The following is a 57,671-nucleotide window of genomic DNA, read 5'->3' as shown; positions in this document are numbered from 1 at the left end:
TATATTCAACAGATTTTTGACTAATTAATGCAATTAAGGTTTGTTTGGTTTTATCAAATCGCGACATGTCGTTTTCGCCAAATGGTTTTACTTGGCCAAGTTCTACCGTAAATGAGTCAGCTCCATGTACAAACGACGAGTAGTAACTGAAGGTAGTTGCCGCTGATTTCATCATTAGTACCGTGTTTACGCCACAGCTAAGTAAAAATTGCAGTTGTGATTTTTTCCACGGTTTACCATGTAAGAAAGGATAGACTGCAAACTTTTCATTTTTAGAGCCACGAATTGCTGTGTGAAGATCATAATGAAAACGCTCACTGTCCTGGTTGCCTCTAGCAAAGAAATCAGTAACCACGTCTTCAAGTAGCTTTGCACGAACTCGCTCAGGGTTAGAAGCAATACCTTCTACAGTATGATGACCATTAAACAAACGGTTTAAGTTTTCATCTACAAAACGCTTACCGATATTAATAGATTTAGGATTACCATAAATAAACAGTACACGCTGCTGCAAGGTAAGTTGTTCTGTAATGATTGACTTGATTAATTGATCGCAGATTTCAATTGGCGCAGTTTCGTTACCATGTACCGCACTTGAAAGTACAATATCTTTGTTTGTCTGCTGCGCAGGTTGAAACTCAATGATACCCGTGTCATGAACAGTGACATCAGTACCGTTTTCAAGGGTAAATGCACAAGGTTCGAGTGAAAATTCATTGTTACGGGTCAGGGTTAAAAAGTCGCCAGTACTTTTTAATTGTTCGAGATATGAAGGAGTTGAATAGCTCATTGTTCTATCCTAAAAATGCGTGAGAGTAGAATACAAAAACGGCTGAGAATCTCAGCCGTTTTAATAGGTAAAAAAGGAATTAGCTAATTACTGAATCAACCAGCTTTTTCGCTTCTTTTTCTAATAATGCTAGATGTTCTTCACCTTTGAATGATTCAAGGTAAATTTTATAGATATCTTCAGTGCCAGATGGGCGTGCAGCAAACCAACCGTTTTCAGTAACAACTTTTAAACCGCCGATAGCAGCGTTATTACCAGGAGCATGGGTTAGTTTTTGCGTAATGACATCACCCGCTAAGGTACTTGCAGTTACATCATCCGCTGATAACGCTTTTAAACGTGATTTTTGTTCTGCATTAGCTGGCGCATCAATACGTTTATAAATAGGCGCACCGAACTCTTGCTCAAGTTCTTTATAAAGCTGTGATGGTGTTTTACCTGTTACAGCTAAAATCTCTGCAGCAAGTAGACCTAAGATGAAACCATCTTTATCAGTGTTCCAAACTGTACCATCAAAGCGTAAGAATGACGCCCCTGCACTTTCTTCACCACCAAAAGCAAGGGTACCTTTGCTTAAGCCTTCAACAAACCATTTAAAGCCTACCGGTACTTCTTTTACTTCGCGGTTATTCCGTGCAACTACTTTATCAATCATGCCGCTTGATACCAGCGTTTTACCAATTTCGACCTCTTTTGACCATTCGCGGTTATTTAACAAGTAGTCAATTGCAACTGCTAAAAAGTGATTTGGATTCATTAAGCCGTCAGGTGTAACAATACCATGGCGGTCATAATCAGGGTCGTTACCAATACCGATATCATAGTCATCTTTTAATGCAATAAGGTTTGTCATTGCATAAGGTGATGAACAATCCATACGGATTTTGCCGTCTTTATCTAAAGGCATGAACGAGAATGTTGGATCAACAGACTCATTTACGACCGTTAAGTCTAAATTATATTTTTCTGCAATGACTGGCCAAAAGTTGATACCAGAGCCACCCAGTGGATCCACACCAATTTTGATTTTCGCATCGCTAATTGCTTTTAGATTAACGATATTAACTAAGTCATCAACATAAGGGGTAATTAAGTCTTGGTACTTAATAAAACCAGAACGTGATGCTTTAGCATACGGAAATAACTCAACTTCAACTAAGTCTTCTAAAAGTAATTGATTTGCTCTATCTTCAATCCACTTAGTAACATCAGTATCTGCAGGGCCACCATTTGGCGGGTTATATTTAAAACCACCGTCTTCTGGCGGGTTATGTGAAGGTGTTACCACAATACCATCAGCAAGTTCATTTGGATTTTCTTTGTTATGGCAAACAACAGCATGACTGATTACCGGCGTTGGCGTGTAATCGTCATTTTCTTGTGCAATGACTTGCACTTCGTTTGCAACAAGTACTTCAATAGCAGAGTTAAAAGCCGCTTCACTCAATGCATGTGTATCTTTACCTAAGAAAAGTGGGCCAAAAATATTGTTTTCTTTACGGTAATCACAAATTGCTTGAGTGATCGCTAAAATATGCGATTCATTAAATTTTACATCGAACGAACAACCACGATGGCCAGATGTACCAAAAGCAACACAATGCTCTGGGTTTTGTTCTAGGTCTGGTTCATTTAAGTAATAAGCCGAGATCAGTTTTGGTACATTCACTAAGCTTGATTGCGGTGCAGGTTTACCTGCATCTGGATGAATCGCCATATTATTTCCTTATGGATTATAAGTAATCACGAATTTTTTCTGCTTCATCTGCGCTGTAACCTAAGCACAGTGCTACTTCGTGAAGCATCATTTTTTTTCTGGTTGTATTTGAATTTGTCATCACCCAATACTCAGTATCAGTGATATTTTTTGGATTCATGCTGCTACCGCTCTCCAGAAGTGCTTCTTTGCTTGTGGCAAAATAAACTCGATCACGGCCTTTAATTTCAAGCACGTTAGCAAAATCTTTTTTATGCGTTCTATATAAAGCAGCAAGTATAAATAAGAATCGACCAACAACACCTTTTTGCATTGCCAGCTCTTCTTTGTTTAATACATTAAACACATTACCTTTCACTTGTGTCGATGCTGTGACAGTTTCTGCAGCCTCTTCAACATTTTCGTTGCTTGGTTCAGGGCTTGATTCTTGTTCTGCTTGTTCTTGTACTTCAACAACTGGGGTTTCTTGTTCAGTTTTAGTAGTTGTTTCAACTGGGGCATTGGTGCCATCAGAGAGGTTTAATAAACGACGCAAAATGGTTGATGCACTTTCACCAATACTTTGCGTGTTGCTTGCAATGTATTGATATAACTCGTCGTCTATGTCGATTTTTTTCATGTTATTCCTGTCTTTACGGGTCACATTTTAAAAGTTCTCAATGATTATACCTAAGCTCGCAGCAATTCTCTATGTTTTGCATTTTGTAATTTCACTAGGCAAAATACTGCCATTAAAATTAGGAGTTGAAAATGCTATTAAACTACCAACAAATGGGTCAAGGTTCAGACGTTGTATTGATCCACGGTTTGTTTGGCTCACTTGAAAACCTCAATGTAATCGCAAAAGCATTAGCTGAAAATTATCGTGTAACGAATATCGATTTACGTAACCACGGTAAATCATTCCATAGCGATACCATGAATTATCATGCTATGGCTAAAGATGTCAGTGAGTTACTTGAACATCTAACTATTAGTAAAGCGCACATCATAGGTCATTCAATGGGTGGCAAAGTGGCCATGCAATTAGCACTTAATCACCCTTCACTTATCGATAAGCTTGTCGTGTTAGATATTTCTCCTGTTGCTAATAACCCTCGCCACAGTGCCATTTTTGCAGGCCTAAACGAAGTTGCACAGTCTAATATCAAAGATAGAAAATCGGCTGATGAAATACTTGCCAAGCACATTGAGGAAATGGGCGTACGTCAATTTTTATTAAAAAGCTTTGCTAAAAATGATGAAGGTCACTATCAATGGCGCTTTAATTTAGCTGTTTTATACCAGCAATATGAAAATATTTTAGCGCAAGTTAGTGAAAATGATTCTTGTTTATGTGATACTTTGTTCATTAAAGGTAATGATTCTGACTACATTTTAGCAGAGCACCGCCCTGCTATTATGGCGTTGTTCCCTAATGCAAAAGCAAAAATTATTCATGGTGCTGGTCACTGGCTACATGCCCAAAAACCACTTGCTGTTAATAAAGCAATCAGCGATTTTTTAGCTCATTAATAGGGCTGATTAAATTCGCTGTTTTTGATCGTGCGCACTAAATTATTACAAATTTGTGTGGTATAGTACGCGCCGTTTAATTTAAAGGTTTATACGTTGATGGTCAGTCAGTTAATTAACGAATTTGATACCTTAGGGTTGTATTTTGGCTTAGCCGGTATTTTCTTTTTTATTGGAATGGCAATTCAAGACGTCCTTAAAAAAGGTGATGTACCACGATTTGGCCGATACATCGTTTGGTTAGTGCTATTTTTAGGCTGTTCTGGGTTTATAGCGAAAGGACTTATTCAAGTCTTCTGGCAAGGCGCAGGTGTGGGCTAGACATGGCAAAGTCAGAAACAGATAGAACAACACCCGATTTATTTGAATACGAAAAGCGTCCAGGTAGGCCGAAAACAAATCCCCTACCTCGCGATATGCAATTAAAAGTAAATAAACGTAATCAAATAAAACGAGATAAAGCACGTGGTTTAAAGCGTGTAGAATTTAAGGTTTCATCACAGTTATATCAAGCATTAAGCGATATGGCAGATGCGCAGAATATTAGCCGTAGCGCGTTGATTGAAACAATTTTACAAGAAAGATTGGCTATTGATAGATAGAAGGTTTTAAATCCATGTCAAGCGTAGGTATTTTTTTCGGAAGTGACACAGGCAATACTGAACACGTAGCTAAAATGATTCAAAAAGAATTAGGTAAAAAGCTTGTTGCTGTTCACGACATTGCAAAAAGTTCTAAAGAAGAGATTGCTGAATTCGATTTATTGTTATTCGGTATTCCAACTTGGTACTACGGTGAAGCTCAATGTGACTGGGATGATTTTTTCCCTGAATTAGAAGAAGTTGACTTCGAAGGTAAACTTGTTGCTATTTTCGGCTGCGGTGACCAAGAAGACTATGCAGAGTACTTCTTAGATGCAATGGGCATGATCAACGATATCGTTACTGAGCGTGGCGCAATCGTAGTGGGCCATTGGTCAACTGAAGGCTACGACTTTGAAGCTTCAAAAGCACTCGTAGATGACAGCAACTTTGTTGGCCTTGGTATTGATGAAGACCGTCAACCAGAGCTTACTGAAAAGCGTGTTAAAGACTGGTGTGCTCAGGTTTATGACGAAATGTGTTTAGCGGAACTTGCTGATTAATAACAAGTACTACTCGCATTTACTAGCTGATGTAAAGATGCACAACCAGTTCATTTTTGTTTGAAAAATCGGCAAATAGACGAATTGTTCTTTGCACTTAGTAACTAGGCACGTTATTCTAATAGTTGCTAATGTGTCGTGTGCATCTTGATGATGCCTAGTATAACTAAATAAAATTGAGACAGATTGAATGACTGATCACAACTTGGAATTAAAAAAAGCAGGGTTAAAAGTAACCTTGCCACGTATTAAAATTTTAGAGATTCTACAATCTCCAGACAACCAACACATCAGCGCTGAAGATGTCTATAAAATTCTTTTAGACAAAGGCGAAGAGATTGGTCTTGCAACTGTCTACCGTGTTCTTAACCAATTTGATGATGCAGGTATTGTATCTCGCCACCACTTCGAAGGCGGCAAGTCAGTATTTGAATTATCAGGTAGCACTCACCATGACCACTTAGTGTGCCTAAAATGTGGTAAGGTAGTTGAGTTTGAAGACGACACTATTGAACGTCGTCAAGAAGAAATCGCAACAGAGAATGGTATTAAACTGACGAACCACTCTCTTTACCTATATGGTGAATGTGAAGACACTGCTGCGTGTAAAGAATACGCTGAATCAAATAGCTAATTAGCTATTTGATTCAGATATAAAAAAACCTGCTTAAAGCAGGTTTTTTTATATCTATTTGAAATCGATTAGATGATTTCTAATAGCTCAACGTCAAAGATTAACGTTGAGAAAGGAGCGATTGCTGCACCAGCACCGCGCTCACCGTAAGCAAGTTCGTGTGGTACGTATAAACGCCACTTAGAACCAGTACCCATCATTTGCACTGCTTCAGTCCAACCTTTGATTACACCGCCTACTGGGAATTCAGCTGGTTGACCACGCTCGTATGAGCTGTCAAATACTGTACCGTTGATTAGTGTACCGTGGTAGTGTGCACGGATTGTTGAATCTGCAGTTGGTTTTTCACCGTCGCCTGCAGTAAGTACTTCGTATTGAAGACCTGATTCAGTTACTGTTACTTCAGGACGTTTTGCATTTTCTTCTAAGAATGCAATACCTTCAGCTGCAAGAACTTTAGCTTCTTCTTCACGACGAGCTTGGATCTCAGCGTTGATTTTCTCAAAAGCTGCTTGAATTTCTGGGATTTCAACTTGGAAATCATTACCAGTGTATGCGTCTTTCATACCTTCAAATACAGAATTTAAGTTTAAACCTTCGAATGGATTCGCTTTTAATTGCTCACCCATTTGTAAACCAATACCGTAACTTGCTTTTTCAGCGTCTGTTGTAAAATTATCTGACATGTTTTAATTCACGTTTATTTAGTTAAAAGACGTGCTCATACTAACATAAAAAAACAACGAATATCGCCTAGTTTTACTGCGTTTGCTCAGTGTTTGCACTAATTCGCTGCTTTATTTTATCAATTACAAATGTCGCAACAGGTAATGTAGCGATCATCGAAGCAATAAAAAAGCCGCTCATTAAACCATCTTTGCCTAACATAATTAATGGCACAGCAATAAGACCCACAGTAGAAATCACACATGCTGCAATGACAGGCCAATGCTTGTCGTATTTGCCAATAAGGTGCCCTACTAACACATTAAACCCAATACCATAAGCGATTGAAGATATTAGCCCGTAATCAGGCTGCGCATCATGGGCCATAGCTACAAGTACATTGATCCCGCTGTGATAAAAATAAGAAAAGATACACCAAAGCAGAACATGTTTAACAATGCGCATTAGTGTAGAAGAAGACTCGCTTGCTGACATTACTTATCTCCAGATAGCAAAAAACCGCCCTAAAGGCGGTTTTTCTAAATAATGGTGGAGAGATAGGGATTTGAACCCTAGAGGGGCTACAAACCCCTGCCGGTTTTCAAGACCGGTGCATTCGACCACTCTGCCATCTCTCCGTACGGCGCGCATAATAGTGTTTACTGCGTTCGTTGTAAAGCCTTAAATGTAAAAAACTTTAAAAAAGTATTTTTAATAGTACTGCTTCGGACGCTTTGCGATTAAAGAGCAAACTAAACAAACAATTAAACTAACAATTGCAAAACCTGAGCCCTGCACTATTACGTCAATTTTATTGAGGTTATAACTCGGTACAATAACTAATGCGAAGGCGGGTAAGCAGGTGATCGTTAAAACGTAGCAACAAATTTTAAAAGCGCGACCGAAATCGAAACGTTTAGTGCTTTGCATCCACCATGTCAATAGAAGTAATACCACTACAGCAGACAAGCCAAGGTAATGAGGTTGTTTTGTAGACATGGCAACAAAAAATGTGACAACAGCGCCAACTAAGCCCCAAATTGACCAAGCGAACCAATTTTCTTTTTCACGTAAAAATAAGTTTCCCATTGTTCTCGTCTTCTTTATCGTTATTTTTTTAAGACTTTCCATACGTTAACAAAAAATAACCGATTAAAAAACACACTGAAGAAGAATTATTTCGTTTTTTGCATCCGTGCGCTTCTTACAGCTAAGCTAAATCTAAAAAAACTAACATAAGTAAGCTTAATAGTGTCTGACTGCTTAACTGCAAAAAAGTTCCTACTATTTATAAATTCTCAAAAAACGTCTCTGGCTTGTGTCTGATAGGTTTTTTAATGTCTATTTCTGGCGTACCTAAATAGAGGTAACCAACAATCTCATCTTGTTCTTTACAACCGAGTGCCGCTTTAACAGCTGGGCTTTGTGCAAAATAACCTGTGCGCCAAATACCCCCTAAACCTTGGGCGAATGCCGCTTGTTGCATTGCAAGTACAGCGCAGCCTGCACTTTGTACTTGTTCAATACGTGGCACTTTTGGGTTTTCAGTTACATCTGCAATGGCAATGATCATCATCGGAGATCGCAGCGGTAGTTCTTTAGCGCGCTCAATGGTTCTATCATCTTGGTTTTCAGCAACAGCGGCCTGATGATAGATATCGCCTAATTTATTACGTGCATCGCCTTCAACGACAATAAATCGCCAAGGAGCAATACAGCCATGATCAGGCACTTTAATGGCCGCTCGCTTAATAATTTCAAGTTGTTCTGCAGTAGGTCCAGGTGCGATAAGGCGAGGATCTGATTGTCGAGTTTGTAATAGCGTTAAAGCGTCCATGAATATTCCGTAAATGCTTAAGTACGACGCCCCTTAATAATCGGGGCAGAAAACCCAAGCTTATCATTTATCTTTATGAGCAAGAAAGCTATTCGATACTTTTCTAGTTAACCAATAATCTAAACTAACGTAACGACCACCCCCTGTAAAAAATAAACTCAATAACATAACAAAATATATGGCAGAAAACTCAATACCATTATTTAAGATCACAGGTTTCCCTTTCGCATAGAGGTACTCTGTATAACCATGCGTTTCTAGCAACTCACGCATTTTGGTTAATCTTTCGCTGGCTTCATCAGAATTAACTAGGCTAGCTTCACTACCAGGTATTGCAAGCCAATTCAGCACTCTTGCAGGGCTGGTGCTGGCATCGGTAGGTGTTACAGCAAACCAGCCATTACTGGCATGTACTGTTGTCGCTGCAACCAGCATGGTGATCATCAAAGGAATTGCGGTTAAACGAGTAAATAAACCCAATAATATAAAGATCCCCCCTAAAAACTCAGTCCATGCAGCTAAAAAGGCCAATATAGAGGGCATGGGTAGGCCTAAACCCCAGTCACTATTTCCAAACCATGCAACAATATCTTCAGATGCTAAAAAGTATTGATAAAGATGAGTAACATCACCGCTTAAAGCAAGCTTATTAAAGCCTGCAATGATCATCACTGGGGCTAAAATCAAGCGAATTAATAGACTCGGTAGTCCATCTAAAAACTGCAGTTTCTTTAAGGTGTGTTGGTAAAGGGGTATTAGGTGTGTGTTCAACATAGCGGTCTCGTGACTAAATAGATTAATCACATAGACCGCACGTTTTCTAGTTTACTTTCAATTAAATTTTACGAGCGACTTGTAACGCTTCAAAAATTGCACGTTTAGCATCGATAGCGGCAGCTAGTTTTGCGCCACCAATAACGTGTACTTTCGCGTTTTCGGTTTGATTATCGAACGTTTCAGTATTTGATACCTGACCAATACAAGCAATCACGGTATCAACATCGAGGATTTGCTCTTCACCTTTTACCGTTATCTTCAAACCTTGCTTATCAAAGCTTAGATACTGACACTCAGCGATTTGTTTAACACCGTGCTGTTTGGCAACTTGTCGGTGGATCCAACCCGTTGTTTTACCCAGTTCACTACCAAAACGCCCTGCGCTTCGCTTAAGCATGTAAAGTTGACGATTGTCTTTTTCAGGCGCAGCTTCGCACTCAATACCCCATTGAGTTTTGAATTGCTCAATTGTTTGGCCTTTGTGTTCACTTAAAAAGGCAACCATATCAAAACCGATGCCACCGGCACCTAGAATCGCAATTTTCTCACCGAGTTCTACTTCACCACGAATGACCTCATCGTAAGCAAATACACGTTTGCCATCACTGCATTCGATTTTGGCTTCGCGCGGACGTACGCCTGTTGCAAAAACCACATCATCGTATTGATTGAGCATATTGTCAGTAAATTCAGTACCAAGCTGTAAATCGACATGTAAGCGCTTTAATTCATTAGTAAAGTAGTTAAGGGTATGGTTAAAGTCTTCTTTACCCGGCACTTGCATGGCTAAATTAAATTGGCCACCCATTTGTTCTTTACGTTCAATTAAAGTCACTTTGTGACCTTTCGCTGCTAAGTAACAACTTGCAGCAAGGCCAGCAGGGCCAGCACCTACAACCAGAACTAATCGAGAAGATGGAGCTTTTTCAAGGCTGTAATCTAACTCAAAAGCCGCTTGTGGGTTAACCAAACAGGTGGCACGTTTATTTTTAAACACATGGTCTAAGCAACCCTGATTACAACCAATACAAATATTGATTTGTTCAGACTTATTATTAACGTATTTATTGAAAAACTCTGGGTCCGCTAATAAAGGACGGGCCATCGAAATTAAATCAGACTCGCCTGCTTCTAAAATTCCATTGGCAATTTCTGGCGTGTTAATACGGTTAACCGCGATAACTGGCACTGATACCGTATCTTTTAAGCGTTTTGATGCTTCTTTAAATGCACCTGCTGGGACCATACTGGCAATCGTTGGTACACGAGCCTCGTGCCAACCAATACCGGTGTTAAAGATATCAACGCCAGCTTGTTCAAGTGCCAGGGCTTGTTGCTTTACTTCATCAGGCGTTGATCCATTAGGAATTAAATCCATTACAGACAAACGAAATACAATAATGAACTTTTGACTGACTTTAGCGCGAACAGCTTTAACAATATCAACAGCCAAGCGCATACGGTTTTCTAAACTACCGCCATAGTTGTCTGTTCTTTTATTGGTGTGGTTAGCCATGAATTCATTAATCAAATAACCTTCAGAACCCATGATTTCAACACCGTCATAACCTGCTTTTTCAGCCATTTTTGCTGAGTTAGCAAAGTCTTTGATGGTTTTTTTAATCGACCCTAACGACATTTCTTTAGGTTTATATGGATTAATAGGTGCCTGAATTGAGCTTGGTGCTTGATTGAATGGATGATACGCGTAGCGACCTGCATGCAATAATTGTAAGCAAATTTTTCCGCCATGTTGATGCACCGCATCAGTATATGCTTTGTGCTTGATCACATCATAAAATGAATTAAATGTTGATGCGAACGGAGATAGCTTGCCACGAATATTTGGGCTGTAGCCACCTGTAATGATTAAACCCGTGCCGCCTTTAGCACGTGCTTCGTAGAATGCACGTAAGCGTTTGCGGTTATGCCAGCCTTCTTCTAAGCCAGTATGCATTGATCCCATAACCAAACGATTACGAAGTTCGGTATGCGGTAATTGTAATTTTTGTTCTAACATTGTGTGCCCCGTTAACTGGTCGAACCTCTATTTAAAATAGATTCTGCGGCAATAACTTAGAATAATCAACTTTTCACTGGTAATTAATCGGTAGCAAATTGTCGTTTTAAACACTCTGTTACTATTTAACAGTTAATTTTAAAGTTATTCTAAGCTAAGATGAGATCACTACTAAGCTGTACTGAATTAAGGATTTATTTTGCTAGCAAAGATATTTAAAGGCATTTGGACCGGGATTAATTTTTCCCGCCGTTTGGTCCTAAACATATTATTTCTATTACTAGTAATACTCTTCTTTGTTGCCATCACAGGTGAAGAAGACCAAGTAAAAGTAGCAGACGGAACCGTGCTACGCCTAAACTTAAATGGCCCTATTGTTGAAGAAAAAACCTATGTTGATCCTGTAGAAGCAGCAATCAACGATGCAACTATGGGTAAAGAAGCACCATCAGAAATTCTTCTTGATGATGTAATTGAAGTGATCAACCAAGCTACTAAAGATGATCGTATCAGTGTGATGCTTCTTGACCTACAAAAAATGCCAAGTGCACACATCAATAAGCTAAAACAAATAACGAAAGCAATTGATGCATTTAAAGAGGCAGGCAAGCAAGTTATTGCAACAGGCTACTACTATACACAAGCACAATATTATATTGCTGCCCATGCTAATGAAGTGTCTATGCACCCATATGGTGGTGTGAGCATTGAAGGCTACGGTATGTTCCCACTGTACTTCAAAGACGCGCTTGAAAAGTTAAAAGTGACTCAACATATTTTCCGTGTCGGTACTTATAAATCAGCGGTTGAGCCATTTATTCGTAATGACATGTCAGATGCGGCGAAAGAAGCGAATAGTGTTTGGTTAACTGCACTTTGGAACGAATACAAAACTGACGTTGCTGCGAGCCGTCCATTCGATGAAAGTAATTTCGATGAAGACATGGATGTTTACCTTGCAAAAATGCAAGCCGTTGACGGTAACTCGGGCCAATACGCGCTAAATAATCAGTGGGTTGATTCTTTAAAAACCTCACAACAAATCCGCCAACAGCTTATTGAGTTAGTTGGTGCAGAAGAAACAGGCAAAACCTTTAAGCAAGTAAGCTTCCGTGAGTATTTATCGCTGGTAAAACCGCCTGTTGAGTTCGATAACCCAATTACTGAAAAAGTAGCTGTCGTTGTAGCTAAAGGCACCATAGTTGATGGTGAACGTAAAGCAGGTGAAATTGGTGGTGACTCTACTGCAGCCCTACTTCGTAAAGCGCGTCTTGATGACAAAGTGAAAGCCGTTGTACTACGAATCGATTCAGGTGGCGGTAGTATGTTTGCTTCTGAAGTTATCCGCGCTGAAGTATTAGCACTTAAGGCAGCGGGTAAACCGGTTATCGCTTCAATGAGCTCAGTGGCTGCATCAGGTGGTTACTGGATTGCATCTGCAGCCAATGAAATTTGGGCAGCCCCTAGCACAATTACAGGTTCAATTGGTGTATTTGGTACTTTCATGACGTTTGAAAATACCATGGCTGAATTAGGTATTTACTCAGATGGTGTTGCAACAACTGACCTTGCTGGCTTCTCTATTGCACGCCCACTTGACGAGAAAATGTCAGACATCATTCAAATGAGCGTTGAAAATGCATATAAACGCTTTTTAAATGTAGTGGCTGAAGCACGTAACATGACGCCTGAGCAAGTTGATAAAATTGCCCAAGGCCGTGTATGGATTGCAACTCAAGCTAAAGAACTAGGTTTAGTTGATAAACTTGGCGATAAGCAAGATGCAATTAAGGCGGCAGCTGAGCTTGCTAAGCTTAATCATTATGATGTTAAGACCATCAAACAGTCATTAACACCACAAGAGCAAATGCTGCAAGATATCTTTGGCACCGCGGCTGTTAAGAGCTTCTTTGCTAAGTCTGATTCATCACACTCAGTACTCGCAACACAAGCTAACTTACAAAGCCTTATTAATCAGTTAAGTAGTGAGATCGATAATCTAAAAGATTACAACGATCCACAAGGCGTTTACGCTCGTTGTTTAGTGTGTAATGTAATTCAATAAGTTACTTAGCTAAGCGATTTTAGGTATACTAAGCCCAGTTATTTAACTGGGCTTTTTTTATGAAACGTAAACGTATATATATCGCCTATACGGGTGGTACTATCGGTATGAAAAAATCGAGCCGTGGCTATGTTCCGGCAGAAGGTTTTTTAACCGAAACAGTGGTCAATAATGCAGAGTTTAATCGTGATGAAATGCCTTTGTTTGATATTCACGAATATTGCCCACTTATTGATTCTTCAGATATGTCCCCTGCCCACTGGCAATTAATTGCTGACGATATTAAGAGTAAATACCAAGACTATGATGGCTTTGTGGTTTTGCATGGTACCGATACTATGGCCTACACAGCTTCTGCTTTGTCTTTCATGTTCGAAAACCTGACAAAACCTGTGATTGTGACAGGCTCACAAATTCCATTGTCGCAACTTCGTTCTGATGGCCAAGTAAACTTACTTAATGCCATGTATTTAGCCGCAAATTACCCAATTGCTGAAGTAAGTCTGTTTTTTAATAACCAGTTATTCCGCGGTAACCGTGCAACAAAAGCCCATGCTGATGGCTTTGATGCCTTTGCATCACCGAACCTTGAACCATTAGCACTGTCAGGGATTAATATTCAGCTTATTAAAGGGCAACTTAGCCCTTATGTTGATAACGAACTACAGGTATCGAATATTACGCCACAACCTATTGGTGTGCTTTATCTTTATCCTGGGATCAGCCCAAAAGTGGTTAAAAGTTTAGTTAATGACGACATCAAAGCTCTTGTGTTATTAAGTTTTGGCGTGGGTAATGCCCCACAAGATCCGGCGTTCTTAGACATTCTTAATGATGCAAGCAAACGCGGTATGGTGATTATAAATCTAACGCAGTGCTTAAAAGGCCAAGTTAATATGGGCGGTTATGCAACCGGTAATGCCTTATTAAATTGTGGTGTGATCAGTGGCTACGATATGACATTAGAAGCCTGTTTGACCAAGTTACACTACTTATTTAGTCAAAAGCTGGAAGTAGAAACAATTCGTCACTTGATGCAAGACAACCTACGCGGTGAGCTAAGTCGTTAATGCAGCAAATACAAAAAAGGCACCAATTGGTGCCTTTTTTATTCTTTTTGATAATTAACGAACTTTTTCGTCAATCTCAACTAAGTCTGTTAAATGGCAAATCTCACCACTGTGAGTTTTAATACCATGCTCACCGAAGTAGTCACGTTGTGCTTGCACAAGGTGGCCATTACTTGGTGTTGTTAACGTCGCAATGTAAGTTTGCGTTGCTGTTAACACAGGGAAAGCTAAACCAGATGCAACTGCTGCACCCGTTACTTTACGTAATGCTGCTGATTCACGCTGCATAGAATCAATAAATTCTACACCTTCAGCGACATTGTCTAAGTAATCAGCACGAATGATACAGCCAGCGCGCCACGTTTGTAGCGTTTTAGAAAGATCAACTTTCCACTGATGCGCACGAGACGCACCTTTGATAAGGGCTAAACCTTGACGATAAGCAAGTAAACTTGCCAATGTGAATGCATCTTTTAGCTCTGCTAAGTCTAAATCAACGGTATCAGTTGCTTTAGCAGCGTAAGTCATTTCTTTAGCAGCATGCGTATCACACGTATTTGTTAAGTGACGAGCTTGAACAGCCGCAACGAGTGATGGCACAGCAATACCAAGCTCTAGGGCATTTTGTGCAGTCCATAAACCCGTGCCTTTCGCGCCAACTTTATTGTCGATTAAATCAACTAGCGGCTCGCCTTCTGTCGTTTCAAGGCTCAAGATATGGCTTGAAATTGACAGTAAGTAGCTATTTAAAGTGCCTTCGGACCATTCATTGAAAATGTCAGCCACTTCTTTTGGTGAACGATTAGTACCTAAACGTAATAATTGATACATTTCTGCAATTAATTGCATTAGCGCATATTCAATACCGTTATGCACCATTTTCACAAAGTGACCACTTGCAGATTGGCCTACACGTGCAAAACACGACTCACCTTTGTAGCTTGCCGCTACTTTTTCAAACCACGGCTCAACACGCTCCCAGCCGCCTTCTGAACCACTTGCCATCATTGCAGGGCCGTGACGTGCGCCTTCTGCACCGCCAGAAATACCCATAGTGGCAAATTCAAATTTGTTTTGATATTTAAGTTTACGGCTAATGCCGTCTTTGTAGTTACTGTTGCCGCAATCTACGATAATGTCATCACAGTCAACACCTGCTTCTGCAAGCTCTGTACATACTTTATCAACCAATTCACCAGCAGGAACTAAAAGAAGAATCGAACGAGGCGGCTCTAAGCGTCTAACCATATCATTTAAATCAGACACAATATGTAAACGGTCTGCCAAACCTAATGCTTTCGCACAGCTTAGTAACTCGGCACCCGCATCTGGGTTTTTATCGTAAGCTACTAATGTCAGCCCTTTTTCAATCAGGTTGAGGGCAAGATTTTTACCCATAACGCCTAACCCTACTAATGCAACTTGCATTTAGTGTCCTCCTCGGTAACAACTATTGGTTAGTTAATCAAAATAATTACGCGCGCATTATACCCAAGCAGCCCAAAAATGCGAGCTTGACAGCAAACTTGAGATAAATCATCGAAATCATGAAGCGACGTTGCCCCCAGTATATCAAAATAACCAAGGCATCGGACCAGATTTTTATAATACCCTTTAAAAAGGTATGTGTATTGACGCTACCTGACACCGGTGTCATAATAACGTCATTCACCCTTTGTATACTCTATAATTAATACAAAGAGCCAGATTCTCATAAGTAAAAACAATCATTTTTTACTTATGAGTTCTACATTGTGCTTATGTATAAGCCTATATTAAAGGTTTATAGCACGACATTTTAATAGATAACCATCAATTCGCTTAATATATTTGAGCGCACAGGAGAATTTGATGCTAAGACGCACAAAAATTGTTGCGACCCTTGGACCGGCAACCGATCGCGATAACAACCTAGAAAAAATTATTCGTGCAGGTGCAAATGTGGTTCGTTTGAACTTCTCACATGGCGTAGCACAAGATCACAAAGACCGCGCTGAAGCGGTACGCAGCATTGCTAAGCGTTTAGGCAAACACGTTGCTATCCTTGCAGACTTACAAGGTCCTAAAATTCGTGTATCAACCTTCAAAGACGGTAAAGTAAACCTAGAAGTTGGCGCAAAATTTACCCTTGATGCAAAAATGGAAAAAGGCCAAGGCGACGTTAATGCAGTAGGTATCGACTATAAAGAGCTACCTAACGACGTTAAAACAGGCGACTTACTGTTATTAAACGACGGTTTAATCCAATTAACGGTAGATAGCGTTGACGGTGACCTAGTGCACACAACTGTTACTGTTGGTGGCGTACTTTCAAATAACAAAGGTATCAACCGTTTAGGCGGTGGTTTAACAGCCCCTGCTTTCACTGATAAAGATAAAGAAGATTTAATCACAGCGACTGAAATCGGTGTTGATTATATTGCCGTTTCGTTCCCACGCAGTGGTGATGACATGCGTTATGTTCGCTCTTTAGCAGAAGCTGCTGGCTCAAACGCACAACTATTAGCAAAAATCGAACGTGCAGAAGCCGTTGAAACTGTTGAAGCAATTGATGATATCGTACTTGCTTCTGACGCAGTGATGGTTGCGCGTGGTGACTTAGGTGTTGAAATTGGTGATGCAGCGCTTGTTGGTAAACAAAAGCTTATCATTAGCCGTGCTCGTTCACTTAACCGTACTGTTGTTACTGCAACACAAATGATGGAATCTATGATCGATAACCCAATGCCAACACGTGCAGAGGTTATGGACGTAGCAAACGCCGTATTAGATGGTACTGATGCAGTTATGTTATCTGCTGAAACAGCCGCTGGTGACTACCCTGAAGAAACAGTAGCTACTATGGCTCGCGTTTGTTTAGGTGCTGAATCACAAAAAGAAACTCACGTTTCTAAACACCGTTTAGACAGCCGTTTTTCATCAAATGCTGAATCAATTGCATTATCTGCGATGTATGCAGCTAACCACTTAGATTCTGTTAAAGCTATTGTGACTCTGACTGAATCAGGTAGTACAGCTAAATTGATGTCACGCATCAGCTCTGGTTTACCAATTTATTCATTATCACGTCATCCAAGTACGCTGGGCCAAACAGCACTTTACCGTGGTGTTTATCCTGTATTCTTTGATTCAACGAAGTGTGAAGACGAAAGCATGGTACGTGATGCATTAAACACTCTTGTTGAGCAAGGCTCACTAGTAGCAGGTGATACTGTGATTTTAACTCATGGTGATGCAATGGAAACGATTGGTGCAACTAACACTATGAAGATTGTAACAGTTTAAACTATTACAAATTTTCATTAAAAAGGCGCAATTAATAATTGCGCCTTTTTGTTTTAACTTACTAAATTTTGAATAGCTATTATACCAATCCGCTTAATTAAGTAGTCTATTTTGAGGCAATAAAACCTCGTTGATTACAAGGCAAAAATTTCGTTATTTAGTTGTTCTAAATGAGAAATTTTTAACGCAGTTAGCGACAGGTTTGATCCCTCAAAATGATTAAGTATTATTGCGGGTTGGTATTAGCTCGCCAGAGCAGCTTTCACTTTATCGCGATAGCTACGGCTTACTTTTAGTTCTTGGCCATTATCTAACACTAAAAGATATTCACCGCTTACTTGAGTTACAAGTTTGCTAATTTGCTTTGTATTAACAATGGCACTGCGATGAACTCGCACAAATAGTTGTGGATCAAGCTCTTGTTCAAGCTCTTTCATTGTTTTACGAAGGATATGTGTTTGCCCATCTTGGCAATGAAGGCACATATAATCACCAGCCGCATCAACCCATTGAATCGTAATGACTGGCACACGAACAATTTCGCCCTGCTCTTTTACAGCTAATGATTCTGGATAACGACGGTCAGCAAGGCTATCGCCCGTTGCTAACTTCTTTAAAATTTCTTCGCAATTATTGCCTGTAATACCTGCAACAAAGCTCGCTAGTTTTTTCTTGTGGGCGTTATCTTGTTGCGTTTTTAAATAGGTATGCACTTTTTCTACCGCCTGTTTTAGTCTGTTGTCATCGACTGGTTTAAGAATATAATCCAACGCATGAATCTCGAATGCTTTAACTGCAAACTGGTCAAAAGCCGTTACAAACACAATAGCGGGTAATGGATTAACGCTCTCGCTAAGTGCTCTTGCAACTTCAAAACCGTTCATATTTGGCATTTGAATATCTAAGAAAACCAATTGAATATTGCCCGATAAGCATTCATCAATTGCTTCTTGACCATTGCTACATAAACGAATGACTTCTAAATCGTCAAATTCAGAAAGTCGAACAGCTAAGCCCTTTCTTGCTAGCGGTTCATCGTCAACGATCAAAGTTCTAATTTTGCTCATTTCTTAACAGCCTTTTCAAACGGAACGCGCAGATTAACTTTTAATCCACTTGGCGTATTGTCAGAGAGAACAAACGAGTAGTTGTTCTCATAAAGTGTTTTTAAGCGGTCCTGTGTATTAGCTATGCCAACGCCTTGAGAATTAACCAGTTGGCCATTTTTAAGCTCTGTGCCAGGACCATTATCGCCTACTTCCAATAATAGTTCATTTGCAAAAACTTGTGCTTTAATATCAATCACACCACCTTCATTTAATTGCGCTATCGCATACTTTATCGAGTTTTCGATAATAGGTTGGAGGATCAAGCTTGGTACCAAGGCTTCTTTTGCCTGCTCGCTTACGTCTACATTGACTTGTAAACGTTCATCAAAGCGTACTTTTTCAATTTCTAAGTACAGCATGAGGGCATGAATTTCTTGCTCTAACGGCACCTTTTTTATTGGGTCAGTATTGAGTGTGTATCGTAAGAAGTCACTCAATTTTGACACCATTAAATTTGCATCTTTGTTCTCTTTTACCAAAATTAAGGTTGAGATTGCATTTAGGGTATTAAATAAAAAGTGCGGATTAAGTTGATAGCGCAGCATTTTCAGCTGAGCTTCGTGCGCCATAGTGGTTGCTTTTAGGGCCTTTTGTCGCTCACTTTGCAATAGCTGGTAATACTTAATACCAAAATACAAACCACTCCAACAAAGGATGATATAAACCGAATCTAAACCTTGTTGGAAGTAATAAAACCATTCATTTGGACGGTAACCGTGACGGTAGATTTCCCATAAATTGAATTTTTGTACAACGGCCCATAATGTGCCAGTTACATAGGAAGCACCAAAAACGACAAGCATTAATACCCAAGGTGAGGCATTCCACACTTTACGATACATATAACGTAAAGGTACTGTCATTAAACAGCCTGCATAAGCGTTTAATACAATAACAAATACGTAAATATCACGCATTTCAAAGACTTTTGAGCCGATATAATTAACTAACGCATACCCTATCCAGCCTGCAATTTGCAAAACCCAGAAAAAGCGTTGTCGATTATCAACTAATGATTGCCAATTCAAAATATCAGATTACCTTTCATAATTATTTTTATTATACCGATAGTCACGAGAACAAAGCACTGCCGCCTATCTTAATTTTTTATAGCCTTACCGCATTCTTCAGACATTAAAAAAGCGAAGGCCACAACAGCCTTCGCTTTTTATCTGCTTTATTTTTAAGCTAGTTTATCTGAAGCCACTTTATAATTTGGATCTTCAATCACATTCACTTCAACTAAATCACGCGCATTGTGTAATAGTTGAATACAATCAGGGCTTAAATGACGCAAATGCAGTTTCTTACCGACTTTTGCGTATTTTTCTGCAAGACTGTCAATCGCTTCAATCGCACTGTGATCAGCAACACGGCTATGTTTGAATTCAATGATCACGTCTTCTGGGTCATTTTTAACATCAAATAACTCGGCAAAGTTCTTAACCGAACCAAAGAATAAAGGACCATGAAGCTCGTACACTTTAGAGCCTTGCTCATCGATGTAATTGCTTGTGTAAATGTGTTTCGCATGCTGCCAAGCAAAAACTAAAGCAGAAACAATCACACCCACACATACCGCGATCGCAAGATCTGTTACTACGGTTACGCCAGAAACAAGCACGATAACAAAAGCATCAGACTTAGGTACACGTTTCATCATTTTGAAGCTTGCCCACTCGAAGGTACCAAGAACAACCATGAACATAACACCAACTAAGGCAGCTAGTGGGATCATTTCAATGAGACTGGCTGCAAAAATGATGAATGCTAGCAGTATGATTGCGGCACTAATACCAGATAAACGTGAACGACCGCCCGAGTTAATATTGATCATAGATTGACCAATCATCGCACAGCCACCCATCGCGCCGAAAAAGCCACAGGTAATATTTGCTGCGCCTTGACCAATACACTCTTTGTTACTGTGACCACGGGTTTCAGTAATTTCATCAATTAAGGTCAGTGTTAATAACGATTCAATTAAACCAATCGCTGCTAAAACTAAAGCATAAGGGAAGATAATTTTTAATGTTTCAAGGTTAAATGGCACCATAGGAATATGAAACTCAGGCAAGCCACCGGCAATCGTTGCCTGCTCATTACCTGTCATTCCTTTTAAGAAATCTAGTACAGTGCGCGCTTCTAAATCAAAACCAATCACAATCGCTGTTACCGTTACAATGGCAGCTAACGATGAAGGTACAGCAGTAGTTAGCTTAGGTAAGAAATGAATAATAGCCATAGTTAACGCTACTAAGCCAAGCATAATATAAAGTGCTTGCCCTTCCATCCACTGTTGGCCACCCATACCGTCTGGTACTTTAAATTGACCCAGTTGCGCCAAGAAAATAACAATCGCAAGACCATTTACAAAGCCAAGCATTACAGGGTGCGGAACCATGCGAATAAACTTGCCAAGCTTGAAGATACCTGCGAGTACTTGCAGTATCCCCATCAATAAGACGGTTGCAAATAGATACTCTACACCATGATCTAAAACTAAACTTACCATTACAACGGCTAGTGCGCCGGTAGCACCAGAAATCATACCTGGACGACCACCAAAAATAGCCGTAATTAAGCCAACAATAAATGCGGCATATAAACCAACCAAAGGCTCAACATTAGCAACAAAAGCAAACGCAACCGCTTCTGGTACCAATGCCAACGCAACGGTCAGGCCTGATAGAATATCGTTTTTAGCAGAGCTTGGCGCTTTGCTGAGTAAGTTAAACATTAAGATCCTCTTTATAGTGAATGCATTTCGGCAAGGCGCAGAATTCTAGCAAAATCCGCAAAAGTTAACAATTATTAACAACAAAACGGCTAGTACCTAAAAGCACTAACCGTTTTCGAAAAATAAAACGTAGTAGAAAAAGATTAAAGAGGTAAAGACGTACTACGCTTAACGCATGTCATGGTCACGTTTGAGTGAACTTCTTGAACAAACTCAAGGTTTAGTAGATTATCACGAACAAACTGCTCATAACCTTCAATACCTTTTGAAATAATACGAAGCATAAAGTCCATGGTACCCGCCATACTGTAACACTCGGTTACTTCATCATAGCTCATAATTAAACGTTCAAACTCAGCTAGGTTCGTTCTACCGTGGTTAGATAGACGAACATGGGCATAAACCAACATATCAAAGCCAAGCTTTTTCTCGTCAAGCAAAGCAACTTTACCTTTGATATAACCATCTTGCTCAAGCTTAGCAATACGACGCCAACATGGAGATTGAGATAAACCAACTTTATCGGCAATTTCTGCCGTAGATAAGCTAGCATCCTGCTGTAATAATGCCAAAATTTGGCGATCTACTTGGTTCAGAGACATTTTATTTCTTTTTCTGTAAAAATACTGGTTAAATTATATAACTGATTTAAATATCAGTCTGCCTATTTTCTACTGTTTGTGCAAAAAAATTGCAACTTTATACCAATCCACTTAATTAAAAAATTAGCCATTATTGCGAGTAAATATCAACCAAAACGCCCACTAATAAATGGATTTGTTTTTCGCTCATGCCCTACGGTGGTATTCGGACCGTGGCCTGGCAAAATAGCAACTTCATCAGAGAATGATAAAATCTCAGACTTAATTGATTCGATTAATTGCGCACTATCCCCTTTTGGAAAGTCAGTACGACCAACAGAGCCTTGGAAAATCACGTCACCCACTATCAGCTGTTCTGAACCTTGGTGGTAAAAAACAACATGACCAGGCGTATGCCCTGGGCAATGGCGTACAGATAATTCAAGTTCACCCACTGTGATTGTATCGCCATGATTTAGCCACTTCGTTGGATAAAATGGTGTAATTGGTGCAAAACCAAACATTTGCGCTTGCATTGGCAAGGCATCAAACCAAAATTTATCATCTAAATGTGGGCCAATGATATCAACGCTAAAATGCTCTGCGAGTTGCTTTGCAGCGCCGACATGGTCTAAGTGACCATGTGTTAAATAAATTACCTCTAATTGGCAATTTAAAGCAGCAAGTTCTGCTTGAAGTTTGTCTGCATCGCCACCTGGGTCAACCAAGGCCGCTTTATTCGTTTGCTCACAAATGATAATGCGGCAATTTTGCGCAAAGCCAGTAACAGGAACAGCTTTCACTTTCATGTTATTGTCCTTTTTGTAACTGCTCAAACGCCATTAAAATTGGGTATTTTAAATAGCCTTGATCATAAAACGGTGTACGCTCATAAAGCCAATGCAAGCGCGCATCAGCATCTTTAGCAAAGTTTTTATCTTCACGAATTTTTTTATCGAACTCTAAAGCCAATGCAGGTTTTTCTTTTAGCATTTGACGTGCGTACGGCATTAAAGCGTAATTCTCAACGTATTCAGTGCGCTGAAAAATAGTATTAAACTCGCCCCAAGCAAAGAATGAATCTGGCGCTTCTGGGTGTAGTAAGTGTGTAGCCAGTTCTGAGTAAGGCTGCTCAGTTGAGACTTTGTACCAGCCGGTCATATCGACATTTTTTACGTTGTTGTAATCAAATGTCGCCTCTACACGAAAACGTCCTTCAAAAGGTGCTTTTGCAAATGAATAATCAGCAACGCTTGCTTGCGTTAATGGCTCAGAAACAGAACCATTCACTGTCGTTACCTCTACGCCGTGTAATTTAAGCTTACTTACCAATTGGCTGTACGCCGGCGGAATATAAAACGCAGCAGGTACGTTAACGGTCTTATTAACTTCTTTTTGCCAAAAAACCGGTAATGCGTCATAGTTTTTAGCTTCACCTAAATATTTAACTTCAGCTTGCCCAGACAATGCGCTTTCAGTTCTTGAATAGGCGATCCCTTTAAATTCGATGGTATCTGGCTCTTTTGCATAACCGCGTTCCACTACTAATTGCGTAGGTTTGAAATCGAGCTCTTTTTGAACCGCTTCATTAAGGGCTTTATCATTTGCAGCTAGAGCATCAATGGCACCATCAATAAATACATAAGTACCTAATACGCGCTGTTTATAAGGTTTTAAAGAATGATTCTCAACTAAGATTGTCGGTAATGAACGTAAATCACCCCAGCCATTTGAGAAACGTGGTGTTGCGACCCAACCTGCTAACCCTTTTTTAAATTCCCGCTTGTCCATTACAAACACAAGTGGACCAGGAATATGCCCTGCTTTTTCAAGTTTGGCATCAATAACAGGTTTAAATAGATTATCCAGCGCTTGTGACACACTCGGTGATTCACTCGAAAAAACCGGGTTATAACCGTAGGTAACATCATATTGGTAATCAGCGCCATCGGTTACATGGGCATCCACGTATAAATCTGGCTTAAATTGATTAATAACCTGCATTACACCGCGTACTTCGGGTGTATCAAGCTTAGTGTAATCACGATTTAAATTTAAATTTAGACCATTCGTTCTAAAGCCCATTTCTACTGGGCCACGCTGATTAATTCGGTTGTATTGGCTACTGCGCTCGTGACCATCAACGTTTAAAATAGGAATAAATAGAATATTGACTTTGCTCAGAATATCGCGGCGTTTACCTGTTGCAATATCGCGTAGCAACATAAACATGGCGTCTTTGCCATCAATTTCACCACTGTGAATGCCTGCTTGAATAAAGATGGTTGGCTTTGTATCAGCAACAAGTTGTTTGGCATCAAACATACCTTGCTCATTTGCCACTAACATCTTAACCGCACGACCCGCACTGCTTGTCGCAATAGTCGTTACTTTGAATTGTGTTGGGTTTGCTGCAACTAGGCGATCTACGAACGCCATAGTGTCGGCATAATTAGGCGATAAAGTGCCTTCGCTTAATTCAAAATCTGTGGTTAAAGGTCCTTTTTCTTGCATTAAAGACACACTATCGCCTTGCCATGGCAATAATGGGGGTAAGTGGCTGTCTAAAGTTACTGCAGCAGATAAAAACACTAAACTCGCAAACATATCACTCTCAAGTGCGGTACTTATTCTATATTGGGGAAATTATAACAACTAATCTGAATGGATTGCGTAAACTGCGGTGATTCAACAAAAAAATGGAGCAAACGACATACGCTATGCAAAATCGTTGTTAGTTATGAATATTAATTAAGATCAAAAAAAGGAGCACTAGGCTCCTTTTTAAACTTTATGAAAAGCGAAATTAAGCCGCTAGGCCTTCTTTTGCTTTTGCAACAAGCGCTGCGAATGCAACTTGGTCATAAACAGCGATATCTGCAAGGATCTTACGATCGATTTCTACAGAAGTCTTTTTAAGACCATTGATAAAACGGCTGTATGAAAGACCGTTTTGACGAGCTGCTGCATTGATACGTGCAATCCAAAGTTGACGGAAAGTACGTTTCTTAGCACGACGGTCACGGTAAGCGTATTGACCCGCTTTAGTAACTGCCTGAAAAGCTACGCGGTAAACACGTGAACGTGCTCCGTAGTAACCTTTAGCTTGCTTTAAAACTTTTTTGTGACGTGCACGTGCGATAACACCGCGTTTAACTCTTGCCATTTCTGAAGACTCCTATTAAGCGAATGGTAACATACGTGAAACTAGACCATGGTCATTCTTATGAACCATCATCTTAGGACGTAAGTGTAATTTACGCTTAGAAGTTTTCTTAGTCAGAATGTGACGAAGATGCGCTTGTTTACGCTTGAAACCGCCAGAAGCAGTTTTCTTGAAACGCTTAGCCGCGCCTCTGTGAGTTTTTAGCTTGTAAGCCATTGCAATAACTCCAAATGTATTGCTTAAAAATTAGCAAGCAGGCGAGAGATATAAAAATAGCTCTACTTTTAAGGCCTAACTTACTGCCATAATCCGGTGAAGGCTCACTACAAAAGCAGTGCAACCTTACTTATAACCGGTTATTTCAGGTGAACAGTAAACTGTTACTTGCAGACCTGAAATAAAATCGGTGCGTAATATACCCTGTTTATTGCTTTTTAGCAATAGGTGCCATCATCATAACCATCTGGCGACCTTCAACACGATTTGGGAATGATTCAACTTGTGAAACATCTTCTAAATCGGCTTTAACACGGTTTAATAATTCGATACCAATTTCTTGGTGAGCCATTTCACGACCACGGAAACGGATAGTGATTTTAGCTTTATCACCCGCTTCTAAGAACTTGCGTAAGTTGCGTAGCTTAACCTGGTAGTCACCTTCATCCGTACCTGGACGGAATTTGATTTCTTTAACCTGGATTTGCTTTTGCTTTTTCTTTTGTTCTTTTAGTTCTTTGCTTTTTTCAAAGATGAACTTACCGTAGTCCATAACCTTACAAACAGGTGGCTCAGCATTAGGACTGATTTCTACAAGATCTACACCCGCATCATCAGCGATAGCTTGCGCCTCTTTTAATGACACGATGCCAGCTTGCTCGCCGTCGATGCCAATTAAACGAACTTCTTTAGCTGTAATATCTTCGTTGATACGATTTTTTTGAGCTGTTTGTTGCCCTTTCTTGCCGCCTCTAATGGTACGATCCTCCAAGAATATAAAATAAAAAGCGTGTAGTTGGCTGTTTGTTTTGCCCTACACGCTCATGATTTATTGTCGATTTTTAATTTCTTCGCTTACTTTTGCAATGAAATCATCAACACTAAATTTGCCTAGGTCTTCACCTGTGCGAGTGCGTACTGCCACTTCTTGTTGTTCAACTTCTTTATCGCCAACAACAAGTAAATATGGAATACGTTTTAACGTATGTTCACGGATTTTAAAGCCAATCTTCTCATTTCTCAAGTCAGCAGCGGCTCTAATTCCAAGTTTATTTAATTTTTGTACAATTTCTTGCACATAATCTGCTTGTTTGTCCGTGATGTTCATGATCACAACTTGCTTAGGAGCAAGCCACGTTGGGAACAAGCCAGCGTATTCTTCAGTTAAAATACCGATGAAACGCTCAATTGAACCTAAAATCGCGCGGTGGATCATAACAGGTGTACGACGTTCGTTATTTTCAGCAACATAAGTTGCACCTAAACGACCTGGTAATGCGAAGTCTAGCTGTACAGTACCACATTGCCATGCACGGTCTAAACAGTCATAAAGTGTAAACTCAATCTTAGGACCGTAGAATGCACCTTCACCTGGTAGGTAATCAAACTCAATGTCGTTTGCTTTTAATGCATCAGCTAGCGCAAGCTCAGCTTTATCCCACATTTCGTCTTCACCGATACGCTTTTCTGGACGAGTAGATAGTTTTACAACGATCTTCTCAAAACCAAACGTTTCGTATGTGTCGTAAACCATTTTGATACATGCAGAAACTTCATCCATGATTTGCTCTTCAGTACAGAAGATATGCGCATCATCTTGAGTAAAGCCACGTACACGCATTAAGCCGTGTAATGCACCTGATGGTTCGTTACGGTGACAACAACCAAACTCAGCCATACGTAATGGAAGATCACGGTATGATTTTAAACCTTGGTTAAAGATTTGTACGTGACCCGGACAGTTCATTGGTTTGATTGCGTATTCACGCTTTTCAGATTCAGTTGTGAACATCGCATCTGCGTATTTGTCCCAGTGACCTGATTTTTCCCATAAACCACGGTCCATCATTAATGGGCCTTTAACTTCTTCGTAATCGTACTCACGTAATTTTTCACGAACGAAGTCTTCTAGTTCACGGTAAATGCTCCAGCCATCATTGTGCCAAAACACCATGCCTGGCGCTTCTTCTTGCCAGTGCCATAAATCAAGCGCTTTACCAATACGACGGTGATCACGTTTTTCAGCTTCTTCTAAGCGTTTTAAATACGCTTTAAGTTGCTTTTTATCTGCCCATGCAGTGCCGTAGATACGTTGCAGCATCTTGTTTTCAGAATCACCGCGCCAATAAGCACCTGCCACTTTCATGATTTTGAAATGTTGACAGAACTTCATGTTTGGAACGTGTGGACCACGACACATGTCGATGTATTCTTCGTGATGGTATAAGCCTGGACGATCATCTTTCGCGATGTTCTCGTCTAGAATTTCCATTTTGTATGTTTCACCACGCGCTTCAAAAGTATCGCGTGCTTCTTGCCAGCTTACGGTCTTTTTAACAACGTCGTAGTTTGTTTTAGCAAGCTCAAGCATACGCTTTTCGATAGCATCTAAATCATCTTGGCTTAAAGAGTGTTCCATATCGATATCGTAATAGAATCCGTTATCGATGGTCGGACCGATTGCCATTTTTGCTTCAGGGAAAAGCTGCTTAACTGCATGACCAATAAGGTGCGCACATGAGTGACGGATAATCTCTAAACCATCATCATCTTTTGCTGTGATAATTTCTAAACGCGCATCTTCAGTGATTAAGTCACATGCATCAACACGAGTACCATTAACACGGCCTGCAATCGTTGCCTTGGCAAGACCTGGACCGATATCGCTCGCTACGTCAAATGTGCTTACTGGGTTTTCAAAACTACGCTGACTGCCGTCAGGGAGGGTAATAACTGGCATTATAAATCCTTAATACAGTGGTGATGCCTACAATGCATCACATGTAATATTTTTAAATTAATTTTTAGTAACTCTGCAACGCTTTTACGAATAAGCATTGCTATTTAAGCTTGTATTTACTGAGTCCTCGCAAATACAAGCGACTATTGTCGCTGCTCACGTGCTCAAATACAAGTAGTTAGAAGAGTAAATTGACAATTAGTTAACTCATTTCATACTTAATGAGTCAGTACTTTTAGGGTGATGAAAATGCCAAACACGCGTTCTTTCAAGTTTGCTACATTTAACTTATTAAATTATACCGCGCCACCCTACTCGTTTTACCAATTACATGAACGCTATAACAATACACAATGGCTGCAAAAACAATTGTTTGTTGCTAATTTCTTAAGTGAGTCAACCCCTGATGTGGTGGCATTTCAAGAAGTGTTTAGTCAACACGCATTAGAAGTGCAGTGTAAAGAAGCGGGTTATGATTATTTTAAAACGGTCGATAGCCCGTCCCATGATGCGCTCTATCCGCAAGTGTTATTCAACCCTGTAGTTGCAATTGCGAGTAAATACCCGTTTAAATCAGCCGATGCACTGACGCCATGCCCTGAATTACTTGAGTACTTAAACAATCAAAATGAGTTCAAGTTTAATCGCACACCGATTAAATGTATCATTGATTTACCTGATTTTGGTGAAGTCTGTTTTTATGTTGTTCATTTTAAGTCACAGCGTGTGCAATCAATGGCGCACATTCTTAATATTCATAACCTTGAAGATCCGCTCCTGCAGTTACTACATCAAACGGTGGGTACCATGCAGTCGCAAATCTCCCGCTCATTAGAAGCGTCTATTGTCTATTATGATGCACTGAAAACGCAGCGAGAAATGCAATGTGCAACACTTGTTATGGGGGACTTTAATGATGTACTTACCAGCCCAACTTTATCGTTTATGACTCAAGGCTTTCACCCCACTCGCTGTGAACCTTGTATAGAACAGAACGAACTTGTTGTTGGTCTGACCGACAGCTATGAGTTTAGCCGCTCATATTATGATAATAAAAACAAACCCTTTAGCCATTATTACCAAGGAAAAGGGAATGTATTAGATTATATTCTTGCTTCAGCGCATTTTAATCCCGATTGCCAAGCTTCGAAAGTTAAAGTGCTCGACTACGAAAGTTATGATAAGCATATTTCGCCAAGTAAATTAACCGAAGATATTAGTGTAAGTGACCACGGTGTTATCGCAATTAAAATTCATTTTTAAAGCACCTGTTTTTCATAACGTTAATTGCTATAATTGCGCAAATTAAGTTATTTAGAGAAAGACCATGAGAACATGTGGTGTAGAAATTACAGGTAGTGACGTACTACTGTGCATTTTAACCAAAGACAATGACGTATTTGATATCCGTGATGTCAGACAAACACGTTTTACCTTAGGCAATGGTAATGACACAGAAGTAATGCGTAAATTCCAATTTGATTTCAAAAAATTAATGGAAGATTACCAAATTGACTCAGTAGCAATCAAAGAGCGCCAAGCAAAAGGTAAATTCGCTGGTAGTGCGAAAGGTTTCAAAATGGAAACGGCTATTCAGTTAATTGAACGCTTAGATGTGCAAGTTTTATCTGCAACTGAAATCAAAGAGCAGCTTAAGCGCAACCCAGTGCCTATTGATTTTGAAGACACAGGACTGAAAAAATTCCAAGAAAACGCATTCATTAGTGCTTACGTGTACATCATGCGTAAAACTTATAAGCAAGATGATCCAAAAGCTTAATTGCTGCTTATTCTTAAAAAAACGTGCTACGGCACGTTTTTTTATACCTCAAAACCCATTCTTTATTCTGCTTTATTAAAATTACACTCTGTACATTAGTCTTATAAAGCTTTTCTTTGTCGACAATCTATGTTTAGTTAATCAGGTACGCATGTTTTGAAATCATCCTAATTGATTGTTTCAATTCTTTTGCATCAAGTCCATGACAACAAATTAACCGGACACGGAGAATACAATGCAGACAAAGAACACACACTGTAATGCGCTTCCACTTACTCAAAGCTATTATCAAGGCCGTACAGACATTCCATTGATAGAACAAACAATTGGACAGTACCTTGATAATATTGTCGACAATCACCCTAATCACCCCGCGATTGTGGTTCATCATCAACAGATCCGTTTAACCTACAGGCAATACCAGCAACAGATTAACCAGTTAGCAATGGGATTATTATCACTTGGCGTAAAACCTGGCGACCGGGTTGGTATTTGGTCTCCTAACAATATTGAATGGTGCTTAACTCAATTTGCTACAGCCAAGATTGGTGCAATTATGGTGTGCATTAACCCTGCATATCGACCAAGCGAATTAAAATACGCACTCAATAGTGTTGAGTGTTCAACACTTATCACAGCAAGTGAATTTAAAGCCAGTAATTATATAAGCATGCTGAATGAGCTCGCACCGGAGCTTGCAGATTCACAAGCAGGTAAATTAAATTTAAACGCCCTGCCACACCTAAAAAACATTATTCGTATTGGTGATGAACCTGCTGCTGGCATGTTTAGCTTTAGCGATATCATGCAGCGCGCTACAGATGCCCATAAGCTGGAGCTTGATGCCATTGCGGCCACTTTACATTGTGACCAAGATATCAATATTCAATTTACTTCTGGTACTACGGGTAACCCAAAAGGAGCGACCTTATCCCATAAAAACATCCTCAATAACGGGTTTTTGATGGCCCAAGCGATGAAGCTGACACATGAAGATAAACTCTGTATTCCGGTACCTTTATACCACTGTTTTGGGATGGTGCTTGGCAATTTAGTATGTATAAGTAAAGGCGCTACCGCTGTTTTTCCGGGTGATTCTTTCGACCCTAAAACAACCCTTGAAGTTGTTGAAAAAGAACGCTGTACAGGCTTACATGGTGTTCCAACAATGTTTATCGCCGAGTTAGAGCTTAAAGATTTTGCAAACTATGACTTATCTAGCCTCCGAACAGGCGTAATGGCCGGCTCAACCTGCCCTGAGCAAGTTATGCGTAAAGTTCACTCATTAATGCATATGAAAGAAGTTGTAATTGGTTATGGCCAAACTGAATGTAGCCCGATAAATAACGTAACCGAAACCGACTCGCCTCTCGAAAAACAAGTTACCACAGTAGGCCGTGCATTAGCCCATACTGAAGTGAAAATTATCGACGAGCTGGGTGATGTTCAACAAGTTGGCTTACCTGGAGAAGTATGTAGCCGTGGTGCTGGAATTATGCGCTGCTATTGGAATGATGAAGAAAAAACGAAAGCAACAATTGATCAAGACGGCTGGTTACATTCTGGTGACTTAGGTGTTATGGACGAAGATGGCTTTGTTGCTATCGTTGGCCGGATAAAAGACATGATCATTCGCGGTGGAGAAAACATTTATCCAAGAGAAATAGAAGAAGTTCTCTACACCTATCCAGGTATTCAAGATGCAGCCATATTTGGTATTAGCGATGAAAAATACGGCGAAGAAGTGTGCGCCTGGATCCAACCAAAAGATGATGCGGTACTTGATGAAAATGCCATTCGTGATTTTTTAAAAGATAAACTTGCCTATTTCAAAGTACCAAAGCACATCCGCTTTGTTGAAGAATACCCAATGACAGTAACAGGCAAGCTTCAAAAATTTAAAATGCGCGAACAAATGCAGGAACTCCTAAGCGAAAAGGCATTTTCGTAATCATTCACTTGCAAAGTACCCCCTAATTTCAACCAAGCTCAGCACCGCTGAGCTTTTTTATTTAGATATATATTTAGACACCCATTTTAAATTTGAAGAGTTAACCGAGCTTCATATATAAAGACTAAATTTATGTAGACATCCAACTTAATATTTCTCAATTTTTGGAATTACAGCTAAGCTTATAGTGTTCAACTCATGGAGGAGAAGAGCATGGCAACCCCACGTAGAAACTTAATTAGCGTTTCAAACACGCCTTATTATCACTGCATTTCACGCTGCGTTCGTCGCGCTTTTTTGTGCGGGCAAGACCCACTAACTGGTCGTTCATATGAACACAGGCGCGATTGGGTTGAAAAGAAACTACTTCAACTTGGTCGTATATTTTGTATTGATGTTTGTGCTTACGCAGTTATGAGTAACCATACTCATCTAGTACTTCATATTGATATAGCAAAAGCAAATCGTTTGAATAATAAAGCAATTCTGATTAGATGGCACAAGTTATTTAAAAGTACATTCCTTTGCCAACGATTCTTAAATGGCGAATTGCTAACAAAAGCAGAGCTTTCTGCGATTAATGCCAGAGTAAATTTATATCGAGAGAGGCTCAGTAGCATCAGTTGGTTTATGCGCGTTCTTAATGAGAGTATTGCACGACAAGCAAATCAAGAAGATGAGTGCAAAGGACGCTTTTGGGAAGGTCGCTTTAAGTCACAAGCATTACTTGATGAAGCAGCTCTTGCAGCTTGTCTTGCGTATGTTGAGCTAAACCCTGTAAGAGCGAAAGCGGCTGATTTACCTGAGCAATCTGACTACACCAGTATAAAAACACGCATTGAGTCAGCTCAAAATAATAAGCAACCAAAATCACTTATGCGCTTTGCAGGTAAACCACGTAAGCATATGCCTAAAGGTCTGCCATATGAGCTCAAAACATACCTGCAACTCGTTGATTGGACTGGTCGCTCAATACGAGAAGATAAACCAGGGAAAGTCCCAGAAGATGCGTTACCAATACTTAAAAGACTAAACATTTGTACAGAAAACTGGCTTACACTCACCACTTCCTTTACCCGCTCATTTAAAAATACTGCAGGTAAAGAACAAGCAATCACAGCTTACACAAATCACATGAAACGAAAACGGAGAAGCTCTATAGCTAAGAGCCAAGCTTTGTTTTGTTAATCTATTAAAACTACAAAACAATACTAATAAATAGCTATTGATATAAATAGAAATATCGACGTTCTGAAATTACTTATGATATAAATTAAATAGCTAATTTTTCAGACAGAGCAGTAATTAAGTACCAACTCCCTACTTTCATCTAGCCGAGATAAATCTCAATTATGCGATACTGCACTCATATCAATAAATAAAATGGGTGTCTTTATTGTTTATGTAAAAAATGGATGTCTCTTTAATTACATTTTATATTCTTAGAAAAAAGTGGGTGTCTAATTATATTGTCAAATCACTAAACAACACCTTGCTTTAACATTGCATCTGCAACTCGTTCAAACCCTGCTATATTCGCACCAAGCACCAAGTCGTGTTCAATAGAGTACTGCTTGGCAGTAACTGAAATAGTATTAAAAATGGATTTCATAACTTGCTGAAGTTTTTCATCAACTTGCTCAGATTGCCACTTTTGCATACTGGCATTTTGAGCCATTTCGAATTGGCTCGTCGCCACACCTCCAGCATTTGCGGCTTTGCTTGGCCCTAAGTAAACGTTGTGCTCTTTGAAAATCTTCATTGCTTCAGGTGTAGTTGGCATGTTGGCACCTTCGCACACAGTCAAACATCTGTTTTCTACAAGAGCTTTAGCATCACCTTTAGTAATTTCATTTTGAGTCGCATATGGCAAAGCAATGTCTGCTTCATATCGCCAAACTTGATGACCGTCAGTTGGGTATTGATTGACAGGTGTGAACTCAGCATCTTTATGTTCATTCAAATAATCTCTAAGCTCAGCACCACGTTCACTTTTAAGATGCATCACTAATTTTACGTCAAGCCCATTCTTACTATATAGCGTGCCCTTCGAATCGCTACAGCTAAGAATCACAGCATCGTACTCATCAAGCTTTTTCATCAGATAAAGTGCAACATTACCAGCACCAGACACTAAGCACCGTTTTCCTGTTATAGAGTCGCCTTTCGCATCTAACATAGCACTTAGAAAGTAAGCAACGCCGTATCCTGTTGCTTCTGTTCTTAAAGAAGAGCCATTTAATGATTCAGGTTTTCCTGTTAAAACGCCACTAAATTGGTTTGTGATCCGCTTGTACTGCCCAAACAAATAACCAATTTCTCTCGCCCCAACGCCAATATCACCAGCAGGTACATCTGTATTAGCACCAATATGACGGAAAAGCTCAGTCATGTATGACTGACAAAAACGCATAATTTCATGGTCGCTTTTGCCTTTGGGGTTGAAATCAGCACCACCTTTACCACCACCTAACGGTAAACCTGTCAATGCATTTTTTAAGACTTGCTCAAAGCCCAAAAATTTAACCACACTTTGGTTAACGCTGGGGTGAAATCGTAAGCCGCCCTTAAAAGGACCTAACTATGAACTAAATTCAATTCTAAAACCACGATTAACCTGAACATTTCCAAGATCATCAAGCCAAGGAACCCTAAATATGACTTGCCTTTCTGGCTCTACTAATCGTTCAACAATAGAGTTTTTTTGATACTTATTATTAATCTCGAGATATTGATTAATCGAAGACAGAACCTCTTCAACAGCTTGATAAAACTCCGTTTCATTTGGATTAGAACTCTTTACTGATTTTAACACTTGCTCTATGTATTCCATCACTCATTCCTCTTCAAGCTGTTGAAAATAAGATTCATACAAATTAAACTAATTTACGTAAAGAATCGATCACTCTTACCTAATCGTAAACACCATTGGCTGCTCACTATCATTTTTCCAATAATAACGTAAAGGCTCACTCTGAGTGTCATAAAACCACACCTCGGCCACCAGCTCTAATCCACTGTTAGCTAACATTAAACTAGATGACAGCTTGCTCTGTACCAATGGTGCACGAAGCAAACACTGGTTATAATCGGCTTTATCGTCGTCGCCTTTAAGACATATGTTTAAAAAGGCTCTGGTGTCACCAATATTCAAATCTACATCTACATCGAGCTCTAATTTACTACTTAAATTAAACTCAGGAGCAATCGTTAAATCATTCATCGTCTCAGGATCCACGCCAGTAGCCGGAGGTGTTGTCTCAGGTGGCGTTGTATCTGTTGTAGGTGCTTGCGTTACATTTGTTCCAGCACTTTCCGTTGCAGAGTCGCCTTCACCACCGCCACCACACGCAGCTAACATTAAGCTTATGATCACTAAAGTATAATGTTTCATAATTATTCTCCTCTTGAAATCACGTTAGCAGGCTTAGCATTGTTGAACCACATTGGCTTTTCTTGCCCTTTTGATTCTGCAAATGCTTTAAAGTCGCTGTATGCATGGGTAATATCTACCCCTTCTTTAGGGTGAGCCCAAGAAGTACCTACTTCAATTGCCCAAGGTAGACCTGTTTCGGTTTGGAAGTAAAAACCCTGCGCACTGTCAGATGCATCATCAGACTCTGCGAAAGAAAATAGTTGCATATCAAATTTTTCTGTCGGCTGCTGATTCTTAAGGTGAACCTCCCAGCTTCTAGGGTCTTTACCAACCAAGGCTTCACCATGATAGTGTCCATCAGCTGCAAATATGAAAGGATCTAATGTGTACTTAGGTGCATCAGCGGTCGCTGTACCTGGTAATAAATCAATAAACAATGAAAACGTGACTTTACTATTGCTATCACAACCCGTCTCGGTTCTAAAATAATTACAATTAGACTGTTTATCAATGTAATCCCAAGTATCAGGCATAATCACGAAAATAGCATCTTCAGTATTTTGCTCTAAGATCTCGTGCGTTTGTTCAAGACCATTAATCAGTAAACTAGTTTTTTCAGCATTAATTTGGCTACGTAAAATGCGTTTATCATTTGAACCTTCCACAGTCTCATATAACCTAACTGCAAAGCCATTATGAAAATCAGCACCTATCCCAACTAGCTCACCTTCTATTTTGTAACCTGTAGCCACACCATTTTGATCTATAATTGTAGTTCGATAGTTTATAACTAAATCATTGAAGTCATAATCTCCAGAAAATGGCCATTTATCCTCAAATGCAAGTGTTACCCAGCTATTTTCTCCTGGGTAAACTAGGCTTCCCAATGTTGTTACAGAGTAATCTTCTACCTCCCCACCAATAACACCACCAGTTGCTGTAATTGGATTGGTTTCACTACCATCAGTTACACGAAAGCGAGACCAGGTTGTTCCCATAACGGCATCATCTGGAACATTAACCAAAATGCTATTATCGCCTTGGTTTAACCGATATTTAGACACCGTAATTTCATCCGCATCAAATTGGTAATTCTGATCCCAATCAAACCATGCGTATAGATATGTCTCGTCATTTGCAGAGGTAACAATAATTTGACTGGTATTGCCTGCTACCAAATCAGTGACGAACTTAACGCCGTCATCTGATTGATCATCAGGTGTTAAAAGTAAGTCTGAACGTGTATTAATATTCTCGCCATCTACTGTAGCACCTAAGTAAACCAAATTAGTTTGATCTGCATTTGGGTCAAATAAATGTCTTGCGCCACTGTCTTCGAGTGAGGTTTGATAAGGAGCAGGTGCATCACCAAAATCGATTGAATTATCCGTTACCTTTACCTCAGCAATTGCGCAGCGTGCACCATCATTTTGATTTGATGTAGGCCCTAAAGTAAACACCGCAGCAGTTGGCGTGTAACCGTTTACAGGGCTAATGCTAAGGTCTACTTTGTGTATTTTACCGCTTCGGTTATTACTAAAATAAAACTGTCCTTTTACATCAAAATACCCAGCACCATTCGCTCCGGTATCACCAGCTATATCTAAGTTCGCCACAAAAGTGGGTGTCTGATTATTAAGATCTATTTCGTATAAGTCGCCATTTGATTCAACTGCATACAAAAGGTTGCTATTAGGATGAAAAGCAAAATCATAAATAGCTAACCCCCAGCTAGCTGAACCCGCAACTAAATCAGCTTGATATTCATCAGCAGGCTCTGTCAAATCAATACCGTACAATCCGAATTTGGGATGATACAAATAATATACCGCCTGATTAGTTTCACTATTTACATGGATGTCACCCACATAGAAGTTAGTATCAGGCAGACCGTTAACCACGAGTCGTTCTAGTTGATAATCATCACCAATTTTGACAACACTCTTAGGGCTTTGCTTACTAAAGCCATACATATATTGGTCTTTATAGTTAAAACCCACAGCATTTACGCTTTCATTGTTTGTTTCGTCACTAAAGTTTAATGACGGTGCTAATACTGTCGCTTTAGCAGAGACCAAATCAATTCCAAACATTTGTGCAGGTGTACCTTGTATTAGAAATGCTTTACTTGGGCATTCTTCAAACGGAGCTGCGCTTACATAACTAGTGGCAAGCACTGATAAAAGACAGACGGGTATTTTGCTTTTCATAATTACACTCTCCTGTGGTTATGTAATTATTTAAAGCAGCAATTGTTCCAAAATATAACTCATTAAAAAATAAGGTTTTAAATATTTTTTGCAGATCCTTTTTGCAAGATGCAACCATCTATATCGCAAAATGCAATTCTTTTTAATCACAAAAAACAAATTTACTCAACACAAAAGCATGATGTGCTAGAATTGCTTCAGAAAAAATAATAATAAATGTTAAAAATGAACTTTAAAGCTCTTGTTATTCTGCTGTGTACCTTGTCATTTGCATCAATTGCGTCAACTTTACAAGGCCACATTGATGAAGCTAGAACAATAAGCGATTACCAAGAACGCTATAAATATTTAACAAATATAGATAAACGCCTTATTGAATCTGCCAGTTTTGCTGAGCGATTAAGCTTTAATGTTAGATTAATTCACGTTCATATACACCTAGGTCAGTTTCAACAGGCGCAAAACATAGTAGAAGAACTTGAGTCTTCTCCAAAATATAAAAGTGACTCCTCTATTTATAGCGAATTATATTTAGTCAAAGCTCGATTGGCATATAGTGCAAATAAATTAGAATCTGCAATTCACTTATCTCAACAAAATGTCGCGCTGTTTCAGCGTTTGCAACTCAGCGATTACGAAATTGATGCCGTTGCGAGCCTTGTCAGTGCTTATCATAATGCAGGTGAATATCAAGCAGCCTTGAACTTGCTTGAGGTTTATATTCACGACAACAATCGAGAATTAACCTTAAAGCAAAAAGAAATGCTCTACCATGGTTATTCGCGTAATCTTGAACAGTTAGACCGGTTAACCCTTGCCCTAGAATATAAGCTAAAACGCCGTGAAGTTATTCAGCAAATGTCGCCGTCTATTTCATTACAAGCAGGTATAAGTTATTCAATTGCCCAAAGTTATTTAGATTTAGAACAATACGAAAAAGCAAAGAGCGAGTTTATTACAGCCCTTAGTTTTGATAGGCAAACGGGTTCACTGTCTGATATCGGACATAGTTTAGTTAAGCTATCCCAATGCGAATATGGACTTAAAAACTACCCTGCAGCACTTGCATACGCACAAGAGGCTAAGCAGGTCTTCGCTAGTTATAACAGTACGCGAAATACTGCCTGGGCAAACCATAATATTGCGATAAATTTGCTCGAAATAGATAAACCTGACCAAGCATTAAGCATTGAAAAACAAGTGCTCATTGAACTCAAGCAAGACGATCACTTATATATAGATGTATTACTTACATTAGCTAAGCTGTACATTGGCTCTACTGAGCACGAACAAGCTAAACATTATGCTGAGCAAGCCTACCAGTTAAGTAAGCAAAAAAATAAGCTGCAAAAGCAAATCATTGCCCTAGAACATTTGATCACTGTGACAGAAAAACAAGCTGATTATAAACAAGCCCTGTCGTATCAACGTGCTATTACAGAGCTTGAAAAAGGCTTTGCCCGTAACAACTACAACCAGCGTTTAGCTGAGCTACAAAACTCCATTGCAATGCGCGACCGCGATTTAGCAATACAAGATTTAAAACTTCAAGACAATGAAAAAAGCCAAGCTATTGCCGCACAACGTCAAGCTATTTTATACAGCGTCTTATTATTTAGCCTGCTTTTAGCTGCAATGGGCATTGCTTTATTAAGAATAAGACAGAGAAAACAGCTTATTGAACAGCGCCGAAATTATCTGGATAAACAAATCAGTCAACGTAGTAAGTTATTATCACAAGTAGCTCACGAACTAAGTGGTCCATTAACAGGGTTGCGCTTACACCTTGAAACGCTTCAAGCAGGCCTAGCCCAATTTAATGAGCTTACTTACGAAAAACTTAACCAAAAAATCACCGACATGGCAACTTTAGTGACTGATTTAAATAAAATTTCACTTTTAGAACAAAGCAGCTTTCAGCTCAACGTAACAACAATTAATGCGGCTGAGTATTTCCAAAGTTTACACGCAGATATGCTGATCCAGCTTGAAAAATTTGAAGTGACATTTACACAAAATGTTGCTGATGAACTAAGTTTTGAGTGCGATGCAACACGGCTTTCACAGTTATTTGCAAACTTAATCAGTAATTCGCTTAAGTACACAAATCACCCTGGTAAGATTAATTTGACGATTAGCCAAAACCAAACACAGCTTTTAATCTGCTATGAAGATTCATCCCCTGGCGTCAGCGACGAGAGTTTAGCAAAGATTTTTGACCATCTTTATAGAGTGCCTGACTTAAAAACAGTGAAACAGTCAGGTTCAGGAATTGGGCTTGCGATAGTAAAACAAATTGTCGAAGCCCATAACTGGCGTATTACAGCAGCTCATAGCGAACTGGGTGGTGTCCGCTATGACTTAACGATTGCTATTTAGCAGATTTGTCTGGCCATTCGAACGCGCCAACATCGCCAGGAAATACAACCGGTGATTCAATACCCTCTTTGTTTACAGCCGCAACACCAAAATAGTAGTTATCGATAACAACATTTTTAAGGGTTGCTTCGGTTACCTTCCCAACATCGCGGCTAAATTGCCATTGTGGCTCACTGGTATAACGCCAATAGATTTTATAACTGACCACCGTTGGATCATCACTTTTATGCCACGCTAATGTTGTACTCGGCTTTACGGCACCTGAAATACTAACACCCGTTGGCGGCGCTGGAGCCCACGCCATTGAAGCCATTGTCACTGCATTGAGTGACGTTAATTTCGCTGCATAAGCAAAATCAACATGGTCGATGGTGTCACCATAAGTAATACCATTTTCAGTACGTAAGTCTTGATGCTGTTGATTATAGTTTTCGTTTGTCTCCATAATACGCACAGCTGCAAAGCCAACATCGTTAAATGGACGATGGTGCCCTCCTCGACCAAACCGATCGAGTCGATATACCAACATGGTATCTAGATTCTCGATGTAACGATCTGCGATTGTATCTATGTAGCGCGCAAGGTTACGACTTGCTGAGTCAACCTCACCACCCGTAAAACGGCGTTTATGAGCCTGGTCTTTCGTTTCAATAACGCGTGTGCCTTCAGAGAAAATACGTGCAGTTGTGTTATCTGTTACACCATTAATGCCCGTTGAATTACCAATCATGTCATTGTTTAAAACACCATGAACACGCCAATCATGCTCTTGTGCATATTTAGCTAAAATTTTACCGCCAAACAAGCCTTGCTCTTCACCAGATAATGCTGCATAAACAATTGAGCCGTTAAATTTATACTTTGATAAAACTCGCGCCGATTCAAGCACGCCAGCCACTCCAGATGCATTATCGTTAGCCCCTGGCGCATCTGAGGTATAGTCCATAACATCAGACACTCTCGAGTCAATATCACCCGACATCATAACCATACGGTTTGCATCAACTTGACCACGCTGTATAGCCACAATATTGACCACGTCAACCGGGTTTGGAATACGCTTTTCACCGGAGATAGTGTCTTTTACCTCGATGATTTCTAGGCAGTTACCGCAAGCTTTAGAAATCGCCTCAAATTCAGACTTGATCCAACGTCTTGCAGCACCAATACCGCGCGTATCTGATTTCGTCTCAGAGAGAGTATGGCGAGTGCCAAAATCAACCAGCCTTTGAATATCTTGCTCTATACGTGTTTTAGAAACAGCACTTGCAATATCATGCAAAGCTTGTTGATCTTTATATTGAGGTGTTGTGGCATGAGCTGCCGAGACCAATAACAGCGATGAGCTAAACAAAGCACCCGTTGTTGTTATTTTACGCTTTAACATAGTTTCACTCCTTCAATGAATCATTAAAGGCTAACTAATATTTCATTTCGCGCAATAGTAATGCGTTAGAAAACAAATTAATAGGTTAAAACATTTTTCCGATAAAGCTATTAATACTATTTAATATTTTTAGTGCCTGATAACTTTATTCCCTCGTTATAAAACACCAAGCGATTACCCCCTTCATACTTAGCTTTGTACATAGCTTTATCTGCACACTGTATTAAGAATTCTGCATCACCATAATGCTCTGGAAATAGAACTGCACCAATACTTGGGGAATAACACAGTTCATCATCATTAAAAACTAAAGGCTTACATATTTCACGACTTAGTTTATCAGCAATTTTTATTACATCAGCTTTGCGTTTTACACTTTTTACAACAATTACAAACTCATCCCCTCCCAAACGCCCAACTATGTCGTCTTTATCCAATACATGGCGAATTCGCATGGCAATAGTTTTTAATAGCTTGTCGCCAGCACTGTGGCCGTGAATATCATTGACTTGCTTGAAGCCATCAATATCGATAAACAATACCGCAATAATTGCAGAAATAGTATTAGCAGTGGATAGTGACTCTTCTAGTTGGGTAATTAAAAAGCTACGATTAGGAAGATTAGTGAGTGGATCGTGCCCAGCCATGAATATGAGTTTTTGCTCAAGCTTTTTCTGTACTGTTATATCATGAGCAATCGCCACTCTGACTTGCTTTTCTTTTGACCAATAGACAGACCACAAAACATGGACCACAGTACCGTCTTTTTTCACCCACCGGTTTACAAACCTTGGATGTAGATTATCGGTCATTATCTGATTGATAGCGTTAATGGTTTTTGCTCTATCCTCAGGGTAAACAAAGTCTAACATCTTTTTGTTTATAGCTTCTTCGAGCGTATAACCAAATATGGTTTGAAAAGCTGGATTAGTAAACAGCAAGGTGCCTTTTACATCTACTACGCAAACAGCATCGAGTAATAGCTCAATAATATCTGACAAATAATCTGAGGTATTTTTGTTCATACGCAACTTTTAGGCTAGCACTATACTGAGTATAGACGAAACCTAACAAGTCACTGAAAGTTTAGACCTTAGGTGGATATAACTTTTTGCTAAGCCATGCAGATATGGCACTAAATATTGCGATACCAGTAAAATCTGCAATTAAATCAACAAAGTCGAATGTTCTCGATTCAATAAAAAATTGGCTTAGCTCTTCTATAATCACAAACGTACTCACAATCAACACAGCTAAATAAATAGGCCGTCCAGCAAGGTTCAATGTTTTAAACTTAAAGGCAAGGTTTATGAATAACGTAAGTAGTCCAAATAAGCAAAAATGCCCCAACTTATCACCGTAAGGAATGGCCGCAACGAGCTCGAAAAACACCGACTTTTGACCAGTATTGGCAAGATAAATAACCCAACCAATAAAAGCGAAAAAGCCGATAGCAATTAACACCAGAATACGTTGAAGCATCTTTTTATGGCGCCATATGTGAGGTTAAAAATAAAAATTGGTAGGCAATCACTTTATTCCAATAGTGCCAGTCATGAATACCCGGACGCTCAACATAGTCATGGCGGATGCGCATTTTTAACATCGCCTGGTGTAGCGCTCGGTTTTGCTCAATAAAAAAGTCATCAACGCCTATATCAAGCATAATAGGTAAGGTATCAGCGCCCTTTTTCCATGCCGTATTGCCAGCAGCAATTTTATGGAGGTTGTTAATAATGGCAATGCTATCCCATTTTTCTTTGTTTTCAGAGTAACTGCCGAGTACTTTTGCAAGGTCAAACTCTGCACTAAAGGGCCTAACATCAACCCCAGCAGATATTCCTGAAACTGCTGCAAACAGGTTTGGGTGATTTATTGCAATGTGCAAAGCACCAAAGCCCCCCATTGATAAGCCTGTGATTACACGGCCACTTTTAGACCGATTGGTCGAATATTTAGAATCAATATAATTTATTAAATCGTCTGCGATGTAGGTTTCGTATTGCGAGCTTTTATCGATATCAGAATCGAGATACCACGAACCGAAGTTGCCATCTGGGTTAACAATGATGACATCATATTGGTCTGCCAGTTTTTCAATGTTTGTAAGCTTAGTCCAATCGCTGTGATTGCCACTGTAGCCATGTAATACATAGATAACATTGTATTTTTTTGAGTCCTGATAGCCATCAGGTAATGTCACCGTTACGGGTTTTTCGATGCTGGTTTTTTTGCCCTTAAATATGTGGGTGTCGGTTTGGTAGGCACAAAGCGGTAAGCTAAAAACGAGGGACAGCGTACAAAGCAACTTTTTCATCATTAATTCCTTTTTCTTATTATATTTTCATTTCTTACACTAGATGTAAATAACTGAATAGTTGATAGATTTTAATCTTAGTTTTTAAATTAAATGAACTGCTAAAAAACCACTCAAATGGTATAGTAAGGCCACTTTGATTTTTAAAAAGCGTCGTCTATGTATCGTTTATTTGAACGGATGACTAATCCGTTTCCTAAAGAGCAACCCTCTCAGCCACCTAATAGCTTATTTGCTTTTTGCCGTCATTATACCCGTGGCATGGAACTTTCATTGCTGCTGATGTCGTTAAGTGCCGCAGCACTCGCTATTTTAGAAGTATCGCTATTTAGTTACATGGGCCAACTTGTCGATTGGCTTGGCGAATATACTCCTGATACCTTATTTGTTGAGCAGCAGGCTGAACTTACAAGAATGGCAATTATGTTGCTAGTCGTGTTACCCATTGTCGTATTTTTTCATTCAGCAGTGTTACATCAGGCGCTGCTTGGCAACTACCCTATGTCTATCCGTTGGTTAGCACACCGTTATTTGCTTCGTCAGAGTGTTAGTTTTTATCAAAACGAATTTGCCGGCCGTATTGCAACTAAAGTGATGCAAACCTCATTAGCTGTTCGTGAATCGGTGATGAAACTGCTCGATGTACTAATGTATATCGTGGTCTACTTTGGCGCCATGGTATTTTTGGTCGCAGAATCTGACTGGCGTTTAATGTTGCCATTATTAATTTGGTTAGTTCTTTATGCCGCTATTCAAATGTATTTTGTACCAAAGCTCAAGAAAGTAGCCAGCTCGCAGGCTGATGCACGCTCAGAAATGACCGGACGTGTAGTTGATAGCTACACTAACATTTCTACTATCAAATTGTTCTCGTACACACAGCGAGAAGAACAATATGCAAAAGATAGTATGGATGTGTTTTTACAACCGGTATATAAGCAAATGCGCTTAGTTACTAGCCTAAACTTCTCTATCAACACGCTAAATTACTTATTGGTATTTAGTATTGCTGCCCTCTCTTTATATCTATGGTCAATTAGCGCCATCAGTGTTGGAGCTATCGCCATTGCGGTGAGTTTATCACTGAGACTAAACGGTATGGCACAGTGGATCATGTGGGAGATCAGTAGCCTATTTGAAAACATTGGTACTGTTGCTGATGGTATGAAAACCCTATCAACGCCGATTGAAGTGGATGATAAAGAAAACGCAAGCACTCTTACTGTTAATGAAGGGTCGATAAGCTTTGAGAATGTGCAATTTAACTATGGTAAAGCTGCCAACGAGACCCTCCGCGGCCCTGTTATCAATGGCTTAAATTTAGATATTAAACCGGGTGAGAAAATAGGTTTAGTAGGTCGCTCTGGTGCAGGTAAATCTACCTTAGTGAATTTGTTACTGCGCTTTTATGATGTTGACTCAGGTACGATTTCTATCGATGGTCAAAACATCGCTGAGGTAAGCCAAGAAAGCTTACGTAAGCACATTGCGATGGTGACGCAAGATACCTCGCTGTTACACCGCTCAGTAAAAGATAACATTCTTTATGGCAGACCCGATGCTACTGAAGATGAAATGCTTGCGGCCGCAAAGCAAGCAGAAGCAATTGAGTTCATCGAAGACTTAGAAGACAGCAAAGGCAATAAAGGCTTTGCCGCACAAGTTGGTGAACGCGGTGTGAAGCTTTCTGGTGGTCAACGTCAACGTATTGCTATTGCACGAGTCCTTCTAAAAGATGCACCAATTCTAATCTTAGATGAGGCAACCAGTGCCCTTGATTCTGAAGTAGAAGCCGCAATTCAAACTAGCCTAGACGATTTAATGACCGGCAAAACAGTTATTGCCATTGCGCACCGCCTATCAACTATTGCGCAAATGGATAGACTCATTGTGCTTGATGAAGGTGGCGTGGTTGAACAAGGCTCACACGAGCAATTAATTGCCCAAGATGGTATCTATGCTGCCCTATGGTCACACCAAACAGGTGGCTTTATTGGCGTTGAGTAGCTAGGTTTTCAGTATTAAAAAAGGCATTGTATGAGCATTCATTCAATGCCTTTTATATATGTTAGCAATGCTGTTTAAATCAAACGTAAACCAATTAAAACAAGCATCACACTATTTGCCAAAGCAGCGATTAAAAAGAAATAGCTGCGTGGGCTTGGATTCTTCTCAGTTGCTACACCATAATACAGCAGCATATGAATGATCCTGGCTATCACATACAACCAAATACACAGTGCAAATGCACTACTGTTCAAGTTTAAAAAGAACCCCAGAAATACGCTACCTAAAAATAACGGGCTATTTTCTAAGGTATTCATAAATGTGCGATGTGAACGAAATACAAAGCTATCGTGGCTTAATGAATTATCGAGTTTACCAGGCACCGCATTGGGCTGTTTGGCTTTAGTGACAGCGGCAACCACCCACTGAATTGTCAGCATAATCAGATAAACATACACGGCCGCATATGCTGAAAGAGTAAGTTCAGGCATTTTCATTTCCTTTAGTTAAAAGCATATAGACTTACACTTTGCAAGATACCTACCAAGCCAAAACTTAAAGCAAACCATTGATTTTAGGTGCATTTACTTTAATTTCGTTATGCGTACTGTGCCATTACTACGTACTGTATATAAAAATTACAGTGTGGATTGGTCTAAGTTCAACTCGCTAACTTTAAGCGATTCACCTGTTTTACTTTACCCATACTAAGTCTGTCTATACTCTATATGGTCTGTTTTCTAAAACATTAGCTGTTTTGCTAATAGTTAATGTATAAAAATAATAATAAAAGGTTTTATTATGCGTTTAGGGCCCGGACTGCTAGTCACCGCAGCTTTTATTGGACCAGGTACCATCACCACGGCAAGTGTTGCAGGTGCTAATTTTGGCTTTGCTCTTATTTGGACGTTATTGTTCTCAGTTGTAGCGACGATTTTGTTGCAATCAATGGCTGCTCGTCTTGGTGTTGCTACAGGACTTGATTTAGCATCTGCACTCAGAACCACGATTCAAACACCGATTTTTAAAGCCCTGGCTGCCATATTAGTGATCAGTGCAATTGGTATTGGCAGTGCAGCCTATGAAGCAGGCAATCTGACTGGTGCCAGTTTAGGACTGCAAGAAATACTCCCTTCAGTGAGTCCACTACTCTGGACTCCCCTTATTGCGATTCTAAGTGCAGTGCTCTTGTACACTGGCAAACATAAAGTCATTGAGGGTGCGTTAATTGTTTTAGTAGTCTTGATGAGTTTAGTGTTTATTTCAACGCTGGTGATGGCGGCTCCGCCACTTGGTGAAGTGCTAAAAGGATTTATACCTAGCTTACCTGATAATTCAATTACCACGGTACTTGCCTTGATAGGTACAACCATTGTGCCCTACAACCTGTTTTTACACTCTGGGGTACTTGCAGAAAAACACGATAGTTCAAAAAATATCGACAAAGTAATCAAAGAAACAAACCTTGATACCGGTATTTCGATAACTTTAGGTGGCATAATCACGTTAGCTATCTTATCAACAGCCTCTGTGGCATTTTATGGTACCGATGCAGGTAAAATTTCAGCGGCCAATATGGCTGTGCAACTTGAGCCCCTTCTAGGTGGTATGGCTCATTATTTCTTTGCTATCGGTTTATGTGCAGCTGGGCTTACTAGCGCAATAACTGCACCGCTTGCGGGTGCTTACGCTGTTTGCGGCATGCTTGGTTGGTCAACACAAATGAGTGATACACGTTTTAAACTGGTTGCTATCACTATCCTTGTTTTCGGTGCACTGGTCGCATCGCTTGGGCTTGATCCGGTTGCGGTTATCATCTTTGCGCAAGCTGCCAATGGATTATTACTTCCAATTGTTACCTGTTACCTTGTTTGGTTAGTGAATCAAAAATCGGTGATGAAAGGATACACTAATTCGCTTTTACTTAACCTTGTAATTGTGCCAGTAATACTGCTTATATTTGGCCTTAGCCTTTATAAACTAAGCAATCTAATTTTTTAGCTTTTAGTTTGAAAATATGTATTAAAACAAGGCCGCAAATTTGCGGCCTTTTTATATGTTGAGCACTTATTTAGTATAAGCTCGTGGCATCGCTGAATCAGTTGTATAACGATCGCGTAGTTTGTCTTGACGCGCTTCGGTTGAAACCTCTTCACCGTTGATCCACATTTTGCTTACGTGTGAGTTAAGCTCAAATGGATCAGCAGACCACATAACTAGGTTTGCACGTTTACCTTTGGCAATTGCGCCTGAGTTTAAACCAAAAACATCAGCAATATTACTGGTAACTGCGCTAAGTGCACCTTGTTGGCTCATACCGTATGACACAGCATTACCTGCATCAAAACGTAATTGGTATACATTGTGGCTTGAGTCACCAGCAACACCAATAATGACTTTTACACCCGCTTTTTCAAGCTTACCTGCGTTAGCAAGATTTGCATGCATAGAGTCAAAACTACCCGGTAAGTTAGCCATAGAGCTGATGATCACAGGTACATCCGCTTTAGCTAGAGCATCCGCAACCACAACAGCATCATCACCGCCATGAATCACTAAATTGATGCCATAGGTTTCTTTTAACTTAACAAGTTCATAGATGTCAGATGCGCGTTGAACACTGGCAATCAGTGGCATATCACCAGCAAGCACAGCTGCTAAAACTTTTTGCTCTGTTGATAGCTCTTTTTTGTCATCTTTTTTAGCTGACTTTTCGCCTTCAAGCTTGTCGATAAGTGTTTTCATCGACATAGCACGTGAGCCTTTACTCTTTTCACCTAAATGAACAACAAGTGCAACTTGCTTTTTATTTACGCTTTCAAAGCTACCGGATAGATCAACTACAGATGCAAGACCTGCAAAGATACTGTCACCGCCGTTTGGTACAATTACATCTTGAGTAATACCGCCTTTGCGTGCATAAGGAATTAAGCTACTGCGTGGGTTGAACGCAAGGCTTGGATCAAAGTCAATGCCCGCTTTGTCATCACCACCATCACGCGAACCTGCAACAGCACCCACTTCGACTAAGCCTAATTGGTTCATAGTACCAATAAAGCCTGCAGTCACGATTTGGCCTTTTGCATCAATGGTTGTATCCGCGTTGACAGTCACGGGGTTAATAGCAACAATTTTGCCATCTTCAATAACAACGCTTGCGCCTTCAAGTACGCCTTGCTCTGTTGAAGTGTGTAGTGTTGCATTTACAATCGCTACCGATGCAGCACTTGCTGTCGCAGAAAATAAGCCAGCAGCAACAAGTGACAGCTTTAATGATTTAGTTAATTTTGTCATCAATGTTACTCCTATTTTTGACCTAGCATGAAATCACTTTGTGCTTGGTATTTATCATCGTTACGATCATAAACTTTGGCACCATCGATAAATACTTGTTCAGCTTTCGCATAAACACTGAATGGGTTTTGGTTCCAAATAACCACATCAGCTTGCTTACCTGCTTCAAGTGAACCTGTTTTATCATCAATACCTAGCGATTTAGCCGCGTTTGAAGTGATCCACTTAATTGCGTGTTGCTCAGAGATGTCGTAACCCACATCATTCGCGCGATACATCACTTTACCGGCTTCTTGATTTAAGCGTTGGATCGTTGTATCAGAATCAGAGTGAACAACGGCACATGAATTTTTAACAGCATCTACAATTGCTACGTTCTCTTGAACCATGTCGTAGGCTTCCATTTTAAAGCCCCACCAATCTGGCCAAAGTGCCGCACAGTTACCGTTTTCAGCAAGTAAGTCAGCAATTTTATATGCTTCAACACCGTGATGGAAAGTGCCTGAGTGATAACCAAACTCTTTACCGAGGTCGATCATCATGGCCATTTCTTCTGCTTTATAACAGTGGTTATGGATTAATATGTCACCTTCTAACACACCTGCTAGCGTATCTAGCTTGATGTCGCGGTGAGGTGCTGCAGGGTTTTTACCTGCGGCATAATCACTTTCATACTTATCCCATTCACGTTTGTATTCAGTCGCTTCAATCCACGCTGTGCGGTAGCCCGCCATGTTACCCATACGCGTTGATGGTAAAACACCTTTGCGGCCATAAACACGTTTCGGGTTTTCACCACATGCCATTTTTAAACCATATGGTGCTTCAGGAAACTTCATACCTTGCATCGTGTGCGAAGGAATATTTTTAAGCGTTACACCGCGGCCACCAATTAAGTTTGCTGAACCTGGTAGAATTTGTAATGACGTAATACCGCCTTCACGAGCACGGTTAAAGCCAGGATCTTGCGGCCATACTGAATGCTCAACCCATACTTCTGCAGTCACAGGGCTGGTCATTTCATTACCATCTTGGTGAGATGCCACTGATGGAGTTGGGTATGCACCTAAATGTGAATGCACGTCAATAATACCCGGTGTTACCCATTTGCCTTGTGCATCAATTGTTTTATCAGCTTGAACAGATAGGTCTTTACCTACTTGTTGGACTTTGCCATCAACAAAGAATACATCTGCGTCGTCTAAACGCTCACCTGTGCCGGTTAAAACAGTGGCATTAGTGATTAACGTACTTTGTGATGCAAGTGGCTGATAAGTGCTTGGGTATGGGTTTTTGTTAATTGAGACTTTTGGATCTTGTGGGCCATTGTCTTGACAACCCGCTAACGCGACACCAAGCGCCATAACCAACAAGGATGGTGCAAATTTTTGCATTCTTACGTTCCTCTTTTTTATTATTTAATTACTTTAACTAATTGTTAATTCTAATGCGAGTAAACGAGGCCAGTCACCAATATTCAAGACGAATAACCAGCCTCACAGAGCACTATTTCTTTATGTAGTTGTTATATAACTGCTCTAACGCACCTTCGGTAGTTAAGCTCGGATCCTTGTTGATAAAATGTTTCACAGTTCGAGTTACAAAGTCTGAGTTTTGCTTGTGCTGCTTGGCAAAACTTTTAATCAGTGAATCTGCATCGTTAGCTGCGGTTATTTTTTCGTGTCGATGGCGGTATTGACTCAATGCACGGTTAAAATCACCATTATAATCTTCGACCACCAGCTTATAGAATTCTGTTCTGTCGACTTGTAAATCATTAATGCAGTAATTAAGCGCGTCTTTAAAGTCATAAAAGACTTTGCCTTGCACATCAAATTCGGCACGTTTCTCGCGAATAGTGACACTGGCATCTTCAGTTGCATAACTATAACCTTGAAATGCTAATCGCTCTGCCGCCTCTGCACCTAACTTCATGCCTGCTTTAATACTGTGCACAAACTCATCACTCATATCGTGAAGTTCACTTTCATGCCACATGTGATAAATTCTCAGCGCTTTTGCATATTTTGCAGAAAGTTTCTTTTTTAGCTTTGTCACTCGCCCATCAATAGTTAGCACTCGTTCGTTATGCAGTAATGCAAAGCACTCATAACATGCTGGAATTGATATAAATTCGGCCTCTTCGCCTAAATCTATAATGCTTTGCAGCATATGCAGTGGCGGACAAAAATCTCGCTCAGTTGCTTCACAACCACAATAAAAACATTGATTAAAGTGTTTTGATTCAGATGCATAGGCTTGTTGATAATAGCCTGCTAATTTTGTGGTCACTGATGCTCCTTATACTCTGATTAGCCTTTTAAAGAAAAGCTAGAGTTAATACTTAAATGTAACAGCCACGTAAATATCAAGTCTTAAATACGAGCTAATACAGGATTTTTAAAAATTAATTAAAAAATTTTAAGGCTAATTGTGTCAACATTCACACTTTAAAATAGCACTTATCAAGCGGTTAGTTTTGTTTGTTCACATCTACATACTTACTTACATCTTGTCGATTTTCATTAACAGCAATTGTTTTTGTTTAGCGTAATACTTTAAATGTGCCCAGCAAACAGGAAGTGTGCAGTATCCATAATAGCCAGGTCGCACAAATGTTACGTTATAGACAACAACTGGAGAGAAAGATGAATACGTTAACTACAGCACTAGGTACAGCAATAATTTTAGGTTCTTCACTAGCAGCAACTGATGCAAGTGCAGCCCAATTTGTCGCAGCAGATAACTCAGTTGGCACTCAAGCGTGTATGGCTATTGCATCAAATAAGCCACTCAATGTAATCGGAACTATGCGCGATTTGCGCTTAAGTAAACGAGTAATGACAGAAAAACTATTTTGCAATGATATGCCAACTAATCAGTTTGTTAGCACTTATGGGTTGCATAACTCTGCGAAATACTTAAATTTTGACATAGCAACAAAAACCAGTATTCAAGATATCGCTAACGTATCTGATGACACTGTGATTGTAATTGCAGGCTCAAAATAATGATGAATACACAGTAGCAGGTCTTTGAAGGCCTGCTACAAATTCCTTCTTCATTAGACTAGCGCAGCTATCAGGCCAAATAAGCCGCCAAACACCCCACCCCAAATTACTAACCAACCTAAATGTTCTTTGATCATGGTTTGAATAATATCTTTTACCATGGTTGGCGTAAGCTCATTCAAACGCTCATCAACTAAACGCTCAACTGTACCGTGTAATGAGCCACCAAGATGAGAGTTGGCAAATAGCTTTTCATCAAGAATGGTTTTAAATTCGTCGCTCTTTGAAATATCAATCACCGCTGCTTTCATTTTTTCAATGAAAGGCTCTCGCATTGGCTCCAGCGCATCACGGCCGCCAAACATCGACAGCATGCCACCAAATTGAGAGTTTTCGATAACCTCAATTAAAGAGTCATAAGCCGGACTTAAATTAACTTCACTGATCACAGGCTCTAAATCAATATTTGGCTTAGCGAGCGCCATGACCTGATCGATTTTCTCTTCGGCGAAGAACTCGGTCATTATCAGGTTACGAATAGCCACTTTAAAAGACGCAAACTTTAGAGTGATAACCCCTGAACCGTATAAAAATGGTACTTTTTCGAATAGCATGTGAATAGCAAGCCAGTTAGTTACTGCGCCCGATAACGCAAATAAACCAACAGAAAGCACAATTGCTTGTTCAAATAAAAATCCGACTAATACTAAGGCAAGCGCCACTAAATTAGTAATGAGACTTTTATTCATCTGACCCCTCATAAATACTTCGATAAACTTTAACAATATTAACGCTATGGGTTTGTTAATTCATCGTCTTTTTGCCATAGTTTAATTATATGGTTAAAAGGTGAACAAAATTATGTGGAATTCGGTGAATGAACAGATTAGCCAAGCGATGCATTTTGATTTTAAGCATACCTTTAAGCGCCAATTACAATCACCCAATAACGATAAATACTTCCAAATTGGCGATGATTTACACCACTTCTTTGTGAAAGTCGCTCATTTAAGCGATCTGGAGCGCTTGGAGTGCGAAGCCTTTAATCTAGAGCTGTTAACTCAAGAAAGCCTATTTATGATCCCAGATTGCATCACCACAGGTTGCAATATTGAGTTTTCATTTATCGTGCTTGAATGGTTAGAGCTAGATAAACAGCCTCATACCAATTGGCATGAAATGGGAGAACACCTTGCTCATTTACACCAAAAGCATACCCAAGCCATGTTCGGCTTAGATAACGACAACTTCCTTGGCCCTACTCTACAACCAAATCGTTGGCACAAAAAATGGGATGTATTTTTTGCTGAAGAACGCATTGGTTGGCAATTGCAGTTATTACAAGAAAAAGGCATTGAGCTTGTTAATCAAGACACCTTCATCGCTTTTGTTAAAGACGCACTGCGTAGCCATGTTGTAGAGCCTTCGTTATTACACGGTGATTTTTGGCGTCGAAATATGGGCTTTTATAATAATGTACCCAGTGTATTTGACCCTGCTTGTTATTATGGTGATCGGGAATGCGATATCGCAATGAGTGAGATTTATGCACCACTTCCCGATAGCTTTTATGACGCCTATAACGATATCTACCCATTGCAGGTAGGCTACGAGCAACGTAGAGCCATCTACCAACTATACCCTATGCTCAATAATGCCAATATCTTTGCAGGGCACTATCTTACTGAAGCAAAACAACAAATTGATCAGCTCCTGAAATAAGCTAAAAATCACTGTAAAAGGAATGTCACAAACCGCTAAACACAGCTATATTTAGCTTATAAAGCGTATTAATAAAGATGCTAACCGAATTGGTAGCACTACGCTTAAATAAATTCGGTTAGTGAGTTATATCAATCTAATTAAATCTAGATTCATTTTTGATGAGTTAGGGTTTAATGAAGATTGCAATTTAACGAACTCAGGCATGCCTGATTAAGGTAAAAGCTGATGAAAGACCAATACACACAACGGATTTCATGCCCTCACTGTGGCCACCACATTCACGTAGCACTTGATGCAAGTGACGGTGATCAAGATTACTATGAAGATTGCGCAGCATGTTGCAATCCCATCCATTTGAATATGCATATCGATTACGCACACAACAAACTCGAATTACATGTCGATAGTGACGACGAGCAAATTTTTTAATTTGCTCGTTTTATATGTCCTTCTTGCGATAGATAATTTTCGACCGTGTTGATAATGGTATAAGTTTGCTGATCGACTTCGATATTTAACTTATCCCCTTCGCGGTAGTTATCGAGATTGGTAATAGAGAGTGTTTCTGGGATCAGGTGTAGCCAAAAGCCCTGCTCATCAACTTCACCTACAGTGAGGCTTGCCCCGTTAACGCTGACAAACCCTTTGTACAGCACGTATTTTTGCCACTCTTTTGCTAATGCTAATTGCATTTTACAGTTGTCTTGATGGTGTTTAATTGAAAGTATCTCGGCCATACAATGAATGTGGCCCGATACGATATGCCCGCCCAGTTCAGTCCCAAAAGTCACTGAACGTTCAAAATTCACCGTATCATTGACAGCCAGCTTACCTAGGTTGGTTAACTTCAATGTTTCATCAATCACATCAAAATTTATAACACAGCACCCTTGAGTGTCTGATGCAAACTTCACCACGGTTAAACAACAACCATTAATGGCTATGCTAGCGCCGATATTCAGGTTTTCAGCGTATTGCTGTTCTACTTGTAAAGCTAGCCTTAGTACACCGCCTTGGTTAGTAGCATCAACCACAACGGCTTGCGTTTGCACAATTCCAGTGAACATCGCTTTCTCTTTTCTTCATTAAATAGATAACTGCGATTTTTATTGATCTATGAATAGATTACAATGGCTGTCTGTTTATTTAGTTGTGTATTTTATGTCTTTTTGTAGTTGGGAAGCCAAAAGGTTAATTTCGTTAGCCATTCCTGTTTTTTTGGCACAGGTAACCCTTATTTTAATGACGGTTGTAGATACCGTGATGGCAGGCCAAGTAAGTGCAACAGACTTGGCAGCACTTTCTATTGCAACGGGTATTTGGAATCCGTTAATGCTTGCATTGCAAGGCATATTATTGGCGTTAACGGGTATCATAGCGCAGTTTGCTGGTTCAAACGATAAACAAGGTATTAGCCACTACTTTCAACAAGGTCTGTATCTGGCGTTAGTACTTGCCATAATCGGTTTAGGGCTGGCAAGCCTTGCTGATACAGTGCTTAGTCAATTAGACACCTCACAGTCTATTACCCACTTAGCTGAGCAATACATTCATTTTGTTAAATGGGGTATTTTTGGTTTTTTACTTTTCAGTGTGTACCGCAATATCACTGAAGGTATGGGAATGACCAAACCTGCTTTCTACATTAGCTTAATTGGCTTAGCGGTCAATATTCCTGCCAATTACGTATTTATACACGGTAAATTAGGTTTTCAAGCCTATGGTGGCGCGGGCTGTGGTATTGCCACGGCGCTGGTATTTACAGCAATGGCGTTAACTCAGGTTATTTATTGTCACTTTAATAGAAAGATTGATGCCAAAGCATTATTAGCAAATTTTAGAGCGCCAAAGCCCGCTACTTTATGGACTATCACCAAAGTGGGTATTCCAATTTCATTAGCTACTTTTTTTGAAGTTACGCTATTTGCCTGTATTCCTTTGTTTATAGCGCACTTAGGTGCTGTTGCTGTTGCCGGTCACCAAATTGCAGCCAGTGTGACGACTTTATTGTTTATGATGCCGTTGAGCCTCTCAATTGCGATTAGCATTCGAATAGGCAATTTATTTGGCCAACAACATTATCAGCAGTTAAAAAATGCCGTTAAAACGAGTTATATTCTCGCGGCAATTATTGCTTTTTTACTGGCAAGTGTGACCTTTTTTGCTCGAGATATTATAAGCCAATTGTATTCTGACAACCCTGAAGTATTAGCTCTTGCTTCTTCAATCATGGTACTTGCTTGTATCTACCAGTTACCAGATGCCCTGCAAGTTTCTGCCAATGGTATTTTACGTGGATTGAAATACACGGCACCAATTGGTTATATCACCTTTGTATCCTATTGGTTGATCGGCTTTGCGCTTGGCTTCGTACTTGCTCGTACAGATTTAATTGTTCCAGCACTGGGCCCTCATGGCTTTTGGATAGGCATTATTGTGGGGTTAAGTGCCGCAGCAATTATGTTGATGTTCACGGTTCATAGGCGATTTAAACATGCACCTTTTTTGCAAAACCAATAGCCTTTTAAACTCTATCATCGCAACAGCGTGCGTGGCACTTATTGCCTGCACGCCCTCTTCCGGTGATGTAAATCACACCTACGCGCAAAGATTAGAAAACGTGCTTAAAACCGAAAGTTTTAAGCTATCTAAACCAAGTACAATAACTGTTAACCACTTTACTGAAAATACTGAAGATAAAGCAACCATTGGTATGCTTGAACTTGCCCAGTTACGACAGTGTAAACTTGCAACCCTTATTGCTGAGCACAATAACCAGCTTGGCAAAACTGCAACGCCTGCTAACATTCTTAGTTATCAAATTAAGTTTATTCAAAGCGCAAAGGAGTGCTTAGAAAGCTTTGAAGAACAAGATGAGCTATTTGAAAAAATAAAACTCACCGCAATACAAAAGCAAGCAAACCTTGCTAACTACTTTAGAGCTATGCTGCTCAACGAAAGCGAGTTTAAGCAAAGCTGGCAGCTAAGCTCGACACACATTGATGAAAACACCGCAGGTTTTAGCGAAACCGTGAGCGCGATGGAGCAAATTGCTAAGTTAAACAATCAAATTAATACCGGCAAAATAAACGCTATAGAGCCAGAGCAAATCATCAACCAACTCGAAGTATTAAATCGTTTTAAATACAACAAGCTACTCATTTCTGCGGCTCGTGTGCAAACACATTACAACCAACAATTAACAGCGCTGCTCATGAAGTATTCAAAAGATGATCTCTGCCCTGCAAACAAGAATAAACAAAAAGCGCAAACGCTTAGTAATGTTTTTAAAAAGTTTTATTTAGAGCAATTACAGCCTTATCAATCATTCTTAGTGGGTCGATTAGAAACTCTACAACCTCTTTACCAGCAAATATGGCGTGACACCGAATTGGCCCAGTTTGTAGATAGCGACAGTAATGACGCAATTTTACAAAGTCTTAAGCACTCTGCGAAAAGGCATGTTGCTTGGTGGCAAGGTTTTTACAGAACGTGCGAAATTAGTCCGTTATGAATAAAAAACCAGCACTTAGCACAAAAATAGCTAAAGCTGCTTGATTCACACAACCAGTCGCTATATATTAGCCTCCGTTGTTTAGCCATGCTAACGACAGTTTTAAATCAAAATACAACCGTAGCTCAGTTGGTTAGAGCACTACCTTGACATGGTAGGGGTCGGTGGTTCGAATCCACTCGGTTGTACCATGATTTAGGTATAACCAAAGGAAAGAGCACTACCACTCTTAATGGCCCGGTCCAAAGGTCGGTGGTTCGAATCCACTCGGTTGTACCAATCTTGATTTTAACATCTCAGTACGACCGTAGCTCAGTTGGTTAGAGCGCTACCTTGACATGGTAGAGGTCGGTGGTTCGAATCCACTCGGTCGTACCAATTATATCTTTATTGCTTCTTAGTAATTCCTACAACTTCTATTAATAAATATACTAATTTAAAAAGTTTCACTCAGTTGGTTAGAGCACTACCGCTCTCTATAACCCACGCCAAAATCAGTGGTTCGAATCCACTCGGTCGTACCAATTTTTAATGTTCCAAATTTAAAACATCTGTAGCTCAGTTGGTTAGAGCACTACCGCTCTCTATGACCCACGCCAAAATCGGTGGTTCGAATCCACTCAATCCACTCGGTCGTACCAATTCTTA

At 39.9% G+C, this 57,671-nt stretch carries 52 protein-coding genes, 3 tRNA genes and 1 pseudogene (1 of these 56 running past the window's edge); 22 read left to right on the top strand and 34 right to left on the bottom strand.

Features of this window, described 5'->3' with window-relative positions; all coding sequences use genetic code 11:
• The 3 genes from astE to seqA form a co-directional block, all read right to left on the bottom strand.
• Positions 1–790, bottom strand: the 5' portion of a protein-coding gene (gene astE / locus IMPJCBKJ_RS09840; protein WP_166340055.1) for a succinylglutamate desuccinylase. The gene continues 266 nt to the left of window position 1, outside the view; only the first 790 of its 1,056 coding nucleotides appear in the window; the start codon lies at positions 788–790; its stop codon lies beyond the left edge, outside the window.
• Between the two features lie 79 nt (positions 791–869).
• Positions 870–2,507, bottom strand: a complete 1,638-nt coding sequence (gene pgm / locus IMPJCBKJ_RS09835) for a phosphoglucomutase (alpha-D-glucose-1,6-bisphosphate-dependent) (protein WP_166340053.1) — start codon at positions 2,505–2,507, stop codon at positions 870–872.
• Between the two features lie 16 nt (positions 2,508–2,523).
• Complete coding sequence (gene seqA / locus IMPJCBKJ_RS09830) at positions 2,524–3,126, bottom strand: replication initiation negative regulator SeqA (protein WP_054553926.1); 603 nt, start codon at positions 3,124–3,126, stop codon at positions 2,524–2,526.
• Positions 3,127–3,257: 131 nt separating this feature from the next.
• Between seqA and IMPJCBKJ_RS09825 the strand changes: the two genes are divergently transcribed.
• The 5 genes from IMPJCBKJ_RS09825 (at position 3,258) to fur (ending at position 5,800) form a co-directional block, all read left to right on the top strand.
• A complete protein-coding gene (locus IMPJCBKJ_RS09825) occupies positions 3,258–4,022 on the top strand; it encodes an alpha/beta fold hydrolase (protein WP_138616804.1) in 765 nt (254 codons plus the stop codon).
• A 99-nt stretch (positions 4,023–4,121) separates the two neighbouring features.
• Entirely contained in the window at positions 4,122–4,343 is a 222-nt protein-coding gene (locus tag IMPJCBKJ_RS09820; protein ID WP_036968243.1) for a DUF2788 domain-containing protein, read from the top strand.
• A gap of 2 nt (positions 4,344–4,345) precedes the next feature.
• Positions 4,346–4,624 carry a LexA regulated protein gene (ybfE, locus tag IMPJCBKJ_RS09815; protein WP_004586673.1) on the top strand — a complete coding sequence of 93 codons (279 nt, stop codon included), beginning with the start codon at positions 4,346–4,348 and terminating at the stop codon, positions 4,622–4,624.
• Between the two features lie 14 nt (positions 4,625–4,638).
• Positions 4,639–5,166 carry a flavodoxin FldA gene (gene fldA, locus IMPJCBKJ_RS09810; RefSeq protein ID WP_054553928.1) on the top strand — a complete coding sequence of 176 codons (528 nt, stop codon included), beginning with the start codon at positions 4,639–4,641 and terminating at the stop codon, positions 5,164–5,166.
• Between the two features lie 190 nt (positions 5,167–5,356).
• Positions 5,357–5,800, top strand: a complete 444-nt coding sequence (gene fur, locus IMPJCBKJ_RS09805; protein ID WP_054561419.1) for a ferric iron uptake transcriptional regulator — start codon at positions 5,357–5,359, stop codon at positions 5,798–5,800.
• Positions 5,801–5,868: 68 nt separating this feature from the next.
• Here the strand turns inward: fur and IMPJCBKJ_RS09800 are convergent, their stop codons facing one another.
• The 7 genes from IMPJCBKJ_RS09800 to IMPJCBKJ_RS09770 all read right to left on the bottom strand — a co-directional run bounded on the left by IMPJCBKJ_RS09800 (position 5,869) and on the right by IMPJCBKJ_RS09770 (position 11,100).
• Complete coding sequence (locus tag IMPJCBKJ_RS09800) at positions 5,869–6,486, bottom strand: FKBP-type peptidyl-prolyl cis-trans isomerase (RefSeq protein ID WP_054561418.1); 618 nt, start codon at positions 6,484–6,486, stop codon at positions 5,869–5,871.
• A 73-nt stretch (positions 6,487–6,559) separates the two neighbouring features.
• On the bottom strand, positions 6,560–6,961 hold the full coding sequence (locus IMPJCBKJ_RS09795) for a hypothetical protein (RefSeq protein ID WP_054553931.1): 402 nt from the start codon (positions 6,959–6,961) through the stop codon (positions 6,560–6,562).
• Positions 6,962–7,013: 52 nt separating this feature from the next.
• Positions 7,014–7,104 (bottom strand) — tRNA-Ser (locus IMPJCBKJ_RS09790).
• 73 nt (positions 7,105–7,177) lie between these two features.
• Positions 7,178–7,555, bottom strand: a complete 378-nt coding sequence (locus tag IMPJCBKJ_RS09785) for a hypothetical protein (RefSeq protein ID WP_054553932.1) — start codon at positions 7,553–7,555, stop codon at positions 7,178–7,180.
• Between the two features lie 199 nt (positions 7,556–7,754).
• Positions 7,755–8,303: an NAD(P)H nitroreductase gene (locus IMPJCBKJ_RS09780; protein WP_138601088.1), complete on the bottom strand. Its 549-nt coding sequence runs from the start codon at positions 8,301–8,303 to the stop codon at positions 7,755–7,757.
• A gap of 63 nt (positions 8,304–8,366) precedes the next feature.
• Positions 8,367–9,077: a DoxX family protein gene (locus IMPJCBKJ_RS09775; protein ID WP_054553943.1), complete on the bottom strand. Its 711-nt coding sequence runs from the start codon at positions 9,075–9,077 to the stop codon at positions 8,367–8,369.
• A gap of 61 nt (positions 9,078–9,138) precedes the next feature.
• Positions 9,139–11,100, bottom strand: coding sequence for an NADPH-dependent 2,4-dienoyl-CoA reductase (locus IMPJCBKJ_RS09770; RefSeq protein ID WP_166340051.1), 1,962 nt, complete (start codon positions 11,098–11,100; stop codon positions 9,139–9,141).
• Between the two features lie 199 nt (positions 11,101–11,299).
• Here IMPJCBKJ_RS09770 and sppA point away from each other — a divergent pair, with 199 nt between their 5' ends.
• Both sppA and ansA read left to right on the top strand, forming a co-directional pair.
• Positions 11,300–13,165 (top strand): signal peptide peptidase SppA, encoded by a 1,866-nt coding sequence (sppA, locus tag IMPJCBKJ_RS09765; protein WP_166340049.1) that lies wholly within the window; start codon positions 11,300–11,302, stop codon positions 13,163–13,165.
• A 59-nt stretch (positions 13,166–13,224) separates the two neighbouring features.
• A complete protein-coding gene (gene ansA, locus IMPJCBKJ_RS09760; RefSeq protein WP_138616814.1) occupies positions 13,225–14,235 on the top strand; it encodes an asparaginase in 1,011 nt (336 codons plus the stop codon).
• 54 nt (positions 14,236–14,289) lie between these two features.
• On the opposite strand, the gene gndA is transcribed toward ansA, so the two are convergent.
• A complete protein-coding gene (gene gndA / locus IMPJCBKJ_RS09755) occupies positions 14,290–15,663 on the bottom strand; it encodes an NADP-dependent phosphogluconate dehydrogenase (protein ID WP_054553937.1) in 1,374 nt (457 codons plus the stop codon).
• A gap of 423 nt (positions 15,664–16,086) precedes the next feature.
• On the opposite strand from gndA, the gene pyk reads away from it, so the two are divergent.
• Positions 16,087–17,520: a pyruvate kinase gene (gene pyk, locus IMPJCBKJ_RS09750; RefSeq protein WP_138601084.1), complete on the top strand. Its 1,434-nt coding sequence runs from the start codon at positions 16,087–16,089 to the stop codon at positions 17,518–17,520.
• A 242-nt stretch (positions 17,521–17,762) separates the two neighbouring features.
• Here the strand turns inward: pyk and IMPJCBKJ_RS09745 are convergent, their stop codons facing one another.
• The 10 genes from IMPJCBKJ_RS09745 to thrS form a co-directional block, all read right to left on the bottom strand.
• Positions 17,763–18,587: a LytTR family DNA-binding domain-containing protein gene (locus tag IMPJCBKJ_RS09745; RefSeq protein WP_054554883.1), complete on the bottom strand. Its 825-nt coding sequence runs from the start codon at positions 18,585–18,587 to the stop codon at positions 17,763–17,765.
• A complete protein-coding gene (locus tag IMPJCBKJ_RS09740; RefSeq protein WP_054554884.1) occupies positions 18,584–19,657 on the bottom strand; it encodes a histidine kinase in 1,074 nt (357 codons plus the stop codon). Before IMPJCBKJ_RS09740 ends, IMPJCBKJ_RS09745 begins: the two co-directional genes overlap by 4 nt.
• A gap of 155 nt (positions 19,658–19,812) precedes the next feature.
• Complete coding sequence (locus IMPJCBKJ_RS09735; RefSeq protein WP_054554885.1) at positions 19,813–21,369, bottom strand: SulP family inorganic anion transporter; 1,557 nt, start codon at positions 21,367–21,369, stop codon at positions 19,813–19,815.
• Positions 21,370–21,512: 143 nt separating this feature from the next.
• A complete protein-coding gene (locus tag IMPJCBKJ_RS09730; protein WP_036968198.1) occupies positions 21,513–21,971 on the bottom strand; it encodes an Lrp/AsnC family transcriptional regulator in 459 nt (152 codons plus the stop codon).
• A gap of 146 nt (positions 21,972–22,117) precedes the next feature.
• Entirely contained in the window at positions 22,118–22,759 is a 642-nt protein-coding gene (locus IMPJCBKJ_RS09725; RefSeq protein ID WP_166340047.1) for an MBL fold metallo-hydrolase, read from the bottom strand.
• A gap of 1 nt (position 22,760) precedes the next feature.
• Positions 22,761–24,557 (bottom strand): M14 family metallopeptidase, encoded by a 1,797-nt coding sequence (locus IMPJCBKJ_RS09720; RefSeq protein ID WP_166340045.1) that lies wholly within the window; start codon positions 24,555–24,557, stop codon positions 22,761–22,763.
• 199 nt (positions 24,558–24,756) lie between these two features.
• Entirely contained in the window at positions 24,757–25,116 is a 360-nt protein-coding gene (gene rplT, locus IMPJCBKJ_RS09715; RefSeq protein WP_036968189.1) for a 50S ribosomal protein L20, read from the bottom strand.
• Positions 25,117–25,131: 15 nt separating this feature from the next.
• Positions 25,132–25,332 carry a 50S ribosomal protein L35 gene (gene rpmI, locus IMPJCBKJ_RS09710; protein WP_054554888.1) on the bottom strand — a complete coding sequence of 67 codons (201 nt, stop codon included), beginning with the start codon at positions 25,330–25,332 and terminating at the stop codon, positions 25,132–25,134.
• A 208-nt stretch (positions 25,333–25,540) separates the two neighbouring features.
• Positions 25,541–26,104, bottom strand: coding sequence for a translation initiation factor IF-3 (gene infC, locus IMPJCBKJ_RS09705; RefSeq protein WP_082389338.1), 564 nt, complete (start codon positions 26,102–26,104; stop codon positions 25,541–25,543).
• 57 nt (positions 26,105–26,161) lie between these two features.
• Positions 26,162–28,072 carry a threonine--tRNA ligase gene (thrS, locus tag IMPJCBKJ_RS09700; protein WP_054554889.1) on the bottom strand — a complete coding sequence of 637 codons (1,911 nt, stop codon included), beginning with the start codon at positions 28,070–28,072 and terminating at the stop codon, positions 26,162–26,164.
• 249 nt (positions 28,073–28,321) lie between these two features.
• Between thrS and IMPJCBKJ_RS09695 the strand changes: the two genes are divergently transcribed.
• The 4 genes from IMPJCBKJ_RS09695 (at position 28,322) to IMPJCBKJ_RS09680 (ending at position 32,991) form a co-directional block, all read left to right on the top strand.
• Entirely contained in the window at positions 28,322–29,335 is a 1,014-nt protein-coding gene (locus tag IMPJCBKJ_RS09695) for an endonuclease/exonuclease/phosphatase family protein (RefSeq protein ID WP_166340043.1), read from the top strand.
• A 64-nt stretch (positions 29,336–29,399) separates the two neighbouring features.
• Positions 29,400–29,852, top strand: a complete 453-nt coding sequence (locus IMPJCBKJ_RS09690) for a DUF3010 family protein (RefSeq protein WP_166340041.1) — start codon at positions 29,400–29,402, stop codon at positions 29,850–29,852.
• Between the two features lie 235 nt (positions 29,853–30,087).
• Entirely contained in the window at positions 30,088–31,803 is a 1,716-nt protein-coding gene (locus tag IMPJCBKJ_RS09685) for an AMP-binding protein (protein ID WP_166340039.1), read from the top strand.
• 213 nt (positions 31,804–32,016) lie between these two features.
• Complete coding sequence (locus tag IMPJCBKJ_RS09680) at positions 32,017–32,991, top strand: transposase (protein WP_166340037.1); 975 nt, start codon at positions 32,017–32,019, stop codon at positions 32,989–32,991.
• 292 nt (positions 32,992–33,283) lie between these two features.
• Here IMPJCBKJ_RS09680 and gdhA read toward each other — a convergent pair.
• The 3 genes and pseudogenes from gdhA to IMPJCBKJ_RS09665 all read right to left on the bottom strand — a co-directional run bounded on the left by gdhA (position 33,284) and on the right by IMPJCBKJ_RS09665 (position 37,389).
• A pseudogene (gene gdhA / locus IMPJCBKJ_RS09675) lies at positions 33,284–34,636 on the bottom strand (NADP-specific glutamate dehydrogenase).
• A gap of 75 nt (positions 34,637–34,711) precedes the next feature.
• Entirely contained in the window at positions 34,712–35,197 is a 486-nt protein-coding gene (locus IMPJCBKJ_RS09670; RefSeq protein ID WP_054554751.1) for a hypothetical protein, read from the bottom strand.
• 2 nt (positions 35,198–35,199) lie between these two features.
• Entirely contained in the window at positions 35,200–37,389 is a 2,190-nt protein-coding gene (locus IMPJCBKJ_RS09665; RefSeq protein WP_166340035.1) for an LruC domain-containing protein, read from the bottom strand.
• A 225-nt stretch (positions 37,390–37,614) separates the two neighbouring features.
• Between IMPJCBKJ_RS09665 and IMPJCBKJ_RS09660 the strand changes: the two genes are divergently transcribed.
• Entirely contained in the window at positions 37,615–39,768 is a 2,154-nt protein-coding gene (locus IMPJCBKJ_RS09660; protein ID WP_166340033.1) for an ATP-binding protein, read from the top strand.
• Here IMPJCBKJ_RS09660 and IMPJCBKJ_RS09655 read toward each other — a convergent pair.
• The 4 genes from IMPJCBKJ_RS09655 to IMPJCBKJ_RS09640 all read right to left on the bottom strand — a co-directional run bounded on the left by IMPJCBKJ_RS09655 (position 39,761) and on the right by IMPJCBKJ_RS09640 (position 43,475).
• Positions 39,761–41,155: a M28 family metallopeptidase gene (locus tag IMPJCBKJ_RS09655; RefSeq protein ID WP_166340031.1), complete on the bottom strand. Its 1,395-nt coding sequence runs from the start codon at positions 41,153–41,155 to the stop codon at positions 39,761–39,763. The two genes, IMPJCBKJ_RS09660 and IMPJCBKJ_RS09655, sit on opposite strands and share 8 nt — an antisense overlap.
• Positions 41,156–41,271: 116 nt before the next feature.
• The gene (locus IMPJCBKJ_RS09650) at positions 41,272–42,180 is read right to left on the bottom strand and encodes a GGDEF domain-containing protein (protein ID WP_166340029.1); all 909 of its coding nucleotides are present in this window, start codon (positions 42,178–42,180) and stop codon (positions 41,272–41,274) included.
• 61 nt (positions 42,181–42,241) lie between these two features.
• Positions 42,242–42,637 carry a VanZ family protein gene (locus IMPJCBKJ_RS09645; RefSeq protein WP_166340027.1) on the bottom strand — a complete coding sequence of 132 codons (396 nt, stop codon included), beginning with the start codon at positions 42,635–42,637 and terminating at the stop codon, positions 42,242–42,244.
• A 4-nt stretch (positions 42,638–42,641) separates the two neighbouring features.
• Positions 42,642–43,475 carry an alpha/beta hydrolase family protein gene (locus IMPJCBKJ_RS09640; protein ID WP_240921022.1) on the bottom strand — a complete coding sequence of 278 codons (834 nt, stop codon included), beginning with the start codon at positions 43,473–43,475 and terminating at the stop codon, positions 42,642–42,644.
• Between the two features lie 156 nt (positions 43,476–43,631).
• On the opposite strand from IMPJCBKJ_RS09640, the gene IMPJCBKJ_RS09635 reads away from it, so the two are divergent.
• Entirely contained in the window at positions 43,632–45,479 is a 1,848-nt protein-coding gene (locus IMPJCBKJ_RS09635; protein WP_054554743.1) for an ABC transporter ATP-binding protein, read from the top strand.
• Between the two features lie 74 nt (positions 45,480–45,553).
• Here the strand turns inward: IMPJCBKJ_RS09635 and IMPJCBKJ_RS09630 are convergent, their stop codons facing one another.
• Positions 45,554–45,970, bottom strand: coding sequence for an MAPEG family protein (locus IMPJCBKJ_RS09630; protein WP_054554742.1), 417 nt, complete (start codon positions 45,968–45,970; stop codon positions 45,554–45,556).
• A gap of 310 nt (positions 45,971–46,280) precedes the next feature.
• Here IMPJCBKJ_RS09630 and IMPJCBKJ_RS09625 point away from each other — a divergent pair, with 310 nt between their 5' ends.
• Positions 46,281–47,480, top strand: a complete 1,200-nt coding sequence (locus IMPJCBKJ_RS09625; protein WP_138601855.1) for an Nramp family divalent metal transporter — start codon at positions 46,281–46,283, stop codon at positions 47,478–47,480.
• A gap of 66 nt (positions 47,481–47,546) precedes the next feature.
• Here IMPJCBKJ_RS09625 and IMPJCBKJ_RS09620 read toward each other — a convergent pair whose 3' ends face one another.
• From IMPJCBKJ_RS09620 to IMPJCBKJ_RS09610, 3 genes are all read right to left on the bottom strand, one after another.
• Positions 47,547–48,773: an amidohydrolase family protein gene (locus IMPJCBKJ_RS09620; RefSeq protein WP_166340025.1), complete on the bottom strand. Its 1,227-nt coding sequence runs from the start codon at positions 48,771–48,773 to the stop codon at positions 47,547–47,549.
• A gap of 11 nt (positions 48,774–48,784) precedes the next feature.
• A complete protein-coding gene (locus tag IMPJCBKJ_RS09615) occupies positions 48,785–50,167 on the bottom strand; it encodes an amidohydrolase (protein WP_054554739.1) in 1,383 nt (460 codons plus the stop codon).
• A gap of 112 nt (positions 50,168–50,279) precedes the next feature.
• Positions 50,280–51,065 (bottom strand): hypothetical protein, encoded by a 786-nt coding sequence (locus IMPJCBKJ_RS09610; RefSeq protein WP_138601849.1) that lies wholly within the window; start codon positions 51,063–51,065, stop codon positions 50,280–50,282.
• Between the two features lie 356 nt (positions 51,066–51,421).
• Between IMPJCBKJ_RS09610 and IMPJCBKJ_RS09605 the strand changes: the two genes are divergently transcribed.
• Complete coding sequence (locus IMPJCBKJ_RS09605) at positions 51,422–51,784, top strand: DUF3718 domain-containing protein (RefSeq protein ID WP_166340023.1); 363 nt, start codon at positions 51,422–51,424, stop codon at positions 51,782–51,784.
• Positions 51,785–51,837: 53 nt separating this feature from the next.
• On the opposite strand, the gene IMPJCBKJ_RS09600 is transcribed toward IMPJCBKJ_RS09605, so the two are convergent.
• Positions 51,838–52,533 (bottom strand): hypothetical protein, encoded by a 696-nt coding sequence (locus tag IMPJCBKJ_RS09600; RefSeq protein ID WP_063704977.1) that lies wholly within the window; start codon positions 52,531–52,533, stop codon positions 51,838–51,840.
• A 112-nt stretch (positions 52,534–52,645) separates the two neighbouring features.
• Between IMPJCBKJ_RS09600 and IMPJCBKJ_RS09595 the strand changes: the two genes are divergently transcribed.
• A complete protein-coding gene (locus IMPJCBKJ_RS09595) occupies positions 52,646–53,506 on the top strand; it encodes a fructosamine kinase family protein (RefSeq protein ID WP_138601845.1) in 861 nt (286 codons plus the stop codon).
• A gap of 228 nt (positions 53,507–53,734) precedes the next feature.
• Entirely contained in the window at positions 53,735–53,938 is a 204-nt protein-coding gene (locus IMPJCBKJ_RS09590; RefSeq protein WP_054561385.1) for a CPXCG motif-containing cysteine-rich protein, read from the top strand.
• Here IMPJCBKJ_RS09590 and IMPJCBKJ_RS09585 read toward each other — a convergent pair.
• A complete protein-coding gene (locus IMPJCBKJ_RS09585) occupies positions 53,935–54,576 on the bottom strand; it encodes a riboflavin synthase subunit alpha (RefSeq protein ID WP_138601843.1) in 642 nt (213 codons plus the stop codon). The genes IMPJCBKJ_RS09590 and IMPJCBKJ_RS09585 overlap by 4 nt on opposite strands.
• 94 nt (positions 54,577–54,670) lie before the next feature.
• Between IMPJCBKJ_RS09585 and IMPJCBKJ_RS09580 the strand changes: the two genes are divergently transcribed.
• From IMPJCBKJ_RS09580 to IMPJCBKJ_RS09565, 4 genes are all read left to right on the top strand, one after another.
• Positions 54,671–56,029 carry an MATE family efflux transporter gene (locus IMPJCBKJ_RS09580; RefSeq protein WP_166340418.1) on the top strand — a complete coding sequence of 453 codons (1,359 nt, stop codon included), beginning with the start codon at positions 54,671–54,673 and terminating at the stop codon, positions 56,027–56,029.
• Positions 56,004–57,023: a DUF3080 family protein gene (locus IMPJCBKJ_RS09575; RefSeq protein ID WP_166340021.1), complete on the top strand. Its 1,020-nt coding sequence runs from the start codon at positions 56,004–56,006 to the stop codon at positions 57,021–57,023. Before IMPJCBKJ_RS09580 ends, IMPJCBKJ_RS09575 begins: the two co-directional genes overlap by 26 nt.
• A 114-nt stretch (positions 57,024–57,137) precedes the next feature.
• A tRNA-Val gene (locus IMPJCBKJ_RS09570) sits at positions 57,138–57,214 on the top strand.
• Between the two features lie 110 nt (positions 57,215–57,324).
• Positions 57,325–57,401, top strand: a tRNA-Val gene (locus tag IMPJCBKJ_RS09565).
• The last annotated feature ends 270 nt before the right edge of the window (positions 57,402–57,671 follow it).

It is taken from the genome of Pseudoalteromonas sp. MB47, assembly GCF_011319765.1.
Classification (GTDB): Bacteria; Pseudomonadota; Gammaproteobacteria; order Enterobacterales; family Alteromonadaceae; genus Pseudoalteromonas; species Pseudoalteromonas simplex.
This window is presented reverse-complemented; position numbering and strand designations above follow the sequence as displayed.

What these genes read in the sequence shown, in the direction of transcription:
- seqA (WP_054553926.1), bottom strand. Translation starts at nt 3,126, where the DNA reads ATGAAAAAAATCGACATAGACGACGAGTTATATCAATACATTGCAAGC.
- IMPJCBKJ_RS09580 (WP_166340418.1), top strand. Translation starts at nt 54,671, where the DNA reads ATGTCTTTTTGTAGTTGGGAAGCCAAAAGGTTAATTTCGTTAGCCATT.
- IMPJCBKJ_RS09640 (WP_240921022.1), bottom strand. Translation starts at nt 43,475, where the DNA reads ATGATGAAAAAGTTGCTTTGTACGCTGTCCCTCGTTTTTAGCTTACCG.
- fldA (WP_054553928.1), top strand. Translation starts at nt 4,639, where the DNA reads ATGTCAAGCGTAGGTATTTTTTTCGGAAGTGACACAGGCAATACTGAA.
- IMPJCBKJ_RS09825 (WP_138616804.1), top strand. Translation starts at nt 3,258, where the DNA reads ATGCTATTAAACTACCAACAAATGGGTCAAGGTTCAGACGTTGTATTG.
- IMPJCBKJ_RS09590 (WP_054561385.1), top strand. Translation starts at nt 53,735, where the DNA reads ATGAAAGACCAATACACACAACGGATTTCATGCCCTCACTGTGGCCAC.
- IMPJCBKJ_RS09585 (WP_138601843.1), bottom strand. Translation starts at nt 54,576, where the DNA reads ATGTTCACTGGAATTGTGCAAACGCAAGCCGTTGTGGTTGATGCTACT.
- IMPJCBKJ_RS09695 (WP_166340043.1), top strand. Translation starts at nt 28,322, where the DNA reads ATGCCAAACACGCGTTCTTTCAAGTTTGCTACATTTAACTTATTAAAT.
- IMPJCBKJ_RS09625 (WP_138601855.1), top strand. Translation starts at nt 46,281, where the DNA reads ATGCGTTTAGGGCCCGGACTGCTAGTCACCGCAGCTTTTATTGGACCA.
- fur (WP_054561419.1), top strand. Translation starts at nt 5,357, where the DNA reads ATGACTGATCACAACTTGGAATTAAAAAAAGCAGGGTTAAAAGTAACC.
- rplT (WP_036968189.1), bottom strand. Translation starts at nt 25,116, where the DNA reads ATGGCAAGAGTTAAACGCGGTGTTATCGCACGTGCACGTCACAAAAAA.
- IMPJCBKJ_RS09665 (WP_166340035.1), bottom strand. Translation starts at nt 37,389, where the DNA reads ATGAAAAGCAAAATACCCGTCTGTCTTTTATCAGTGCTTGCCACTAGT.
- IMPJCBKJ_RS09680 (WP_166340037.1), top strand. Translation starts at nt 32,017, where the DNA reads ATGGCAACCCCACGTAGAAACTTAATTAGCGTTTCAAACACGCCTTAT.
- IMPJCBKJ_RS09595 (WP_138601845.1), top strand. Translation starts at nt 52,646, where the DNA reads ATGTGGAATTCGGTGAATGAACAGATTAGCCAAGCGATGCATTTTGAT.
- IMPJCBKJ_RS09655 (WP_166340031.1), bottom strand. Translation starts at nt 41,155, where the DNA reads ATGTTAAAGCGTAAAATAACAACAACGGGTGCTTTGTTTAGCTCATCG.
- pyk (WP_138601084.1), top strand. Translation starts at nt 16,087, where the DNA reads ATGCTAAGACGCACAAAAATTGTTGCGACCCTTGGACCGGCAACCGAT.
- IMPJCBKJ_RS09785 (WP_054553932.1), bottom strand. Translation starts at nt 7,555, where the DNA reads ATGGGAAACTTATTTTTACGTGAAAAAGAAAATTGGTTCGCTTGGTCA.
- pgm (WP_166340053.1), bottom strand. Translation starts at nt 2,507, where the DNA reads ATGGCGATTCATCCAGATGCAGGTAAACCTGCACCGCAATCAAGCTTA.
- IMPJCBKJ_RS09630 (WP_054554742.1), bottom strand. Translation starts at nt 45,970, where the DNA reads ATGCCTGAACTTACTCTTTCAGCATATGCGGCCGTGTATGTTTATCTG.
- ybfE (WP_004586673.1), top strand. Translation starts at nt 4,346, where the DNA reads ATGGCAAAGTCAGAAACAGATAGAACAACACCCGATTTATTTGAATAC.
- rpmI (WP_054554888.1), bottom strand. Translation starts at nt 25,332, where the DNA reads ATGGCTTACAAGCTAAAAACTCACAGAGGCGCGGCTAAGCGTTTCAAG.
- IMPJCBKJ_RS09575 (WP_166340021.1), top strand. Translation starts at nt 56,004, where the DNA reads ATGCACCTTTTTTGCAAAACCAATAGCCTTTTAAACTCTATCATCGCA.
- IMPJCBKJ_RS09820 (WP_036968243.1), top strand. Translation starts at nt 4,122, where the DNA reads ATGGTCAGTCAGTTAATTAACGAATTTGATACCTTAGGGTTGTATTTT.
- IMPJCBKJ_RS09735 (WP_054554885.1), bottom strand. Translation starts at nt 21,369, where the DNA reads ATGTTTAACTTACTCAGCAAAGCGCCAAGCTCTGCTAAAAACGATATT.
- IMPJCBKJ_RS09800 (WP_054561418.1), bottom strand. Translation starts at nt 6,486, where the DNA reads ATGTCAGATAATTTTACAACAGACGCTGAAAAAGCAAGTTACGGTATT.
- IMPJCBKJ_RS09770 (WP_166340051.1), bottom strand. Translation starts at nt 11,100, where the DNA reads ATGTTAGAACAAAAATTACAATTACCGCATACCGAACTTCGTAATCGT.
- IMPJCBKJ_RS09720 (WP_166340045.1), bottom strand. Translation starts at nt 24,557, where the DNA reads ATGTTTGCGAGTTTAGTGTTTTTATCTGCTGCAGTAACTTTAGACAGC.
- thrS (WP_054554889.1), bottom strand. Translation starts at nt 28,072, where the DNA reads ATGCCAGTTATTACCCTCCCTGACGGCAGTCAGCGTAGTTTTGAAAAC.
- IMPJCBKJ_RS09660 (WP_166340033.1), top strand. Translation starts at nt 37,615, where the DNA reads ATGAACTTTAAAGCTCTTGTTATTCTGCTGTGTACCTTGTCATTTGCA.
- IMPJCBKJ_RS09615 (WP_054554739.1), bottom strand. Translation starts at nt 50,167, where the DNA reads ATGCAAAAATTTGCACCATCCTTGTTGGTTATGGCGCTTGGTGTCGCG.
- IMPJCBKJ_RS09685 (WP_166340039.1), top strand. Translation starts at nt 30,088, where the DNA reads ATGCAGACAAAGAACACACACTGTAATGCGCTTCCACTTACTCAAAGC.
- IMPJCBKJ_RS09600 (WP_063704977.1), bottom strand. Translation starts at nt 52,533, where the DNA reads ATGAATAAAAGTCTCATTACTAATTTAGTGGCGCTTGCCTTAGTATTA.
- IMPJCBKJ_RS09620 (WP_166340025.1), bottom strand. Translation starts at nt 48,773, where the DNA reads ATGACAAAATTAACTAAATCATTAAAGCTGTCACTTGTTGCTGCTGGC.
- IMPJCBKJ_RS09725 (WP_166340047.1), bottom strand. Translation starts at nt 22,759, where the DNA reads ATGAAAGTGAAAGCTGTTCCTGTTACTGGCTTTGCGCAAAATTGCCGC.
- IMPJCBKJ_RS09780 (WP_138601088.1), bottom strand. Translation starts at nt 8,303, where the DNA reads ATGGACGCTTTAACGCTATTACAAACTCGACAATCAGATCCTCGCCTT.
- IMPJCBKJ_RS09795 (WP_054553931.1), bottom strand. Translation starts at nt 6,961, where the DNA reads ATGTCAGCAAGCGAGTCTTCTTCTACACTAATGCGCATTGTTAAACAT.
- IMPJCBKJ_RS09775 (WP_054553943.1), bottom strand. Translation starts at nt 9,077, where the DNA reads ATGTTGAACACACACCTAATACCCCTTTACCAACACACCTTAAAGAAA.
- ansA (WP_138616814.1), top strand. Translation starts at nt 13,225, where the DNA reads ATGAAACGTAAACGTATATATATCGCCTATACGGGTGGTACTATCGGT.
- gndA (WP_054553937.1), bottom strand. Translation starts at nt 15,663, where the DNA reads ATGCAAGTTGCATTAGTAGGGTTAGGCGTTATGGGTAAAAATCTTGCC.
- IMPJCBKJ_RS09650 (WP_166340029.1), bottom strand. Translation starts at nt 42,180, where the DNA reads ATGAACAAAAATACCTCAGATTATTTGTCAGATATTATTGAGCTATTA.
- IMPJCBKJ_RS09730 (WP_036968198.1), bottom strand. Translation starts at nt 21,971, where the DNA reads ATGTCTCTGAACCAAGTAGATCGCCAAATTTTGGCATTATTACAGCAG.
- IMPJCBKJ_RS09635 (WP_054554743.1), top strand. Translation starts at nt 43,632, where the DNA reads ATGTATCGTTTATTTGAACGGATGACTAATCCGTTTCCTAAAGAGCAA.
- IMPJCBKJ_RS09745 (WP_054554883.1), bottom strand. Translation starts at nt 18,587, where the DNA reads ATGAGCAAAATTAGAACTTTGATCGTTGACGATGAACCGCTAGCAAGA.
- IMPJCBKJ_RS09605 (WP_166340023.1), top strand. Translation starts at nt 51,422, where the DNA reads ATGAATACGTTAACTACAGCACTAGGTACAGCAATAATTTTAGGTTCT.
- IMPJCBKJ_RS09690 (WP_166340041.1), top strand. Translation starts at nt 29,400, where the DNA reads ATGAGAACATGTGGTGTAGAAATTACAGGTAGTGACGTACTACTGTGC.
- IMPJCBKJ_RS09645 (WP_166340027.1), bottom strand. Translation starts at nt 42,637, where the DNA reads ATGCTTCAACGTATTCTGGTGTTAATTGCTATCGGCTTTTTCGCTTTT.
- IMPJCBKJ_RS09670 (WP_054554751.1), bottom strand. Translation starts at nt 35,197, where the DNA reads ATGAAACATTATACTTTAGTGATCATAAGCTTAATGTTAGCTGCGTGT.